Origin of the sequence: Allobranchiibius sp. GilTou38 (genome assembly GCF_017565325.1) — a bacterium.
In the GTDB taxonomy this organism is placed as follows: domain Bacteria; phylum Actinomycetota; class Actinomycetes; order Actinomycetales; family Dermatophilaceae; genus Allobranchiibius; species Allobranchiibius huperziae.
The window spans coordinates 345296-402250 of record NZ_JAGEKN010000006.1; the positions used below are offsets into that span (position 1 = coordinate 345296).

Here is a 56955-nt window from a genome sequence, read left to right on the forward strand (position 1 = left end):
AGCGGTCGGTGACCGAGACGCGTAGATCAGCGGCGACCCGCCCGAAGCGGTCGCCCAGCACCGCCGACTCGCGAGCGGGTGTGTGCGTCATACCGTCCAGAGTACGGCGGGTACCGTTGCGTCAGTGATTCGCTTGCTGCTCACCAGGCGCTGGTTGGCCTGGATCCTGGTGGCGGTGGTGTGGGGCATCGGGTGTTTCTTCCTCGGTCGCTGGCAATGGCACCGCTGGGAGTCCAAACACGGCGCCCAGCAGCAGGTTTCGCAGAACTACAACGCGCCGCCCCGCTCCCTGACCTCGATCGTACCGACGCGGACCTCGCAGCTCCCGGCGAACCGCCAGTGGGCGCAGGTGCGGCTCACCGGCCACTACCTGCCGGCTGCCCGGATCCTGGTGCGCAACCGCCCGGACAACGGCAACTTCGGCTACGAGGTGCTGGTGCCGTTCGTGCAGGACGGCGGGGCGGGCACCGTGCTGGTCGACCGCGGCTGGGTCGACAACGGCGCCAACGCCTCCACTCCGGCCTACGTACCCCCCGCGCCGTCCGGCACCAGCACGGTGCTCGGCTGGCTGCGGCCCACCGAGGACAGTCTGGGGCGGGCGCCGGTCAAGGGCTCGGTCGCCTCGATCAATCCCGGGGACGTCACCGCGCAGACTCGAGTGGCGACGTACACCCGCGTGTTCGTACGGATGCGCAGCGAACGGACCGCGACCGGCGCCGTCCCCGCCCGGCCCGCTCCCCTGGACAAACCCGACCCGGGTTCGTACGCCGGGATCAACCTCAGCTATGCGCTGCAGTGGTGGCTCGGGATGGTCGCCGGGCTGGCGTTCGTGCTGTTCCGCGCCCGCCAGGAGCACCGGGATGCCGAGCTGGAGTCGGGTGCGACGCCGGCGAAGCCGCCGCGCGTCAAGAAGGTGCGCATCTGGGACGAAGAGGACGCCTGAAAGCAGCGGTCCCCTTCGCTTGTCCGCAGGAAAGTGGCGTCGGCGCCACAGAACCGCTGACAACCACCCCTGTGCCCCGTCGGTTGTCCGCAGGAACGTGACGTCGGCGCCACCGATCCGCTGACGATCGGGTGGTCAGGCCGGGGTCGGTGCCTCGGCGAACTGCGTGCGGTAGAGCTCGGCGTACAGCCCCTCGGCGGCCAGCAGCTCCGCGTGCCGCCCGTGCTCCACGATCCGCCCGGCCTCGACCACGAGGATCTGGTCGGCGGCACGGACCGTCGACAGGCGGTGCGCGATGACCAGGGAGGTGCGCCCCTCCAGCGCGGTGTCGAGCGCGCGCTGCACGGCCGCCTCGGACTCGCTGTCCAGGTGCGCCGTGGCCTCGTCCAGCACCACCACGGACGGCGCCTTGAGCAGCAGGCGTGCGATGGCGAGCCGCTGCTTCTCGCCGCCGGACAGGCGGTGACCGCGGTCGCCGACCAGGGTGTCCAGACCGTGCGGCAGCCGGTCCACCAGGTCGGAGATGTTCGCGGCCTGCAGGGCGGCGTGCAGTTCAGCGTCGGTGGCGTCCGGGCGCGCGTAGCGCAGGTTGGCGCCGATGGTGTCGTGGAACATGTGCGCGTCCTGGGTGACCATGCCGACCCGGTCGCGCAGCGACACGTCGCTGACCTCGGTGAGCGGCACTCCGCCGATCCGTACGACGCCGGACGTCGGGTCGTACAACCGGCCCACCAGCGCGCTGATCGTGGTCTTGCCGGCACCGGACGGGCCGACGATGGCGACCATCTCCCCCGGGCGCGCGACGAACGAGAGCCCCTTCAGCACCTGCGAGCTCGCGCCGTCGTCACCGGACTGCACGGTCTGCAGCGACGCCAGCGACACCTGGTCGGCGTCCGGATAGCTGAACTCGACGTCCTCGAACCGTACGTCGAGCGGCCCGTCCGGCAGCGCTACCGCGTCCGCCGACTCGCGCACCATCGGCCGCAGGTCGAGGATCTCGAAGACCCGCTCGAACGACACGAGCGCCGACATCACGTCGACCCGGACGTTCGAGAGCTGGGTGAGTGGCAGATAGAGGCGCGCGAGCAACGCGGCCAGCGCGAGCAGCGTGCCGACGGTGAGGGTGCCGCGGGCGGCCATCACACCGCCGATGCCGTAGACCATGGCCGTGGCGAGCGACGCCAGCAGCGTCAGTCCGACGAGGAAGACGCTGCGCTGCAGCGCCAGGGCGATGCCGTAGTCGCGCACCTTGCCGGCGCGCTCGGCGTACTCGCGGTGCTCGGTCTCGGGGCGGCCGAACAGCTTGACCAGCAGGGCGCCGGCGACGTTGAAGCGCTCGGTCATCCGCGCGCCCAGGTCGGCGTTCTCGATCATCTGGTTGCGGGTGAGCCCGGCGACGCGGCGTCCGATGATGCGGGTCGGGATGAGGAAGAGCGGCACCAGCACCAGCGCCGCCAGGGTGAGCTGCCAGGACAGCACGGCCATCGCGGTCACGATCACCGCGAGGCTGACGGCATTGGAGACCACGTTGGACATCACGGAGGTGAACGCCGTCTGCGCGCCGATGACATCGGAGTTGAGGCGGGTGACGAGCGCACCGGTCTGAGCACGGGTGAAGAACGCGATGGGCTGGCGCAGCACGTGCGCGAAGACCTCCCGACGCAGGTCGTAGATCAGCCCCTCACCGATCAGCGCGGACAGCCAGCGTTCACCGACACCCAGCCCGGCATCCAGGATCGCGACGACGGCCGCGGCCACGGCGAGCCACACCACGAGTGAGGTGTCCTTGTGCAGGACGCCCTTGTCGACGATCTCGCGCAGAATCAAGGGGGTCGCGATCACCATCAGCGCGTCGATGATCACCATCACCAGGAACGCGATGAGGGGACGCCGGAACGGGCCGGCGTAGCCGAGCACCCGCTTGGTCGTCCCCGGCTTGAGCGGGGCGTTCTTGACCGAGGAGTCGCGCGTGAGCGAGCGCATCGTCATCCAACCGCCGGGCATCGACACGTCGGCTCTCCTCGCTGTGCAGGTCTGAAAGGTCTGGCAGGGTCAACACCCGGCGGGGTGCTGGTATGCCGAGCGCGTCTCGGGCAGGTCGCCGATGTGGGGGTTTTGCGTCTGTGGCCAGGGCTGCAGCACTGGCCACGGACGCAAACCAGCCACATCAGGGTGGCGGACCCGGGTGCCGAAGCAGCCGGCCCCGCGGCGTAGGGCCGGGTCAGGCCAGCGTGACCAGGTCCAGGTAGTCCGGGTTCCAGTGGTCCTCGACCCCGTCAGGGAGCATCAGCACCCGCTCGGGCTCCAGGGCCGACACGGCGCCCTCGTCGTGGGTCACCAGCACGACGGCACCCTCGTAGCCGCGCAGCGCGCCGAGGATCTCCTCGCGCGAGGCCGGGTCGAGGTTGTTGGTCGGCTCGTCGAGCAGCAGCACGTTGGCCGACGACACGACCAGCAGTGCGAGCGACAGCCGGGTCTTCTCGCCACCTGACAGCACCCGGGTGGGCTTCAGCACGTCCTCACCGCTGAAGAGGAACGAGCCGAGCACCTTGCGCGTCTCGGTCTCGCCGAGGTCCGGCGCCGCGGACTTCATGTTGTCCAGGACCGACCGGTCCATGTCGAGGTTCTCGTGCTCCTGGGCGTAGTAGCCGAGCTTCAGCCCGTGCCCCGGCTGCACCTCACCGGTGTCCGGGTCGTCGACGCCCGCGAGGATCCGCAGCAGGGTGGTCTTGCCCGCACCGTTCAGACCGAGGACGACGACCCGCGAGCCGCGGTCGATCGCCAGGTCGACGTCGGTGAAGATCTCCAGCGAGCCGTAGGACCGCGAAAGCCCTTCTGCCATCAGCGGAGTGCGCCCGCACGGCGAAGGCTTCGGGAAGCGCAGCTTGGCGACGCGGTCCTGCTGGCGTTCGGTCTCCAGGCCGGCGAGCAGCCGTTCGGCACGCTTGGCCATGTTCTGCGCGGCCGTCGCCTTGGTGGCCTTGGCGCGCATCTTGTCGGCCTGGCCGAAGAGCGCCGACGCCTTCTTCTCGGCGTTCTGCCGCTCACGCTTGCGGCGGCGCTCATCGGTCTCGCGCTGCTGCAGGTAGGTCTTCCACCCCATGTTGTACTGATCGAGCTCGGCGCGATTGGCGTCGAGATGGAAGACCCGGGTCACCACGGTGTCCAGCATCTCCACGTCGTGGCTGATGATGATCAGCCCGCCCTTGTACGCGCGCAGGTAGTCGCGCAGCCAGCCGATCGAGTCGGCGTCCAGGTGGTTGGTCGGCTCGTCGAGCAGCAGGGTCTGCGCGCCGGAGAAGAGGATCCGGGACAACTCCACGCGGCGTCGCTGACCACCGGACAGGGTCTGCAGCGGCTGGTCCAGCAGTCGTTCGGTGAGGGCCAGCGCGGAGGCGATAGACGCGGCCTCGGACTCCGCGGCGTAGCCGCCCTGCGCCTGGAACTCGTGGTCCAGCCGGGTGTAGCGACGCATCGCCTTCTCGCGACGTTCCTCGTCCTCATCGCCCATCTGCGCCTCGGACTTGCGCAGGTCGCGCACGATCGTGTCCAGTCCTCGCGCGGACAGGATGCGGTCGCGCGCCAGCACGGTGAGGTCGCCGGTGCGGGGGTCCTGGGGCAGGTAGCCGACCTCGCCGGAGCGGGTCACCTGACCGGCCTCGGGGTTCGCCTGGCCGGCCAGCACCTTCGTGAGGGTTGTCTTGCCGGCGCCGTTGCGGCCGACGAGACCGACGCGGTCGCCGGGCGCGACGCGGAAGCTGGTGTGTTCCAACAGGGTCCGGGCGCCGGCGCGTAGTTCGAGGTCATGCGCGGTGAGCACGGTCGGACTCCTTCGGTGGGATGAGGGGCGTTCGCCTGCTGATTACGCGGCAACGCGAACGCCCGACCCCGGGCCGGCGGGTCAGGCGTATACACCATTTTACGCCCACCGCAGCGGCCGGACGACCACATGGGCGCGCACGTGACCAACGTCGCTGACTACGCTGGAGTAGATCAGCCGGGCCCTGTCCGGCCCACCGGTTTTCGGAAGGTCGACCCGCCGTGACGTTCAACGACAACGCCAACATCGGCACCTCCGACGTCTCCAGCGGCGGTTCGGGCGGCGGTGGCGGGAGTTTCGCGCCGGGCGGGATGGTCGCCGGCGGGGGTGTCGGCGGGCTGGTCCTGACCGTCATCATCATCCTCATCACCCACTTCGCGGGCGGTGGCACCGGCGGCACGACGTCGAACGCCGACGGCGCGGGCAACGCCGGCAATGTCGCCGGGAATCAGTACGACGGGGGGCAGGTCGGCGGAAGCGACCAGGTGCAGCAGCAGCTCGCCGCCTGCAAGACCGGTGCCGACGCCAACCGCAACGACATCTGCCTCATCAAGGCCACCGTGGCGACGGTGGAGAACTTCTGGACCACCTATCTGCCCAAGGCCACCGGCAAGCAGTACACCGGGGCCGTCGCGGTGGTCTACAGCGGCAGCACCCAGTCCGCCTGCGGCACCGCCAGCAACCAGACCGGACCCTTCTACTGCCCGCTCGACAAGAAGGTCTACATCGACGCCGGCTTCTTCTCCGAGCTGAGCAGCAAGTACGGCGCGGACACCGGTCAGCTGGCCAAGGAGTACGTCGTGGCGCACGAGTACGGCCACCACATCCAGGACCTGCTCGGCGCACTCGGACGCGCGCAGCAGGATCCCCAGGGCGCCACGAGCGGCTCCGTCCGCACGGAACTGCAGGCCGACTGCTACGCGGGTCTCTGGGCGCATCACGCCACGACCACCAAGGACGCCAACGGGACGGCGTACCTGCAGGCCATCACCGCCTCGGACATCAGGTCGGCACTGTCGGCGGCCTCCGCGGTCGGCGACGACCGCATCCAGAAGCAGTCGTCGGGACGTGTCAACCAGGACACCTGGACGCACGGGTCGTCCGCCGAGCGGCAGCACTGGTTCCAGACGGGCTATCAGACCGGCCGGCTCAACGCCTGCGACACCTTCAACGCCACCTCGCTCGGCTGACCAGTTCTTCCGGATAGCGAGACACCCGTCTCATCGAGCGGACACCCGCCTACCGTCGGATGAGTGGACGCACCGGTGACCGCACGCCCCTTGGTGATGCTGACGCTCGGCACCCTGGCGCTCACCGTCGCCTGCAGCCTGCTCTACGGTATGCCGTTCCTCGTGCCGACCTTCCGGGCCCAGGGAGTGAGCCTCAGCGGCGCCGGTGCCCTCGCGGCCGCACCGTCGCTCGGCCTGGTCGCCACCCTCATCCTGTGGGGCGGGTTCGCCGACAGGTACGGCGAGCGGTTGGCGATGTGGCTGGGCCTCGGCCTCACGGGTCTCGCCGGCCTGGTGGCCGCCGCGAGCCACACGCTGCCCGCCCGTGCGGCGGCGCTGGCCCTGGTGGGAGCCGCGGGTGCGTCGGTCAACTCCGCGAGCGGGCGGCTGATCATGGGCTGGTTCCCGCAGGAACGACGCGGGGTGGCGATGGGCGTGCGGCAGATGGGACAGCCGCTCGGGGTCGCCGTGGCCGCGTTGGTGCTGCCACCGCTGGCCCACCGGTACGGCGTGTCGGTGGCGCTGATCGCGCCCTCGGTGCTGTGTCTCCTGGTCACGCTGGCCCTGCTGCTGTTCGCCGTCGACCCACCGCGCCACGCGCCCGTGCAGACCGGAGTGCGCCCTGCATCGCCCTACCGGGACTCGGCTGCGCTGTGGCGGGTGCACGCCGCCAGCGCCCTGCTGGTCGTCCCGCAGTTCGCGACCGCGACCTTCGCCGCCGAATACCTGGTGGCACAGCGTCACTGGGATCCTGCGGGTGCGGGTCGCATCCTCGCGGCGGTCGCCGTCCTGGGTGCCACCGGCCGTCTGGTGGCCGGTCGCTGGTCCGATCGGGTCGGCAACCGGCTGGGGCCGATGCGGCAGATCGCGGTGGTCTCGATGTGCTGCATGCTCGCAGTGGCCGCCACCGCGTGGGCGGGCTCGGTGCTGGTGATCCTGGCGCTCGCGGCGGCCTCGATCGTGTCGGTGACGGACAACGGGCTGGGCTTCACGGCGACAGCGGAGTTCGCCGGGCCGTTCTGGGCCGGTCGGGCGCTCGGCACCCAGAACACCGCGCAGAACCTCGCGGCGTTCGGCACCGGACCTCTGGTCGGGGCACTGGCCGCCGCGCACGGATACGGGCTCGCGTTCGCGATCTGCGCGGTCTTCCCGCTGGTCGGCGCAGCCATCACCCCCGTCACGGCCGAACGACGGCGGCTGGGGCTCCTCCGCGCCCGGACGGGCTGAGGAGGTCTAGGCGGCCAGGCGGGCGTAGACGACGGTGTTGTTGCGGAAGTGGCCGGTCGCCGAGTCGAAACTGCCGCCGCAGGTGATCAAGCGAAGTTCGGGGTCGGTGGTGTTGCCGTAGACCGCCTGGGTCGGGAAGTTGTCCTTGGGGACGCTGACGACGCGATAGACGTCGTAGGTCAGGACCTTCCCGCTCTTCAGGGTCACCGTCACGGTGGCGCCGTTCTTGATCTGAGCCAGGTGATAGAAGACCGCTCCCCCGCGCGAGCTGGTGACGTGGCCGACGATGGTGGCCGGACCGACGGCTCCGGGGGTGGGTGATCCGGTGAACCAGCCCGCCTGGTCGGCGTGCTTGTCGTCCGGTACGACGATCTCCCGGTTGGCGGTCGCGCCGAGCGTCAGGAGCGTCGACCCCTCGTTCAGACTCGGGATGCTGATCTTGCTGGGTGGTGAGAGGGGCGCCGCCGCGGGGCTGTTCGCCGAGGAGGACGTCGACGGGGACGTCACGGACGGGCTGGTGGGCGAGGTGCTCGAGCTGCTCGTCTGCGACGCCGGAAGCGGGATGGCGTCGGTATGGGCGGGGCGGTGCGTGCCCCACACGATGCCGACGATGCCACCGAGGACCAGACACGCGCACAGCACGGCGATAGCGATGGTCTGTGCGCGTGTCCGGTTCTTCATGTGATCCTCAATTACTCCGTGTCAGACCGGGTGGGTCAGACGTTGGTGCGCTGACGGCGACGCATCACCAGGACGCCCGCAGCACCGATCGCCACGGCAGCAGCGCCGCCCGCGATCGCGGTGCTGTTGTTGGAGTCCTTGGTCGAGGCGAAGCCGGTGTTCACGCCGCCACCGGGCATCATGCTCATCTGGCTGGCCTTGACGACGCCACAGTCGGCGGGGTCGGTGGCCTCTTCGGGCAGGCTCGGGTCGAGCTCGGACTTGGACGAGCCGCTGTACTTGCCGTCCTTGTTGTAGTCCACACCGTGCTGCACGATGACGGCCTTACCGTCCTTCAGAGCGGTCGCGGTGGCCGCGGGCACAGTGAAGGTGCGGTTGTAGGTGGCCGTCCCGACCGGGAAACGCGTCACCGCCAGACCACTGGCCGGCGAGGTGTCACCCGAGGTGGTCAGCGACTGCGCGATGGCACCGTAGCTGTCCAATGCGTTGGCGACGCGCAGGTGGCCGTCGACTCCGGTGCCCTTCTCGGTCGGCGACGGGCAGGAGTTCGTCCCGCCGATGTGGATGTGCTGGGCGTGCGGGGCGCCTGCGAGCAGACCGGAGTCCACGATCTTCAGGGACAACTGGTCGCCCTTGAGGGTGCCGGTCACGGTCGCGCTCGCGCCGCTCTCGTTGAGCGAGGTGAGGTGCGCAGACAGGTAGGTCGTGCCGCTCGAGGCAGCCATCGCGGACGAGGCGGTCGAGAGGGGAATCGCAACACAGGCTGCTCCGGCGGCAGCCAGAGCGAGGGACTTCTTGACAGTCGACATGCGTAAACCCTTCTGTGATGCTCGATCGAAGTCGGGATGACGTCGCCAGTTCGAGGCATTCACTGTTGAACCGTTCGGTCTATCTGAGAAGCGTCGAAATCTCGCGAGGAGCTTTCAACCACGGTGCGGCACGAGGACCGCTTGCTTCGATCCTCTTGGTCAGCCGCCATGGACGGTGGATGGCCATGAGGTCGAAATTCTGGAGGTCGGCCGCGCCCGATGGCGCAGTCCGACGATGGCGGCGACCACCACGACGGTCTCGGTGATCACCGAGACGACGCCGAGGGGTTCCAGCCAGTTGCCGACGTCGTCGGCAAGCATGGGGAACGCCGTCAGACGGGTGGCCGCATAGCCCACGACCGCGAGCCCACAGGTGAGTACGGCGAGCGCGTACACCGCAGAGCTGTCGCGGACCAGAGCTGCGCCGGCGATCGCCAGACACCCGACCGTCAACACGATGAACAGCCACCCCATGTACGGCGCCTCACGCAGGTGCTCACCGGTGACCGGAATGTGGGCCACGGCTGCGACAACCGCGAACAGGGCAACGACCCAGCGTGCCCGTGAGGCATGCGGTGTAGTGAGGAACTGCTCCATGATGCGTCCTTCCGGGTCGCTGTGTGGGGTATTCGGAGCCCCTCCCCGGATGGATGGGAAGCGAATCACATTCGCAGACTGACCAGGCTCTCGCCGTCCGCGCCGTACAGCGTGAGGACCGCCAGGTGCCGACGGGGAACGTCCGTGGAGGAGGTGTAGACGGCATGGCCGGAGTACCCGGAGGACCACCAGCCCGCCGAGTGGCGCGACCCGTCGTCCTTGGTGACCACGAGGTGGCACTGCACGTTCTGCGGTATGCCGTCGACACTGATGCGCAAGGTGGTGCCCGAGGCGACGCCGGTGGCTCTCACGTGCATCGTGACGGCACCGGAAGTGGCGACGGCGTTCACCGTGTCCGGCTGGTTCAGTCGCTGCGCCGTCAGCGCGGCTCCGCCCGCGACCAGGAGAGCCAGCACCGCGGCGACGGCGATGAGCCGACGTCTCCCGCCGCGCAGCGCGCGCTCCCGCCAGGTCGGACCCGACGCCGGCGGCTCCTGCGTCCCGTCCTGCTCGGTGGCGTCGACGGCCGCCGCGACACGATCGAAGAGCGCTGCGGGCGGCCGGGGCAGGGTCAGGTCACTGTCGGCGACGGCAGCCAGCCGAGGCACGATCGCCGAGAACTCGGCCAGCTCGGCGCGGCACTCCTCGCAGGTCGGCAGGTGGTCCCGCACCGCCATCTCGTCGGCCGGTTCCAGGGCGCCCAGCGCGTAGGCGGCCAGGTCGGCCCGCACCGGGTCGTAGGACCATCCGGTCATGGCGTCATCCCCCGCTCCATCAGAGCCAGTCGCAACGCCTTGAGGGCGTAGAACGCGCGGGACTTCACCGTGCCCACGGGGATCTGCAGGACGCGAGCCGCCTCCGCGACCGTATGGCCGGCGTAGTACGTCTGCATCAGCACCTCCCGGTGTTCGACCGACAGCGCCGCGAGCGCATCGAGGATCACGATCCGGTCGAGGCCGGCCTCCAGGTCGGTGTCGTCCGGCGTGCCCATCAGGACCCGGTCGGCCCCGGCACCCGACACCTCGGTCGGTCGGGCCTCGGCCCTGCGGTGCTGGTCGATCGCGATCCGGCGGGCGACGGTGAACAGCCACGGACGGATGTCCTGCCGTACGGCCAGTTGCCCGGGCAGGTGCTGCCATGCCCGGACGAGGGTCTCCTGCACGATGTCCTCGGCACGGCTGCGGTCACCGCCGCTGAGGTGCAGGGCGAAACCGAACAGCGCCGTCGCATGTCGGTCGTAGAGCGCACGCAGATCCGTGCGCTCCTTCGCCTGCACCTCAGGTCTTACCACCGTCGCGAGACCGTCCTCGCCCGCATCCGGGACACGCAGTATCCGACGAGCACCAGGAGCACCAGGGCCCCGATGCTCTCCACCCAGACCGACTCCCAGTAGTCGGGGGCCTTGGTCGACTCGGTGAAACCGAAGAGTCCGCGCTTCGTGGTGACGACGAGGGCCGCGATCGTGCCGACCTGCATCAGGAAGCCGGCCAGGGCACCCAGCGGCAGGATCCGACGGGGCGCCGCGAGGACGACGATGGCGAGGACGACGGCAGCGATGGCGTCGAGCAGGAAGAGCGGACCGATGGTCTTGATCGACCGGTAGCCCTGGTCCCACAGGTGATAGTGCACCCAGCCGTTGCCGAGCAGACCCGCCGCGCCGAGGACCCGCAGCACGACGACGGTCAGGAAGGAGCCGGACCTCTCGATCGTGTGGTCGCGCCCGGTCGTGTCACCGGCGCCTGCATGCAGACCCGGGGTGGCACCCATCTCAGGCGACCTTGATCTTGACGTCCATGCCGAGCATCTTGTGGTTGGCCACGGGACAGTTCACGTCGTACGTGCCGGCTTTGAGGGTCACCGTGAGCGTGGCGGATTTGCCGGCGGCGATGTCCGAGGTGCTCTTGTCGACGCCCGGTCCGACGATCTTCAGAGCATGGGTGGCCGAGCCGCCATTCTTCACGTCGAACGTGTAGGTGCCCGGTGTGAAGGTCATGGTGCTGAGGGTGATGTGGAACTCGACCTCGTTGGCGGTGACCGTCTTTGTCGGCCCCGCCGCGGCCGGGGCACTGGATGACGACGAACCGGACGACGAGGTGGCCGGCGAAGAGGAGCTGGACGACGAACTCGGCGCCGAACTCGACGACGAACTGGTCGAGGAAGCGCTGGCGGCAGAGCTGGACGAAGTGCCTGAGCTGCCGCCGCAGGCGGCGAGCGCGACGGCCAGGCCGACACCTGCGATCGCGACGGCGGGGAAACGGACGAGGGACTGGGACATGTGAACTCCTGCGATCGATGCGGTCGTGCCGGACATCGGGCGCATCGGTGCCCGCACCGCCAGGTGCCGCTGCATCGCACGTCCGGTTGGTAGTACGGAGCGGACGGCCAACCGGTTCACCTCACAGCCTCATTGTTTTCTGACAGACCTCTTCCGCGCGACCTGCACACACCCCGGCACGTCGTGCGCACTTGCGCCCGGCGACGTGGTCTCATCGAGGGGTGACAGTTCGCGGAGTATCCCGGAGGGGGCTGGTGGGGGGTGCTCTGGGAGCGCTCGGCGCCGCCACGGTGGCGGCGTGTGGAGCCCCGGCCGCGATCATCCCGGCCGCACGGACGAGCGGCCCTCCCCGGACGCCGATCAGCACGCCGACCAGCAGGCCGAGCACCGTTCCGGCTGCCGCCGAGCTGCCGGGAGGCGGCCGCACGATCTTCCCGTCGCGCTTCCTCTTCGGGTGGTGCGGCTCCCCCGGCGCGCCCGCCCTCGGCCAGCTCGGCGTCGGTGACCTGGACGTCGAACTAGACCGGATGATGCGGGCCGCGCCTGCGTGGTCCACCGGGCGGAGGATTCTGCCGGTCGTGGAGTTGATCGCGACCGTCGTCCAGGGCGCGCCCGGCGGCGACGGACTCTTCCGCGCGAGGGTGAGCGACGAGGTCATCTCGACCTGGCTGACCGCCGCACGGGCCCGCGGCGCCCTCCTGCTGCTGAACATTCAGCCCGGCCGCGCGAGTTTCCTGGACGAGGCCCGCGCGTACGAGCACTGGCTGACCGAGCCGGACGTCGGGCTGGCACTGGACCCGGAGTGGTCGATCCGGGCGGGCCAGCGACCCGGCGCGGTCTTCGGCTCGACGACCGGCGAGATCGTGAACGACGTCGCCGCCTACCTCTCGGGGTTGGTCAGCGCCCACAGGCTGCCGGAGAAGGCCCTGGTGGTGCACGTGCTGCGCCCCTCGATCCTGCGCGACCAGTCCGCGCTGCGGCCGCACACCGGCGTGGCGCTGGTGAAGTCCGTCGACGGGATCGGCGCCGCGCAGGACAAGACCGACACCTACCACCTGGTCATGAAGGACACCCCGGCGTTCGTCGCACCGGGCTTCAAGCTGTTCTTCCAGGAGGACGCGCAGGCCGGGCCGTTGATGACCCCCGCGCAGGTGCTGGCGCTGGTGCCGCGCCCTGACTACGTGCTCTACGAGTGAGACAGCGACGAGCGCGGGCCCCGAAGGACCCGCGCTCGTCATCTGCTCGTGTGGATCGGCTCAGACGTTGAAGCCGAGCGCCCGCAGCTGCTCGCGGCCGTCGTCGGTGATCTTGTCCGGGCCCCATGGCGGCATCCAGACCCAGTTGATCCGGAAGCTGTTGGTCAGTCCCTCCAGGGCGGCGCCGGTCTGATCCTCGATCACATCGGTGAGCGGGCAGGCGGCGCTGGTCAGCGTCATGTCGATGACCGCGTTGGCCTCGCCGTCGACGGTGATGCCGTAGACGAGACCGAGGTCGACGACGTTGATGCCGAGCTCGGGGTCGACCACGTCGCGCATGGCCTCCTCGAGGTCGGCGACGTTGGTGGGGCTGGTGGTCGCTGGCGTGGTGTCCGTCATGGGGTACCTCCGGAGGCGGGGACGGTCTGTGGGTCGATGGTGGTGCCGAGGACCTCGGCCTCGGTCAGGGCGGCGGTGTAGGCGCTCCACGGGAGCAGTGCGCACTTCACCCGGGCGGGGTACTTCGCGACCCCGGCCAGTGCCACGCCGTCGCCGATGACGTCCTCGTCGCCGACGTCGGTCCCCCGGCTGGTGAGCATGGCCTTCATGGCCTCGTAGGTGCGCAGCGACTCCGGGACGGTCTCGCCGGTCACCTCCTCGGCGAGGATCGAGGCGGCGGCGACCGAGATCGAGCAGCCGATCGCGTCATAGGACACGTCGGCGACCCGGCCGTCCTGCACGCTGACCCGCAGGGTGACCTCGTCGCCGCAGGTGGTGTTGACGTGGTGCACCTGCGCGTCGTACGGCTCGCGCAGGCCGGCGTTCACCGGTCGCTTGGAGTGCTCGAGGATCAGCTCCTGGTAGAGGTCCATCAGGCTGCTCCCGTCTCGAGACCGAAGATCTGCGGCACCCGGTCGAGTGCGGTCGCGAACGCGGCCACGTCCTCCAGCGTGGTGTAGACGGAGAAGCTGACCCGGGTGGACGCCGTGATCCGGTGAGCCCGGTGCAGCGGCCACGCGCAGTGATGGCCCGTGCGCACGGCGACGCCCGCGTCGTCCAGGATCTGGCCGACGTCGTGCGGGTGCACTTCGTCGACACTGAAAGCCACTGCGCCACAACGCTTCTGCGGATCCGTCGGACCCAGCACGGTGACCCAGGGTCGTTTCGCGAGCTCCTGCAGCACAGCGGCGGTGATGACCCGGTCGTGCGCGAGCACGTTGTCCATCCCGAGGGCGCTCAGGTAGTCGCACGCGGCACCCAGGCCGACGGCCTGGGCCGCGACGGGCACCCCGGCCTCGAAACGCTGCGGCGGCGCGGCGTAGGTCGAGCCCTCCATCGTCACCAGCTCGATCATCGATCCGCCGGTCAGGAAGGGCGGCATCGCCGCCAGGAGTTCGGAGCGGCCCCAGAGCACGCCGATGCCCAGCGGGCCCAGCATCTTGTGGCCGCTGAAGGCCAGGAAGTCGACACCGAGCGTCGCGACGTCGACGGGCAGGTGCGGTACCGACTGGCAGGCGTCCAGCACCACCAGCGCGCCGACCCGGTGGGCCACCGCGACGAGTGTCTCGACGGGGTTGATCACGCCGGTGACGTTGGAGACGTGCGCGAACGCGAGTACCTTCGTGCGCTCGGTCACGATCGATCCCAGGTCGCTCAGGTCGAGCTCGCCGGTGCCGGTGACGGGGATCCACCGCAGCGTGGCGCCGGTGCGGCGGCACAGCTCCTGCCACGGCACGAGGTTCGCGTGGTGCTCCATCTCGGTGACGACGATCTCGTCGCCCGGTCCGATCCGCAGCCGGCCCGCGACCTGCGGGTCCGCGCCGTCGAGGGCACCGGCCGCGCCGGCGTTGCTGAACGCGTACGCCACCAGATTGAGCGCCTCGGTGGCGTTCTTGGTGAAGACGACCTCGTCCGGCTGGGCGCCGATGAAGGACGCGATCGTGGCGCGGGCGCCTTCGTACGCGTCGGTGGCCTCCTCCGCGAGCTGGTGGGCTCCGCGGTGGACGGCGGCGTTGTGGTGCTCGTAGAAGTCCCGCTCGGCGTCGAGCACCGCCACGGGCTTTTGCGAGGTGGCACCGGAGTCGAGGTAGACCAGCGGCTTGCCGTCGCGCACCGTGCGGGACAGCAACGGGAAGTCCTCCCGCACCTCGGTCGCGTCGAACGGCATGTCGATCAGGCCTTCGCCGCCGCGACGTAGCGGTCGTAGCCCTCGTTCTCGAGGCGCTCGGCGAGCTCCGGGCCGCCCTCTTCGGCGACCCTGCCGTCGACGAAGACGTGCACGTGATCGGGCTTGATGTAGCGCAGGATCCGCGTGTAGTGGGTGATCAGCAGGACGCCGATGTCGGAGCCGGCCTTGGCACGGTTGACACCCTCGGAGACGATCCGCAGCGCGTCCACGTCGAGGCCGGAGTCGGTCTCGTCGAGGATCGCAATCTTCGGCTGGAGCAGCTCCATCTGCAGGATCTCGTGGCGCTTCTTCTCACCGCCGGAGAAGCCCTCGTTGACGTTGCGCTCGGCGAACGAGGAGTCCATCCGCAGGTTGTCCATCGCGCCCTTGACGTCCTTGACCCAGGTACGCAGCTTCGGCGCCTCACCGGACACCGCGGTCTTCGCCGTACGCAGGAAGTTCGACACGGTCACGCCGGGGACCTCGACGGGGTACTGCATCGCGAGGAACAGTCCGGCGCGGGCCCGCTCGTCGACGGTCATCGACAGCACGTCCTCGCCGTCCAGGGTCACGGTGCCCTGGGTGACGGTGTACTTCGGGTGACCGGCGATGCTGTAGGCCAGCGTGGACTTGCCGGAGCCGTTCGGGCCCATGATCGCGTGCGTCGCACCCGAACTGATCGACAGATCGACGCCCTTGAGGATCTCCTTGGCGCCCTGCTCGGTGTCGACCGTCACGTGCAGGTCGCGAATCTCAAGCGTTGACATATGTTTCGGTGTCCTTCGGTTGCTCAGCTGGTGGGGACGGCCACGAACACGTCGTCGCCGTCGATCTTCACGGGATAGGTGGCGATCGGTTCGATCGCCGGGAGGCTGTCGGGGTTTCCGGTGCGCAGGTCGAAGCGGGAGCCGTGCAGCCAGCACTCGATGGTGCAGCCCTCGACCTCGCCCTCCGACAGCGACACGTTGGCGTGCGAGCAGGTGTCGTCCACCGCGAAGACCTCACCGGTCTCGGTGCGCACCAACGCCACCTGGTAGCCGCCGATGTCGGCACGGGCAGGCTCGCCCTCGGTCAACTCCCCCAGGGAGCAGACCCGGACGAAGTCCGCGGTCACGGCGTCACCGGTCATTCGCCGGCCTGCCTCAGCTCGTCTTCGATCGCCGTCATCACGGTGTCGACGACCTCGGGCACGCCGATCTTGGCGACGACGTCGGCGAAGAAACCGCGGACGACCAGACGACGTGCCTGCTCCTCGGGGATGCCGCGGGCCTGCAGGTAGAACAGCTGCTCGTCGTCGAACCGGCCGGTCGAGGAGGCGTGACCCGCACCCTCGATGTCGCCGGTCTCGATCTCCAGGTTGGGCACCGAGTCGGCACGGGCGCCGTCGGTGAGCACCAGGTTGCGGTTCAGCTCGTACGTCTGGGTGCCCTGCGCCTCGGCGCGGATGAGCACATCGCCCACCCATACCGTGTGAGCCGAGTCGCCCTGCAGCGCACCCTTGTACGTCACCAGGGACGTGCACCGGGGAGCCGTGTGGTCGATGAAGGAGCGGTGCTCCAGGTGCTGGCCCTTGTCGGCGAAGTAGACGCCGAGCAGGGTCGCCTCGGCGCCCGGGCCGGCATAGCGGACACCGGCGTTCATCCGCACGATGTCACCGCCCAGGCTGACCGCGATGTGCCGGTACGACGCATCGCGTCCGACCAGTGCGTCGTGCTGCGACAGGTGGTTGGCGCCGTCGTCCCAGCGCTGCAGCGTCACCACGGTGAGGTTGGCGCCGTCACCGACGATCACCTCGACGTTGGCGTTGACGTCGGCGGCACCGGTGTGGTCGAGGATGACCATGCCCTTGCTCTGCGCGCCGGCCTCGATGACCACGTGACCGTTGGCGCGCGCGCCCGCGGCGGTGCCGTGGATCCCGAGCCGCAGCGGCTCGTCGTACTCCTGCTCGGCGGCCAGCTTCAGGTAGAGCGCCTTCGGGCTGTGCGCGTGCGCCACGACCGCGGAACGGTCGCCGGGCACGAGCGCGGTGCCGCGCGGTGCCTCACCCGGCGCCAGCGGCTCGGCGAGCACGGAGCGGACCCCGTCCAGGTCGAGCTGCAGGGCGCCGCGGTCACTGTCCTTGTCGGCGAACAGGGCAGAGAGGCGATCCACCGGGGTGAAACGCCACTCCTCCTCCCGGCCGTTGGGCACGGGGAAGTCCGCGACGTCGAAGGACGTCGTGCGCTCGGCGCGCGAGGTGTCCGGGATGACCGCACCACTCGCGACCGCTGCGGGGTCGGCGTGCGTCGTTGCGTCAGGTGTCAGCAGCGACATCAGCCGACTGCTCCTTCCATCTGGAGTTCGATGAGGCGGTTCAGTTCGAGCGCGTACTCCATGGGCAGTTCACGCGCGATCGGCTCGACGAAGCCGCGCACGATCATGGCCATGGCCTCCTGCTCGGTCATGCCGCGGGACTGCAGGTAGAAGAGCTGCTCCTCGCTGACCTTGGAGACGGTCGCCTCGTGGCCCATCTGCACGTCGTCCTCGCGGACGTCGACGTACGGGTAGGTGTCCGAGCGGCTGATCTGGTCGACCAGCAGCGCGTCGCAGACCACGTTGGACTTGGAGTGCTCGGCGCCCTCGAGGATCTGCACGAGACCGCGGTACGACGTGCGCCCGCCACCACGCGCGACCGACTTGCTGACGATCGAGCTGGAGGTGTGCGGTGCGGCGTGCACCATCTTGGAGCCGGCGTCCTGGTGCTGGCCCTCACCCGCGAACGCGATCGACAGCGTCTCGCCGCGGGCGTACTCCCCCATCAGGAAGACGGCCGGGTACTTCATGGTGACCTTCGAGCCGATGTTGCCGTCGATCCACTCCATCGTGGCGCCGGCCTCGCAGGTCGCGCGCTTGGTGACCAGGTTGTACACGTTGTTCGACCAGTTCTGGATGGTCGTGTAGCGCACCCGGGCGTTCTTCTTCACCACGATCTCGACCACGGCCGAGTGCAGCGAGTCCGACTTGTAGATCGGCGCGGTGCAGCCCTCGACGTAGTGCACGGAGGAACCCTCGTCGGCGATGATCAGCGTCCGCTCGAACTGGCCCATGTTCTCGGTGTTGATCCGGAAGTAGGCCTGCAGCGGGATGTCGACATGCACGCCCTTGGGGACGTAGATGAACGAGCCGCCCGACCACACAGCGGTGTTCAGCGAGGCGAACTTGTTGTCGCCGGCGGGGATCACGGTGGTGAAGTACTCCCGGAAGAGCTCCTCGTGCTCACGCAGTGCCGTGTCGGTGTCGACGAAGATGACGCCCTTCTCCTCCAGGTCCTCGCGGATCTGGTGGTAGACGACCTCCGACTCGTACTGCGCGGCGACGCCCGCGACCAGGCGCTGCTTCTCCGCCTCGGGGATGCCGAGCCGGTCGTAGGTGTTCTTGATGTCCTCGGGCAGGTCCTCCCAGCTGGTGGCCTGCTTCTCGGTGGACTTCACGAAGTACTTGATGTTCTGGAAGTCGATGCCGGTGAGGTCGCTACCCCAGGTCGGCATGGGCTTCTTGTCGAACAGCCGTAGCGACTTCAGCCGCAGTTTGAGCATCCACTCCGGCTCGGACTTGCGAGCGGAGATGTCGGCGACGACGTCGGTGGACAGTCCGCGTTTGGCGGTCGCCCCGGCGGTGTCGCTGTCGGACCAACCGAACTGGTAGCTCCCGATGTCCGCCAGACCCGGGTTCAGCTCCTCGATGGTGCTCATGATCGATTCCTCTCGCCGGTCGTGCGGGTGGTGGTGCCGTGTGTGTCGGTGGTGCCGCTCAGAGCGGGCGGCTGTGCGCTGGTCGTGCTGGTCGGTATGAAGGTGGTGCAGACGTGCTCGCCGTGCGCCAGGGACGCCAGCCGCTGCACGTGCACTCCGAGCAGGTCGGAGAACATCTGGGCCTCCGTCTCGCAGAACTGCGGGTACCGGGTGGCGACGTGCTGCACCGGGCAGTGCCCTTGGCACAACTGCATGCCGGCGCGCGATGTTCCATCGCCCACGGGCCGGGTGCTCGCGGCGTATCCCTGCGTGGTGAGCGCCGCGGCCAGCGCCTCGACCCGGGCATCCGGATCGGCGCCGGCGGCCTCGATCGCCGGACGGGCCACTGCGGCGAGCCGGTCGGCGCGTTCGGTAGCGAACATCCGGACCGCCTCCGGCCCCGCCGAGCGGGCGAGGAAGTCCAGCGCGGAGACGGCGAGCTCGTCGTACGCGCCGCGCAGGTGTGCGTGCCCGCCCTCGGACAGCACGTACGCGCGCGCCGGCCGTCCCCGACCGCGGGTGCCCCGCTGTGTCGTGACGGCCTCGTCGACCAGGCCCTGCTCGTCGAGCACGTCCAGGTGGCGGCGTACGGCGGCCGGTGTGAGCCCGAGGCGCGCACCGAGGTCGGCGGCGCTCAGCGGGCCGTGCTCGGAGATCTCCCCCAGCACCCGGTCACGGGTACGCGCGTGATCCTGCGGCGGTTCGGCGCAGTCCGTGGACCCGACAGCCGGGCCCACGGCATCGGCGCCGCCGGTTCCGCGCGCGTTGCCGAGCTCGGTGTCGAGCTCGCCGGAGATAATCACCACACAAGTGTGACCTAAATGCCCCCGCTCTTCCTAGCCAGGGGGACCTAACCGGCGTCAGGCGGAGCAGCTGTTGGTGAGCAGACCGCGCCGTTCCTTGCCGAGCAGCACCAGATAGGCCGCGTTGTTGACCCGCTGCAGCCAGTAGGACTGCGTCTGCGCGCGGCTCAGGACGGCGTCGTACATGGTGGGCAGCACCGAGGAGTTCACGGTGAGGATCATGTCGACGCCGGCGTAGAGCGAGTCCAGCGCTCGGTTGGCCGCCGGCCACCGACCGGGCTGCACCGCGTTGCCCAGGTCGTCGGTCATGATCGGCCCGGTGAAGCCGGCCGAGCGCACCAGCCCGACGACCTTGGGCGAGAACACGCCGAGGGTGCTCGGGTCGATCTTGTCGTAGATGGCCGAGGACATCATCACGGCTGTGGCGCCCTGCTGGATGTCGGCCTTGAACGGGTTGAGGTAGGCGCTGCTGGAGCTCGTCGAGCGGTCGTGCACGCCGTACGACGTGTCGGTGTTGGCGGTGACCACGCCAAGGCCCGGGAAGTGCTTCGTGGTCGAGCCCACACCCCCGGCCGTCATACCCCGCAGGAACGCCGTCGACCCGGCCGTCGTCGCGTACGACGTGTAGCCGTACTCGCGCTGGTAGACCCCGATCGGCGGGTTGTTGCGGGCCGCTGCGGCACTGGGCACGGTGTCGGCCACCGGGGCCAGGTTGAGGTTGACCCCGACACCGGCCAGCTGGCGCGCCCAGGTGGTCGCGGAACTCTGCAGCGTCGAGGACGCCCACGAGCCCTGCGTCAGCGCCGCCGGGATCGTGCTGAAACCGCTGCCCTGCAGCACCTGCACCGCACCGCCCTCCTGGTCCGTGGCGATGAAGAGCGGGACGTTGTCCGTGCTCGCCTTGCTGACCCGGGCGCGCAGCGCCGCCGTCGTGTGTGCGGGCGTCGCGGTGCCGGACGTGCTGCGACCGCTGAGGAAGGCATTGCCGACGTGGTAGCTGCTGATCTCGCTCAGCAGCTGGCTGCTCGCGCCAGTGGCCGGGGTGCCGACCATGAAGATTTGCCCGACGCGCTGCTCCAGCGTCTCGGTCCGCAGCACGGTGAGGGCCGTGCAGGCGGTGGCCGCAGGCGTCGCGGCGGGCCGCGCGGCCTGCGCTGCCGGGGCCACGAGGCCGCTCCCGGCGGCCAGCGAAGCCACCCCTGCCAGGATCATCGTGGTCGACCTACGCATCACTGCTCCTTCGTCACAGGAGACCCAGGTGCCCCCTCCGGCGGTCTACCACATGGCGCCGGGCGAAACCAGTGCGGACGACCCACCTAAACTCGTTTGCTGTGACCGTCGACGCCCCCGTGCAGATCAGGGACGTCTCGCACCGGTACGCCGGCCGAACGGCCCTGAACGCAATGACCTGGGACGCCGCGGCCGGGCAGGTCACCTGCGTCCTCGGTCCCAACGGCGCGGGCAAGACCACGGTGATCGAGATGGCCGAAGGACTGCGCCGCCCGCAGCAGGGTGCCATCACCGTCCTCGGCGTCGACCCCTGGCGAGCGCCCGCGGCACACCGTGCCCGCGTCGGCGTCATGCTCCAGGACGGCGGCCTGCCCGGAAGCGTGCGGCCGGTGCGGCTCCTCGCCCACCTCGCCTCCCTCTACTCCGAGGACGACCGCGCCGACCTGGTCGAGGCGCTCGGCATCGGCGAGTTCGCGCACATCGCCACCCGCCGGCTCTCCGGCGGACAGCGCCAACGGCTGGCGCTGGCCGCCGCACTGATCGGCCGCCCCGAGGTGGCGTTCCTCGACGAACCGAGCGCTGGACTGGACCCGCACAGTCGCCTCGACGTGTGGGACCTCATCCGCGCCGCGCGCGACCGGGGATGCGCCGTCGTCGTCACTACGCACTCCTTCGAGGAGGCCGAGCGGCTCGCCGACCGGGTCGTCGTCGTCGCCGCGGGCCGGGTCGTGGCCGACGGCACCGTCTCCGCGGTACGCGCCGGGAACAGCCCCGACGGCGACGGCACCCTCGAGTCGGCGTACTTCGCCCTCACCAGGACGGCGCGCACCGCATGACCGATGCCGCCGCCCCCGCCGCCCGGATCCGCGCACAGGCCAATTTCGAGAGTCGCACCCTGCTCACCAACGGCGAGCAGCTGCTCGTCTCCCTCGTCCTGCCGGCCCTGGCACTGATCGGCCTCGCCGTCTCCACCGCGCCGCACCTCGGGAGCGGCCGACGGATCGACCTGGCGGTGCCCGGAGTGCTCGCCCTGGCCGTGGTCTCGACGGCGTTCACCGGTCAGGCCATCGCCACCGGCTTCGACCGCAGGTACGGCGTGCTGCGCCTGCTCGGCACCACTCCCCTGGGCCGGGCCGGGCTGCTGTGGGCCAAGGCGATCGCGGTGCTCGGCATCGTCGCCGCGCAGACCGTCGTGCTCGCAGTCCTCGGCGCCTGCTTCGGATGGCACCCGCATGCGGGCGGTGTCGTGATCGGGATCGTGCTTCTCGTCGTCGGCAGCTGGGTATGGGTATCGCTCGCGCTCGCCCTGGCCGGGGTGCTGCGGGCGGAGGCGACCCTGGCGGTCGCCAACCTCATCTGGGTGCTGCTCGCCGCGTTCGGGGGACTGCTGGTGCCCACTGACCGGCTCCCGGGCGGCTTCGGTGACATCGCCCGGCTGCTGCCCTCCGGGGCGCTCGGCGACGGCATGCGGGCGGCACTCACCGGGCACGACACCCACGTGCTGATGCCGGTGCTCGTCCTGCTCGTCTGGGGTGCGATCGGCTCGGCGCTGGTCGCCCGATTCTTCCGCTGGAGCGACTGATGACCGCCACCGCACGCACGCACCACGCACGCACCGGGTGGGTGGCCCTCACCGATCGGCTGGCCCGGGTGCTGAAGCCGCTGGCCTGGATCAACCTCGCCGTCGAGATCCTGATCGTCGGCACCGGCGGACTGGTGCGCCTGTCGGGCAGCGGCCTCGGCTGTCCGCGATGGCCGGAGTGCGTCAGCGGCTCCATCACGCCGGTGAAGCACCAGGCGCAGGAGTGGCACAAGTACGTCGAGTTCGGCAACCGGATGCTCACCTCGCTGGTCAGCATCGTGGCGGTGCTGCTCATCCTGGCGATCATCGGGCACCGACGCTCCTCCGACCGGCGGGCCCTGCTACCACCGGCGCTCGGCGTGCTCGGCGGGATCGCGCTGCAGGCCGTCGTCGGCGGCATCTCGGTGCTCACCCACCTCAACCCGGCGATCGTGGCGCTGCACTTCCTGATCTCGATGGCGCTCGTCGCGACCTCCGCCTGGCTCGTGTGGCAGGTGCGCGAGCACCGGCTGGTGCCCGTCCGCCGTGAGGTGCGGCTGCTCGGTGCCGGCACGGCGTTCGTCGCAGGGCTCGTGCTGATGCTCGGCACCGCGGTGACCGGCGCCGGCCCGCACTCCGGCGACGCGACCCACCCGGCCCGGTTCGCGTTCAGCCCACGCTCGGCGGCCTGGCTGCACGCCGACATGGTAATGCTCTTCTGCGGGCTGGTCGTCGCGATGCTGGTGGCGACGGCGCTCGTGGAAGCCCGATCGGCGTTCCGCAGCTGGCGCCTGGTCGCCCTGGTGACGGTCCTGCAGGCGATCGTCGGCTACACCCAGTACTTCCTCGGCGTTCCCGGCGCGCTCGTCCTGGTGCACATGCTGATGGCCTGCCTGCTGGTCGTCGCCGTGACCTGGGGGGTGCTGGCCACGCGCGCGCCGGCCTCGACGGTGCGTCCGACCACCGCGCCTCGTACGACGCACGTGCCGACTCCGTAGCGCGCTCGGCACGGCGGCGCCTTTCCTACTTCCGCCGTACGCGCTCAAGTAGGGTGTCGGCACTGCGGTCACTTCCCCGCGCCCGCCGTCCACGCCCCGGTGGGAGATCGGCAGTGCGGTCACGTGCCGACGCGGAAGGTGGGTGGGAGCGGCGAGCGTACTGAGCGGGCCTCTTCCAGGCGCCCGGGAACAGGATCGACAGCGCAACCCCTCGGTGGGAGCAGCCGCCCGGGTGGGACCTCGGCGTAGCAGCCGCTCCCCCGCGTACGACGCACGTGCCGATTCCGTAGCGCGTCCGACCGGCCTCGCCCGACGAGGGGGAGCTACGGCGTGGTGACGACCGTGGTCACCAGGGCAGGTGCAGCAGGGGATCGATCGCGACCCCCAGGAAGACCAGCGTCAGGTAGCTGATCGAGTAGTGGAAGACCCGCATCGGGCGCAGCACGTCGTACGACGCCTCGGCGCGCGCGGCCCGGCGCAACCGGTGCGCCTCGAACAGGAAGAGCGCGCCGGATGCGGCTGCGACGAGCGTGTAGAGCACGCCCATCCCGGCGACCGGGACGAGCACCAGGGAGGTGACGACGGTCGCCCAGGCGTAGCGCACGACCTGCACGGCGACGGCGCTGTCGCGCGCGACCACAGGAAGCATGGGCACGCCGGCGCTGGCGTAGTCCTCCTTGTAGCGCATCGACAGCGGCCAGTAGTGCGGCGGCGTCCAGAAGAAGACGACGAGGAAGAGCACGAGCGCGGGCCAGGCCAGACCGTCGGTGACCGCGGACCACCCGATGAGCACCGGCATGCATCCGGCGACGCCGCCCCAGACGATGTTCTGGGAGGTGCGCCGCTTCAGGAGCAGTGTGTAGAAGCCCACGTAGAGCACGATCGCCCCGAGGGACAGGGCCGCGGACAGCCAGTTGACCAGCAGGCCGAGCCAGAGGACGGACGCGACCCCGAGCACGGAGGCGAAGAGGAAGCCCGCGCGCGGACTGATCGCTCCGGTGGCCATCGGGCGGCCTTCGGTGCGATGCATCAACCGGTCGATGTCGCGGTCGAGATAGCAGTTGTACGCGTTCGCGGAGCCGGCCGACAAGGTGCCACCGACCAGGGTGGAGAGGATCAGCCAGACGCCGGGCACTCCGCGATCGGCCAGGAACATCACCGGGAAGGTCGTCACCAGCAGCAGTTCGATGATCCGCGGCTTGGTGAGCGATACGTAGTCGGCGATCACCTTGCGCGTGGAGCGCTCTCCCCCGCCGACGGGCGGCGGTCCGGCCGGTGCGTCGGGTCCACCGGCGGGACGGGCGTCCCGTGTGCGCTGCGTCGCGGCGTGCGGCGAGGTGGCGGTCACGGTGTCCTTCACGAAGTGCGGTTGAGAGTCGGGTGGACAGCCCGCCGACTACCGAGATCGGCCGGTCAGGGCCTGTCGAAGATGGCGCGTGTGTCCGGTTCGATGGTAGACCCCGGCGCCGGACACTCGTCGGGCACCGTGACGCCGGAAGGGCAGACCGCGACGAGTTTGCACGATGTCGACATAAATCAACATGATTCATCGTTATCGCACACAACGGGACGGTTCGGCGAGGTGCGCAGGCAGCACCGCCCGGGTCTAGGCTCGCTGACAGGAACGCCTCCGCACCCGGGGTACGAACATCGAATCGAAGGAGCTGTTTTTTCGTGAGTCTGGACACCGACACCCGCCGCGACCCCAGCCTGCCCCTGCCGAAGGCGGACACCGCCGGCTGGAGCGACATCGACGTACGCGCGGTGGACACGGTCCGTGTCCTCGCGGCCGACGCCGTGCAGAAGACCGGCAACGGCCACCCCGGCACCGCCATGAGCCTCGCTCCCCTGGCCTACCTGCTCTACCAGCACGTGATGCGCGTGGACCCGAACGACCCGGAGTGGATCGGCCGCGACCGGTTCGTCCTCTCCTGCGGGCACTCCAGCCTGACCCAGTACATCCAGCTCTACTACTCCGGCTACGGCCTGGAGCTCGACGACCTGAAGAAGCTGCGCACCTGGGGATCGAAGGTGCCCGGTCACCCGGAGTACCACCACACGGACGGCGTCGACATCACCACCGGACCGTTGGGCTCGGGCATCGCCTCCGCCGTCGGCATGGCCATGGCGCAGCGCCGCCAGCGCGGCATGCTCGACCCGGACGCCGCCCCCGGCACCAGCCCGTTCGACCACCACATCTGGACCGTCGCTTCCGACGGCGACATGATGGAAGGCGTCTCCGGTGAGTCCGCGTCGCTCGCGGGCACCCAGGAGCTGGGCAACCTCATCGCCTTCTACGACCAGAACCAGATCTCCATCGAGGACGACACCGACGTGTCGTTCGCCGAGGACGTCGCCGCTCGCTACGAGGCGTACGGCTGGCACGTGCAGACCGTCGACTGGCGGCTCGGCGGATCCAGCAAGGGCGACGGCGACTACGTCGAGGACGTCGACGCGCTGCTCGCCGCGATCGAGGCGGCGAAGGCCGTCACCGACCGACCCTCGTTCATCGCACTCAAGACGATCCTGGCCTGGCCCGCCCCGAACAAGATGGGCACCGGCAAGGCCCACGGGTCCGCGCTCGGCGACGAAGAAGTCGCGGCGACCAAGAAGCTGCTCGGCTTCGACCCCGAGCAGACCTTCGAGGTCTCCGACGAGGTCATCTCCCACGTCCGCAAGGCCAAGGAGCGCGGCGCCCAGGCACACGCGGAGTGGCAGAAAGGCTTCGACTCCTGGCGCTCCGCCAACCCCGACGGCGCGAAGCTGCTCGACCGCCTGGTGGCGCACGAACTCCCCGCGGGCTTCGACGCGGCGTTCCCCACGTTCGACACGGACGCGAAGGGCATCGCCAGCCGCGCGGCCTCCGGCAAGGTGCTCACCGCCCTCGCCGACGTGATGCCGGAGCTGTGGGGCGGCTCCGCCGACCTCGCCGAGTCCAACAACACCACGATGGACGGCCAGCCCAGCTTCATCCCGGCGAATCGGCAGACCGAGGCGTGGAAGGGCAACCCCTACGGGCGCACCCTGCACTTCGGCATCCGCGAGAACGCGATGGGCATGGCGCTCAACGGCATCGCGCTGGAGGGACTGACCCGCCCGTACGGCGGCACCTTCCTCACCTTCTCCGACTACATGCGCCCGGCCGTCCGGTTGGCCGCGCTGCAGCGGATCCCGGTCACCTTCGTGTGGACGCACGACTCCATCGGCCTCGGCGAGGACGGACCCACCCACCAGCCGATCGAGCACCTGGCCGCGCTGCGCGCGATCCCCGACCTGGCCGTCGTACGCCCCGGGGACGCCAACGAGACCGCAGCCGCGTGGAAGGCGATCCTGACCCGGCGCGGCCCCGCAGCACTGGCGCTCTCCCGCCAGGCGCTGCCGACGCTCGACCGGTCCGAGTACGCCTCGGCCGATGGCGTCGACCGCGGCGGTTACACCCTCGCCGACTCCGAGAAGGACACGCCCGACGTCATCCTCATCGCCACGGGCTCCGAGGTGAGCGTCGCGGTCGCGGCACGGAAGACGCTGAAGGAGAAGGGCGTCGACGCCCGCGTCGTGTCCCTGCCCTGCCGCGAGTGGTTCTTCGACCAGGACCGGTCCTACCGCGACCAGGTGCTGCCGCCGAACGTCAAGGCCCGGGTGTCGATCGAGGCCGCGACCACCTTCGGGTGGCACGACATCGTCGGCGACAACGGCGTCGCGATCGGCATCGACCACTACGGCGAGAGCGCCGACGGCGCGCTGCTCATGGAGAAGTTCGGCTTCACCAGCGAGCACGTGGTCCAGGCTGCGCAGGACGTTCTCAACTCACTCTGATCCGATTTCCAGGAGGCATTTGCGATGGCTGACACGAACGCACGAACCCAGGCCCTGTCCGATGTGGGGGTGTCGATCTGGCTGGACGACCTGTCCCGCGGCCTCATCCAGTCCGGCGACCTGCACAAACTGATCGACGAGAAGAACGTCGTCGGCGTGACCACCAACCCGACGATCTTCGCCGGCGCGCTCTCGAACGGCGAGGACTACAACGAGCAGGTGCGCGAGCTGGCCGGAAACGCGGCCACGCTCGAAGACGCCACCTTCGACATCACCACCAGCGACGTGCGGCACGCGTGCGACATCATGAAGCCGGTCTACGACGCGACCGACGGCCAGGACGGCCGGGTCTCGATCGAGGTCGACCCGCGGATGGCGCACGACACCGACGCGACCACCGCGATGGCCGACAAGCTCTGGAAGAGCGTCGACCGCGAGAACGTGATGATCAAGATCCCGGCGACCGTCGAGGGACTGCCGGCGATCACCACCGCCATCGCGGCGGGCATCAGCGTCAACGTGACCCTGATCTTCTCCCTCGAGCGCTACCGCGGCGTGATGAACGCCTATTTGAGCGGTCTGGAGCAGGCCAAGGAGAACGGTCACGACCTGTCCAAGATCCGCTCGGTCGCCTCGTTCTTCGTCTCCCGCGTGGACACCGAGATCGACAAGCGGCTCGACGCGGCCGGTTCCGCCGAGGCCAAGGGCCTGAAGGGCAAGGCCGGTATCGCGAACGCGCGCCTGGCCTACCAGGCCTTCGAGGAGGTCTTCTCGACCTCGCGTTGGGAGACCCTCAAGAGTGCCGGCGCCCGCGTGCAGCGGCCGCTGTGGGCCTCCACGGGCGTCAAGGACCCGGCGTACAAGGACACGATGTACGTCGTCGACCTCGCTGTGAACGACGTCGTCAACACCATGCCGCCCAAGACCCTCGACGCGGTCGCGGACCACGCCGAGGTCGACGGCGACCAGGTCACCACCCACTACGCCGACGCCAAGGCCATGCTGGACGCGCTCGAGGGCGTCGGCGTCAGCTACAGCGACGTGGTGAAGGTGCTCGAGGACGAGGGCGTGGAAAAGTTCAAGAAGTCCTGGGCCGAGCTGCTGGACTCGGTGCAGGGTGAGCTGGACGCGGCGAACAAGGCCGGGGCCGCCTCGTGATGCAGAGCAGTTCCGCAGTCACCGTCGCCGCCGCCGGTGCCGCCGCCGACGCGGTGAGCGCCCACGTGCCGCAGCTGGTGACCGACAAGGTCGCGAGCAGGCTCTTCGCGCAGGACAAGACCCTCTGGGGCAGCGCCGCCGAGGACGAGGCGGGGAAGCGACTCTCCTGGGTCGGTCTGCCGCACTCGTCGCGCCCGCTGGTCGGTCAGATCGAGGGTCTGCGCAGCGAGTTCCAGGCCAAGGGCCTCACCCACGTGGTGCTCTGCGGCATGGGCGGCTCGTCGCTCGCGCCCGAGGTCATCTGCGAGACGGCCGGGGTGCCGCTGACGGTGCTGGACTCCTCCCAGCCCGACATGGTCCGCGCCGCGCTGCAGGACCGTCTCGAGCAGACCGTCGTCGTGGTGTCCTCCAAGTCGGGCTCGACCGTGGAGACCGACTCGCAGCGACGCGCGTACGAGAAGGCGTTCAACGACGCCGGCATCGATCCGACCGAGCGCATCGTCGTCGTCACCGACCCGGGCAGCCCGCTCGACAAGGACGCGCGCGGTGCCGGGTACACGGTGGTCAACGCCGATCCCGATGTGGGCGGCCGGTATTCGGCGCTCACTGCGTTCGGCCTGGTGCCCAGCGGGCTCGCCGGAGCCGACGTGGGAGCCCTGCTGGACGACGCGGAGGCGGTGGCCGACCTGTTCGCCACCGACGACGAGGACAACCCGGCGCTGCGGCTCGGCGCCGTCCTCGGTGGCACGTCGCCGTTGCGCGACAAGGTGATCCTCATCGACGCCGGGACCAAGAACGTCGGCTTCGGCGACTGGGCCGAGCAGCTGATCGCGGAGAGCACCGGCAAGGACGGCAAGGGCCTGCTGCCGGTCGTGGTCGGCACCTCGTCCGTGGGCGGTCTGCTGGACGACGAACTGGGCGTGCACCTGGTCGCGGGCGACGACGACTCCACGCCCCAGGGCACGGCGGACGTCGCCGTGGGCGGCTCGCTCGGCGCATCCATGCTGCTGTGGGAGGCCGCCGTCGCGGTGGCCGGGCGACTGCTCGGCATCAACCCGTTCGACCAGCCTGACGTCGAGAGCGCCAAGGCCGCGTCCCGGGAGCTCCTGAGCGCAGGCACCGGGGGCGGCGACGCCCCGGCGTTCACCGACGGCGCGATCGAGGTGCGCGCGCTCGGCGGCGACTGGCTCGGCGGCGCGACGGACGTGTCCGCCGCGATCGACGCCCTGCTGGCGCAGATGCCGCACCACGGCTACCTCGCGGTGATGGCCTATCTGGACCGGATCGCCGACCAGTCGCTGGCCGACGTACGGGTGGCCTTCGCCGCGAAGCTCGACCGGCCGGTCACCTTCGGGTGGGCGCCGCGCTTCCTGCACTCGACAGGTCAGTACCACAAGGGTGGCCCCGCGATCGGGATCTACCTGCAGATCACCACCACCCCGCGGCAGGACCTGGAGGTGCCGGGTCGTGACTTCACCTTCGGCGACTTCATCACCTCCCAGTCCGGTGGCGACGCCAAGGTGCTCGCCGACCACGGCCGGCCGGTGCTGCAGCTGCACCTCACCGAGCACGACCAGGGTCTGACCCAGCTGACGCAGGCGATCGCGCAGGCCACCCAGAGCTCGCAGGGAGGGTCTGCTTCGTGAGTCCCGCCCGCGTCGCACGCGGGATCAACCCACTGCGCGGCCCCGACGATCGGCGTCTCCCGCGGATCGCCGGGCCGTGCAGCATGGTGATGTTCGGCATCACCGGAGACCTCGCGCAGAAGAAGCTGCTGCCCGCCATCTACGACCTCACCAACCGGGGTCTGCTGCCGCCGAACTTCACGCTGATCGGGTTCGCCCGGCGCGACTGGAGCCTCGCGGAGTTCACCGACGTCGTACGCCGCGCGGTCCAGGCCGGCGCCCGCACGCCCTTCCGCGAGGAGTCGTGGCGGGCACTGGCGGACGGACTGCGTTTCGTGTCAGGCAGTTTCGACGACGAAGCCGGCTTCGACCGGCTCGCCGACGAGGTGGCCAGGGCCGATGTCGAGCGCGGCACCGACGGCAACCACGCGTTCTACCTGTCGATCCCGCCGGCCGCGTTCGGCGACGTCTGCAAGCAGCTGGAGCGCAGCGGTCTCACTCGCCAGGACCCGAGCAGCTGGCGGCGGGTCATCATCGAGAAGCCGTTCGGCCACGACCTGGCCAGCGCCCGCGCGCTGAACGAGATCGTCGAGAGCGTCTTCCCACCCGAGTCGGTCTTCCGCATCGACCACTACCTGGGCAAGGAGACGGTGCAGAACATCCTGGCGCTGCGTTTCGCCAACGGGATGTTCGAGCCGGTCTGGAACTCCAACTACGTCGACCACGTGCAGATCACGATGGCCGAGGACATCGGGATCTCCGGTCGGGCCGGCTACTACGACGGCATCGGCGCGGCGCGCGACGTCATCCAGAACCACCTGTTGCAGCTGCTCGCGCTCACCACGATGGAGGAGCCCAACTCCTTCGACGCGGACGCGCTGCGTGCGGAGAAGGAGAAGGTGCTCGCCGCCGTACACAGCCCGGGCGACCTGGCGCTCGCGACGGCCCGTGGACAGTACGCCGCAGGGTGGCAGGGCAGCCAGAAGGTGACCGGCTTCCTGCAGGAGGACGGCATCGACCCGGAGTCGACCACCGAGACGTACGCCGCGGTGAAGCTGCTGGTGGACTCTCGGCGCTGGGCGGGCGTCCCGTTCTACCTGCGCACCGGCAAGCGGCTCGGCAAGCGCGTCACCGAGGTGGCCGTCGTCTTCAAGCGGGCGCCGCACCTGCCGTTCGCCGATACCGCCACCTCCGAGCTGGGCGAGAACGCCATCGTGATCCGGGTGCAGCCCGACGAGGGCATCACGATCCGGTTCGGCTCCAAGGTGCCCGGCGCGGGCTCGATGGAGGTGCGCGACGTGACGATGGACTTCGGATACGGCAGCGCGTTCACCCAGGCGAGTCCCGAGGCCTACGAACGCCTCATCCTCGACGTGCTGCTCGGCGAGCCGCCGCTCTTCCCGCGGCATGCCGAGGTCGAGACGTCGTGGCGGATCCTGGACCCGATCGAGCGGTTCTGGGCCCGCAAGGGCAGGCCCCAGCCGTACGACGCGGGCACCTGGGGCCCGGCCGACGCGGACGCGCTGCTGCGCCGCGACGGCCGCGAATGGAGGATGCCGTGATCGTCACGCTCGAGGACACCGACACCCGCGCGGTGAGCAAGCGCCTGGTCGCCCTGCGCAACTCCGTCGGTGCGGTCGCGCTGGGTCGGGTGATGACGCTCCTGATCGTCACCGACGAGGCCGGCGCCGAGAAGGCCCTGGAGGCCGCGGCCGAGGCCAGCCGCCAGCACCCGAGCCGCATCATCACGCTGATCCGCGCCGGTGGTCGCGGCGCAGCGCGGATGGACGCCCAGATCCGCGTCGGCGGCGACGCCGGCGCGAGCGAGATCGTCGTCTGCCGCCTGTACGGCGAGCTGGCGTCGCACAGCGAGAGTGTGGCGGTGCCGTTGATGCTGGCCGACTCCCCCGTGGTCGCCTGGTGGCCCGGCGACTGCGACGCGAACGTCGCAGGTTCGCCGATCGGCCGGATGGCGATCCGCCGGATCACCGACGTATCGCAGTCGGGCAATCCCCCGAGGGCGCTGCTGGCGCGCCAGCAGCACTACGCCCCCGGGGACACCGACATGGCCTGGTCGCGCACCACCCGCTGGCGGGGTCTGCTCGCCACGGCGCTGGACCAGCCGCCGTACGAGTCGGTGGAGTCGGTGACCGTCTGCGGCGCCCACGACTCGGCCAGCACGGACCTGCTGGCCGGATGGCTCGCGGCGCGACTGCGCTGTCCCGTGCGGCGCACGAAGAGCGACGGCGGTTCGGGGATCCACAGCGTGCAGCTGGAGCGGGCGAGCGGTCCGTTGCTGCTCACCCGCGCGTCGTCCCGTACGGCACGTCTCACGCTGCGCGATCAACCGGATCAGGTCGTCAGCCTGCACCGCTACGACACCGCCGAATGCCTGGCCGAGGAACTGCGCCGGCTGGACGCCGACGCCGTCTACCGCGAAGCCCTGGTCGTCGGCATGCCCGAGGTCGCCGGCGCCGCGGGCGGCCGCCGACCCTCCCGATCGAAAGGGTGAGCGATGAGTGGACCGCAGTTCGTCGTGCACGAGAACAAGCAGGACCTGAGCGCTGCCGTCGCCCGGAGGCTCGGGGAGGAGATCGTCGCCGCGCAGCGGGCGCGCGGCGTCGCCCACCTCGTGCTCACCGGGGGCTCGATGGGCGGGGGCACCCTCGCCGGCCTGCGCGACCAGCACGGACCCGAGCTCGACTGGTCGAGCGTGCACTTCTGGTGGGGCGACGAGCGCTTCGTCCCGCTCGGCAACGAGGACCGCAACGACGCCGAGGCGCGGGAAGCGCTCCTGGACCACATCGACGTACCGGACGGCAACGTGCACGTGATGGCTCCGTCCGGAGGCGACTTCGGTGACGATCTGGACGCGGGCGCCGCGACGTACGCGCAGGAACTCGCCCGGTACGCCGCGCCCGGCGCCGACGTGCCTGCCTTCGACGTGCTGATGCTCGGGGTCGGACCGGATGCGCACATCGCCTCGCTCTTTCCGCAGCACCCGGCACAACGCGATGTCGACGCCTCCGCGATCCCCGTGCGTGAGTCGCCCAAGCCCCCGCCCCTGAGGATCAGTCTCAGCTACCCGGCGATCAACACCGCACGGCAGGTCTGGTTCCTAGTGTCCGGCGAGGAGAAGGCGCAGGCGGTCGCGCACGCCACCTCACCGGGTGCCGACCCGTGGGACTACCCGGCGAGCGGGGCGCACGGCACCGACGCCACCATCTGGTGGCTCGACAAGGCCGCCGCGTCCCAGCTCCCCTCCTGAGACGCGTCTGGGGTCGTAGCGCGCTCTGTAGAGCGCGCCACGACCCCACATTCTGAGCTGCCGGAGGTTCTCTTGCGACGCATCACCGCAGGATCGCGCCGCCGTGCTCTCGTGCGGCGCCACCACCTCGCCGGCGACGCCGACGGACCGGAGGACGTGACGCAGGCGCTCGTCGCGCTGCACGCGACGGACCCGGCGTCGGTGTACCTGTCCGTCCTCGCGCGCAGTGCCGCGACCACGCTCGGCGAGGTGTCCAAAGCGATGTACGACCGGCGCAGCCTGGTGCGCTGGATGGGGATGCGTCGCACGCTGTTCGTCGTCGCTCGCGATGACGTGCCGATGATCCAAGCCGCGGTGAGCACATCGGTGGCAGCGACGCTCCGCCGCCGGCTCATCTCCCGCATGATCCGCAATGGCACCGAACCACCTCTCTCCGACGAAGTGGACGAGTGGCTGCGAAGCCTCGAAGGCGACGTCGAGAGCGCGTTGGTCCGGCTCGGCGCGGCCACCGGGACTCAGTTGGCGTCCGAGGTGCCGGCTCTGCGGACGCTGATACCCGCGCGGACGGCGTCCGAGAGCGTGCAGCGTCTCACCACGTCCGTCCTCACCCTGATGAGCGCCGATGGGCGGCTCGTCCGCAGCACCCCTACCGGACCATGGACCAGCCGCAGGCATCTGTGGGAGCCGACCACTGCCTGGTGGCCGCACAGCCTCCCGCTCGTGGACGAAGCGGACGCGCAACGCGACCTCGCACGCCGGTGGCTGGAACGATTCGGACCCGCCACGGTCGAGGACCTGCAGTGGTGGACCGGCTGGACCAAGACCACCACCGCCCGCGTGCTCCAGGCGCTTCCGATCGAGGAGGTCGACCTGCACGGGCGACCTGGGATCGCCCTCTCCGACGGCTCCGATCAAGAAGCCGCGGATGCGGAGGACTGCGGACGCCGACCGCCGGTCGCTGCGCTGCTGCCCGCCCTCGACCCCACGCCCATGGGATGGAAGCACCGCGACTGGTTCCTCGGTATCGAGCAGGAAGCGATCTTCGACCGCGCCGGGAACATCGGTCCCACCCTCTGGTGGGACGGGGAAATCATCGGATCCTGGGCCGTCGCGCCGTCCGGCGAGATCCGCACCGTGATCGCGGCCGAGCGCGGCGAGGATGCGCGTACGGCCGTGGACGATGCGGCGGCCCGACTGCAGGCCAGGCTCGACGGCGCCGTCGTGATCCCCGCAGTCCGCACAGCCCTCGAACAGTCGCTCTGAGACGCGTCTGGGGTCGTAGCGCGCTCCATCGAGCGCGCTACGACCCCATCGACAGAGTCTGTTCGGTCAGCGGATCAGGCCACGGCCCCTCAGGGTGCCGAGCGCCTCATCGAGGATGACGGCGCCCTCGGCGTCGCTGCGGCGTTCCTTCACGTAGGCCAGGTGGGTCTTGTACGGCTCGGCGCGTGGCGCGGTCGGCGGGTTGTCCTTGTCCTGCCCGGCAGGCAGGCCGCAGCGGGGACAGTCCCAGGTCTGCGGGATCGCCATACCGGGCTCCTCCGCGAAGCTCGGCCGGGTCTCGTGCCCGTTGGCGCAGTAGAACGCCACCGTCACCCGCGGCGCGGAATCACCCCGCTCCGCCTCCCCCATGGGACCGGCACCGACTCGACTTCCACGAATTGCATTACCACCGGCCACGAACGGGCTCCCTAGCTGAATCGAGCGACGAGACCCAGGCCGACGACGGCCAGGATCCAGAGCGAACCGCCGATGACGGTGAGGCGGTTGAGGTTGCGCTCCGCGACCGAGGACCCGCCGAGGCTGGAGGAGACCCCGCCACCGAACATGTCCGACAGTCCACTGCCCTGCCCCTTGTGCAGCAGGATGAGGAGCACCAGCAGGACACTGGTCAGCAGGACGATCACCTGCAGGGCGATACGGATGACATCCACGTGCCTGGAACTCACCTTCGATGGAGCGGAGACCCACCCGGTACGGGCGGCCGTTGCGAATTTTACACAGTCGACGGCGGTCCACCCGCATACCGGCTGCTACTGGTGAGGATCAGGTCGCGCCGACGTGCGCCTGGTAGCGGCAGATCGTCGCGAACTCCTCCACGTCGATCGACGCCCCGCCGACCAGCGCGCCGTCGACATCGTCCTTGGCCATGATGGCCGCGACGTTCCCCGATTTGACCGATCCGCCGTAGAGGACCCGGACCGCTGCGGCGACCTGGTCGGAGTAGAGCTGACCCAGGCGGCCACGGATGGCTGCACACACCTCCTGCGCGTCGTCCGGGGTGGCGACTTCGCCCGTGCCGATGGCCCACACCGGCTCGTACGCGATGACGATGCTGTTCACCTGCTCGGCGGACAGACCGTGCAGCGCGACGTCCAACTGACCCAGGACGAAGGCCACCTGGTCGCCGGCGCGGCGCACCTCCAGGGACTCCCCCACGCACAGCAACGGCGTGACGCCGTTCTGGTACGCGGCGGCGACCTTCTGGGCGACCAGCGCGTCGTCCTCGTGGTGGTACTCGCGGCGTTCGCTGTGCCCGACGACGACGTAGCTGCAGCCGAGCTTGGCCAGGAACCGGCCGGAGATCTCACCGGTGTAGGCACCCGACTCGTGCGCGGACAGATCCTGCGCGCCGAACTTCAGCTTGAGCCGGTCACCGTCGATCAGGGTCTGCACCGAGCGGATGTCGGTGAACGGCGGGATCACCGCCACCTCGACCTGCGCGAAGTCGTGCCGCTTGTCGCGCAGCATCCAGTCCAGCTTCTGGACCAGCACGGTGGCCTGCTGGTGGTCCAGGTTCATCTTCCAGTTGCCCGCGATCAGCGGGACGCGGGCGGTGGTGTCGGCCATGGGTCAGTCCTCCAGGACGGCAAGACCGGGCAGGGTCTTGCCCTCCAGATACTCCAGGCTCGCTCCCCCACCGGTCGAGATGTGCGAGAAGTCGTCGTCGTCGAATCCGCCCTGCCGTACGGCGGCGGCGGAGTCGCCACCGCCCACGACGGTGAACGCCCCCGCCGACGTCGCGTCGACCAGCGCCTGCGCGACGGTCTGGGTGCCGGCGGCGTATGGCGCCATCTCGAACGCGCCCATCGGGCCGTTCCAGAAGACCGTCTTCGCGCCGGCGATCCTGCGCGCGAACAGCTTCGCCGACTCCGGTCCGATGTCCAGGCCCATTCGGTCGGCCGGGATCGCGTCCGCGGCGACCAGGTCGTGCGCGGCGTCCGCGGAGAAGGCATCGGCGGCGACGACGTCGACGGGCAGGACGATGTCCACTCCCCTGTTCTCGGCGTCCGCAAGATAGCCCTTCACCCGGTCGATCTGGTCCTTCTCCAACAGCGAGGTGCCCACCTCGTGGCCCTGCGCGGCCAGGAAGGTGAAGACCATGCCGCCGCCGATGAGCAGCATGTCTGCGTGCTGCAGCAGGTTCTCGATCACGCCGAGCTTGTCGGAGACCTTGGCGCCACCGAGCACCACGGCGTACGGGCGCGCGGGCCGGGTGAGGCGTTGCAGCACCGCGACCTCCTGCTCGACCAGTCCGCCGGCCGCCTGGGGCAGCCGCTCGGCGACGTCGTAGACGCTGGCCTGCTCGCGGTGCACGACGCCGAAGCCGTCGCTGACGAAGACGTCCGCGAGAGAGGCCAACTGGTCGGCGAACTCCGCGCGGGCGGCAGCGTCCTTCGCGGTCTCACCGGGGTTGAAACGCAGGTTCTCCAGCATGGCGACCTCGCCGTCGCCCAGGGCGTCGACGGTGGCATGCGCGGACGGTCCCACGGTGTCCTGCGCGAGCGGCACCGGGACGCCGAGCAGCTCGGACAGCCGCTGCGCCGCGGGTGCGAGGGAGTACCTCGCCTCCGGTGCGCCCTTCGGCCGGCCGAGGTGCGCGCAGACGATCACCCGTGCACCGGCCTGCGTGAGCCGCTGGATGGTCGGCACCGACGCGCGGACCCGGCCGTCGTCGGTGATGGCGCCGTCCTTGTCGAGCGGGACATTCAGGTCGCTGCGCAGCAGCACCTTCTTGCCGCGCAGGTCACCCAGATCCTTGATCGTGCGCATCGGGCTCAGAGGCCGTGGCCGACCAGCGCCGTCAGGTCCACGAGTCGGTTGGAGTAACCCCACTCGTTGTCGTACCAGCCGACGACCTTGACCTGGTTGCCGATGACCTTGGTCAGGCCGGAGTCGAAGATGCACGAGCTGGGGTCGGTGACGATGTCGCTGGAGACGATGGGGGCGTCGGTGTACTTCAGGTAGCGCCCGTCGGCCACCTTCTTGACGGCCTCGTTGACCTCCTGGACCGACGTCTCGCGGCCCGCCTCGAAGGTGAGGTCGGTGGCCGAGCCGGTCGGGGTCGGCACCCGCAGCGCGTAGCCGTCGAGCTTGCCCTTCAGCTCCGGCAGCACCAGGCCGATGGCCTTCGCGGCACCGGTGGAGGTCGGCACGATGTTGATGGCCGCGGCGCGGGCACGGCGCAGGTCCTTGTGCGGGCCGTCCTGCAGGTTCTGGTCGGCGGTGTAGGCGTGGATCGTCGTCATCAGGCCCTTGACGATGGTGAACTCGTCGTTGAGGGCCTTCGCCATCGGTGCCAGGCAGTTGGTGGTGCACGAGGCGTTGGAGATGACGTGGTGCTTCGCCGGGTCGTAGTCGCCGTCGTTGACGCCCATCACGATGGTGATGTCCTCGTTGGACGCGGGCGCGGACACGATGACCTTCTTGGCGCCACCGTCGATGTGCACCCGGGCCTTGGTCGCGTCGGTGAAGAGGCCGGTGGACTCGATGACGACATCGGCGCCGAGGTCACCCCACGGCAGCGCGGAGGGGTCACGTTCGGCGAAGGCCTTGAACGACTTGCCGTTCGCGGTGATCTCGTCCTCGGACGAGGTGACGTCGCCGTCGAAGATCCCGAGGATCGAGTCGTACTTCAGCAGGTGTGCGAGGGTCGCGTTGCTGGTCAGGTCGTTGACGCCGACGATCTCGATGTCGGCGCCGGAGGCGACGGCGGCGCGGAAGAAGTTGCGGCCGATGCGGCCAAAACCATTGATACCTACCCGGACGGTCACGATCGGCTCATTCCTTCTGGTTGGAGGACTTCGGCAGGCCTCGACCCTATGGGACAACTCGCCGGTACGCCGAACGGCCGTGTGCGGTCGCCGGACCCCGGCCCGCGTGGTCGCGGACGGGTCAGCCGTCCAGCATGTCCGGCGTGAGGTTGGCGTCGGTGCCGGGAATGTCCCGGTCGCCGGCCAGCTTGTCGGCCATCGCGAGCAGCCGACGAATCCGCCCCGCCACCGCATCCTTGGTCATCGGCGGCTGAGCCAACTGACCCAGCTCCTCGAGGCTCGCCTGCTTGTGCTCGACCCGCAGCCGCCCCGCCTGCGCCAGGTGGTCGGGCACGTCCGGGCCGAGGATCTCCAGGGCCCGCTCGACGCGGGAGCCGGCCGCGACGGCGGCCCGTGCGGAGCGGCGCAGGTTGGCGTCGTCGAAGTTCGCCAGCCGGTTCGCGGTCGCCCGCACCTCGCGGCGCATCCGCCGTTCCTCCCAGGCCAGCACCGCGTCGTGGGCGCCGAGCCGGGTCAGCATCGCCCCGATCGCGTCGCCGTCACGGATAACCACGCGGTCGATCCCGCGGACCTCGCGGGCCTTCGCAGAGATCCCCATGCGGCGGGCTGCACCGACGAGTGCCAGAGCGGCCTCCGGCCCGGGGCAGGTGACCTCCATGGAGGAGGAACGGCCGGGCTCGGTCAGCGAACCGTGCGCGAGGAAGGCACCACGCCACGCGGCTTCGGCGTCGCAGACGGCGCCGTTGACGACCCGCGGGGGCAGGCCGCGCACCGGACGCCCCTTGGTGTCGATGAGGCCGGTCTGGCGCGCAAGGGCCTCGCCGTCGCCGACGACGCGTACGACGTAGCGGCTGCCGCGCTTGAGACCGCTGCCGCTCATCACGACCAGCTCGGACTTCTGCCCGTAGACCGCGGCGATGTCCTGTCGCAGGCGGCGAGCGGTCGCCGCGGTGTCGAGCTCGGCCTCGATCACCACCTTGCCGCCGATGATGTGCAGCCCGCCGGCGAAGCGCAGCACGGCGGAGATCTCCGCTTTCCGGCAACACGTCTTGGTGACGGCGAACCTGCTCAACTCGTCTTTGACGGTGGCAGTCATCGCAGGCATGGGCGTCATTCTCGCACCGGCGACGCGCTGCTCGGGTCGTCACGGGCCCGACTTTTCCGTCAGGGCCACCGACCGCCGTACGGCGTGTCGCGTTTGCGCAGGTGAGGGGGCTTCAGTCGTCCAGGACGTCGCGGTACGCCGCTGCGAGACGCAGCGGATCGTGCGTGCCGGGGGTGTCGGTGTCGGCGACCGGGGCCCGGACGACGCGGGCGCCGAGGCGGCCGGCGGCCTCGGTGAGCAGGTCCGCCTCCTCCCCGTCGACCGACACGTCGGCCAGCACGACGTCCAGGTGCAGGTCGGGTGCGTGCGCGGTCAACACCTCGAGATAGTCCGCGGCGGCGAAGCCCTCGGTCTCGCCGTCGTGCCGCATCATGTTGAGCGTCAACATCTTTCGCGCCTTCGTCTGGACGAGCGCCAGGCACAGGTCCGGCACCAGCAGATGCGGCATCACCGAGCTGTACCAGGAGCCGGGACCGAGGATCACCCAGTCCGCGTGCTCGACCGCCTCGACGGCCGGCAGGCAGGGCGCGGGCGGGTCGGGGTGCAGCCGCACACTCTGCACGCGGCCACGGGTGGTCGCCACCTCGACCTGCCCGACGACGTCGACGACCTCTTCGGGGCGGTCGGGATCGGCGCCGAGCACGCTGGCCTCGATGCGCAGCGGCTCGGCCGCCATCGGAAGCACCCGACCCCGAGCGCCGAGCAGCCGCCCGACCAGATCCAGGCCCGCGACCGGGTCGCCGAGGAGATCCCACAGCGACGCGATGATCAGGTTGCCGAGCGCGTGACCGCCGAGCGGGCCGTCGCCGGCGAACCGGTGCTGCAGGGCGTCGCGCCACTGCAGTCCCCACTCGGAGGTGTCACAGAGCGCGGCGAGCGCCATGCGCAGGTCGCCGGGCGGAAGGATGTCGAACTCGTCGCGCAACCGCCCGCTCGACCCCCCGTCGTCGGCGACGGTGACGATCGCGGTGATCTTGTCGGTCACCAGTTGCAGAGCCTGCAGCGACGCGGCCAGTCCGTGACCGCCGCCGAGAGCGGCGACGGCCGGCCGGGCGAACGCTGCGGGCGTGGTCACCCGCGGAGCACTCACTCTCGTCCCAGGTCGCGGTGGACGGTCACGGCGTGGGTGCGACCGGTGCCCAGACGTTCGGCGAGCGCTTCGGTAATCGCGACGGACCGGTGCTTGCCGCCGGTGCACCCGACGGCCAGGGTTGCGTAACTGCGGCCCTCCCGGCGGTAGCCGGCGAAGACCGGCTCCAGCATGGCCAGTGCGCGTTCGAGGAACTCCTCGGCCCCGGACTGCGCGAGCACGAAGTCCGACACCACCTTGTCCTGGCCGGTGAACGGGCGCAGGTCGGGATTCCAGAAGGGGTTGGGCAGGAAGCGCATGTCGAAGACGATGTCGGCATCCAGCGGGATGCCGTACTTAAAGCCGAACGACATCACTGCCACCCGCAGGTCGGGAGAATTGTCGTCGCCGAGCATCTCGCGCACCTTGGTGCTGAGCTGGTGCACGTTCAGACCGCTGGTGTCGATCAGGACGTCGGCCGCGGCGCGCAGGTCGCGCAGTGCGACCCGCTCCGCCACGATGCCGTCGAGCAGCCGGCCCTCCCCCTGCAACGGGTGCGGGCGGCGTACGGACTCGAACCGGCGCACCAGGGCCTCGTCGGTCGCATCCATGAAGACCACGATCGGCCGGTAGTTGCCGGCCCGCAGCCGCTCGAGCCCCTCGGTGAACTCGGCGAAGAAGGTGCGGGACCGGATGTCGACCACGGCGCAGAGCCGTCGCCCGTCCGAGTCCTCGTCGCCGTTGTCGTCGCCGCCGTGGTCCAGCAGGCTCGCCATCGAGACGAGCAATTGCGGCGGCAGGTTGTCGATGACGTACCAGCCACGGTCCTCCAACACGTTGGCCGCGGTGCTGCGACCAGCACCGGACATGCCGGTGATGATCACCAGTTGGGACGCTGCGGAACTGAGCGGGTCGGCCTGGTCACTCATCGGGGCTCCTTGCTGGTCGCGGGCCCCATCAGTCGAGGACCTCACCGGTGGAGAGGTTGACGGCCGGGGTGGCGTCGACATCCTCGCGCAGTCGGTCATGGATCGTCGCCGCCAGGGCCGGGCCGATGCCGGGGACGGTGGCGAGCTCCTCCGGCGGGGCGGCACGCATCTTCTTGACCGAACCGAACTGCTTCAGCAGCGCCTTGCGCCGGGCATCGCCGAGACCCGCGATGCCGTCCAACGCGGAGGTGGTCATCGCCTTGGACCGACGCTGACGGTGGAAGGTGATCGCGAAGCGGTGCGCCTCGTCGCGCACGCGCTGCAGCAGGTAGAGACCCTCGCTCGTACGCGGCAGGATCACCGGGAAGTCGTCGTCGGCAACCCACACCTCCTCCAGTCGCTTGGCCAGGCCGACGACCTCCACGTCGTCGATCCCGAGAGCCTCCAACGCGTGCGCCGCGGCGTTGACCTGGGGCTTGCCTCCATCGACGACGACCAGCTGCGGCGGGTAGGCGAACCGCTTGGGCTTGCCGGTGGTCTCGTCGATCGGCCCGGACACCGGCGGTGTCCGGGCACCCGGCCCGGTCCCCGCAATCTCCTCGACGTCGGGACTGTCACCGAGATCCAGCTCCACGTCGTTCGCGCCGTCGCGGTCGGCCAGGTAGCGCCGGAAGCGGCGGGTCAGCACCTCGTCCATCGCGGCCGTGTCGTCCAGTCGCACGGTGCCGTCCGGTGCCGGCGTGCCGCGCACGATGAAGCGGCGGTACTCCGCCTTGCGCGGCAGACCGTCCTCGAAGACGACCATCGACGCCACCACGTTGGTGCCCTGGATGTGGCTGACGTCGAAGCACTCGATCCGCAGTGGCGCCTGACCCAGGTCGAGGGCCTCCTGCAGGTCCTGCAACGCCTGGCTGCGCGCGGTCAGGTCGCCGGCACGGGCGACCTTGTGCCGGGCCAGCGACTGGGTCGCGTTGCGCTGCACCGTCTCCATCAGGGTGCGCTTGTCGCCGCGCTGCGGCACCCGCAGGTCGACGTTCGAGCCGCGCAGACCCTGCAACCACTGCGCCATCGGCTCGGGATCGGGCGGCAGCACGGGCACCAGCACCTCGCGGGGCACCCCATCCCCGGACTCCCCGCCGTACACCTGCCCGAGCAGCCGCTCGATGACCTCGGCCAGCCCCAGGTCGCCCTCAGACTGCTTGTCGACCACCCAGCCGCGCTGGCCGCGGATCCGGCCGCCGCGGACGTGGAAGACCTGCACGGCCGCCTCGAGCTCGTCGTCGCTGACACCGAAGACGTCGGCATCGGTGGCGTCGCCCAGCACCACGGCCGAGCGTTCGAGCGCCTTCTCCAGTGCGCCGAGGTCGTCGCGACGGCGGGCCGCGGTCTCGAAGTCGAGGTCGGCGCTGGCGTCGCGCATCTCCTGGGCCAGGCGCTTCTGGAAGCGCGCGGTGTTGCCGGCCATGAAGTCGCAGAAGTCCGCGGCGATCTCGCGGTGCTCGTCCTCGGTGACCCGGCCGACGCACGGTGCCGAGCACTTGTCGATGTAGCCGAGCAGGCAGGGACGGCCGACCTGGCCGGCCCGCTTGAAGACACCGCTGCTGCAGGTGCGCACCGGGAAGACGCGCAGCAGCTGGTCGAGGGTCTCGCGGATCGCCCAGGCGTGCGCGTACGGACCGAAGTAGCGGGTGCCCTTGCGCTTGGCGCCGCGCATCACCTGCGCACGCGGGTAGGTCTCCCCCATCGTCACCGCGAGGTAGGGATAGGACTTGTCGTCGCGGTACTTGACGTTGAAGCGGGGGTCGTACGCCTTGATCCAGGAGTACTCCAGTTGCAGCGCCTCGACCTCGTTGCGGACGACGGTCCACTCGACGCTCGCGCCGGTGGTGACCATGGTGCGGGTCCGCGGGTGCAGCGCCGCGATGTCCTGGAAGTACGACGACAGTCGGCTGCGCAACGACTTGGCCTTGCCGACGTAGATGACCCGCCCGTCCTTGTCGCGGAAGCGGTAGACGCCCGGATCGACCGGGATCTCCCCGGGCTTCGGACGGTAGGACGACGGGTCTGCCACCGGGTCAGCCTACGAACCACCGCCGACAGGCAGGAATGCGCTCCCCGGTCCGGGCCGTTACCGCCCGTGGCCGGGCCGTTCGGGTCCGCGTCCATCGTCGATCGCGAGGAGTCGCCTGATGCGTGCTATCGGTTTCGAGAAGCCCGGAGACCCCGACGTCCTGCGGGAGTTCGACCTGCCCGCACCGCAGGCCGGACCTGGCGAGGTGCGGGTGCACATCGAGGCCGTCGCCGTGAACCCCTCCGACACGGCCACCCGCTCAGGGGCCTTCGCCGACCGGTACCGAGAGGTGGCCACCCCGCACCTGCCGGGCTGGGACTTCGCCGGCACCGTCGATCAGGTGGGCGCCGGGGTTGCGCACGAGGTCGGTCAGCTCGTGATGGGCGCGACCCTGCCGGTCTTCAACGGTGCGTACGCCGAGTACGTCGTGGTCCCGTCGGCGAACGTCGTTGCCGTGCCCCACGGGGTCGACGCAGTGGCAGCCTGCACCGTGCCGATGAACGGGCTGACCGCTCTGCTCACCCTCGAGCGGTTCGACCTCGAACCCGGCGCGTGGATCGCGGTCACCGGTGCCGCCGGCGCGTACGGCGGAAGCCTGATCGAGATCGCCTGCGCCCGCGGCCTGCACGTGGTGGCGGACGCCTCCGAGGCCGACGAGCAGCTGGTGCGCGACCTCGGCGCAGAAGAGGTCGTCCGCCGCGGCGACGACGTGGCGCGGCGCATCCGCGAGGTCCGCACGGGCGGGGTGGACGCGCTCGCCGACGGTGCGGTGCAGGGCGCCGTTGTGCTGCCTGCCGTCCAGGACGCCGGCGCATACGTCGCCGTACGCGCCGGCGACATCACCTCCGAGCGCGGCATCACCGTCGACGCGATCATGGTGGGCGACGTCGTGAGCGACCCCGACCGCATCGCCGCCGGTCTGGCGACTCTCGCGGACCTGGTCCGCTCCGGGCGACTCACCCCTCGGGTCGCCCGGACCCTCCCGGCCGCAGAGGCTCCCCGGGCGCACCGAGCGCTCGAGGCGGGCGGGGTCCGAGGGCGTCAGGTGCTCACCTTCTGAGCCCCGGCGCGCGCCCGGTCCCCTCAGCTGATCTTGAGCGAGGACCCCTCTGCGGTCACGGTCTTGGCGGGCAGGGGCTTGGGAGCCGGGCCACTTGTGACCGATCCGTCCTTGATGCTGAAGTGGCTGCCGTGACAGGGGCAGACGATCTCGCCGTCCGCAACGGACCCGACGGTGCACCCCGCGTGGGTGCAGATCGCCGAGAACGCCTTGAACGACCCAGACGTGGGCTGAGTGACGACCACCTTCGCGTCCCCCAGGATCTTCCCCCCGCCCACGGGGACGTCCGCCTTCGCGACCGTGGTGCCGCCGCCTCCTGAGGCCGAGCCGGACCCACCGGAGCCCGAGGAGCCGCCGCACGCGGCGAGCCCGAGCCCGGCGATCCCCACGCCGGTGACAGCCGTCGCCCGGACGACGGTGCGCCGGGTCGGGCTGACGGGTACGTCGTCGGTGTCGTTCGTCGATACTCGGTCGTTGTTGTTCATCATTGAACGATCATCCATTGCGGATCCGGTGAGGTCGACACCCGGGTGCTGTGGTTCGCCTGTGTATCTCCTGCGGTTGTCAGCGGGTAAGTGACGTCGGCACCACGGATCCGCTGACAACCGCGGCATTCGATCCCTTCGCGCTGCAAACGCAGATCTACGGGCAGCCTGGCGAGGGACGCTGCCGTCGGCTGGCGTCAGTTGCTCCGTACGTGGCTTGTCGGGCGTGCGGCCAGTTGCCTGCACCGCGCCCGGCCGGCGAGGTGGGTTGTTGGCACTGCGGTCACTTTCCTGCGCCGCGTCCGGCCGGCGAGGTGGGTTGTTGGCACTGCGGTCACTTTCCTGCGCCGCGTCCGGCCGGCGAGGTGGGTTGTTGGCACTGCGGTCACTTTCCTGCGCCGCGTCCGGCCGGCGACCGGGCAGCGCCGACGGGGCGAGCGGGCCTCGTCCAATGCGACTGAGAACACAACCCTCGACGTGACTCGCCGCAGGCGCTGCCGGTTGTCAGCAGGTAGGTGACGCCGACACCGCAGATCCGCTGACAACCGCGGGACCCAGCTACCGGTTGTCAGCAGGTAAGTGACGCCGACACCGCAGATCCGCTGACAACCACGGCGTACGGCGTCAGCTGGCGGCCTTCGTGCTGGCCTTGCGCGGCGAGCGGGTGCCTGCGCGACGGGTGGAGGGGCGCGCTGCCGCACTCTGCTTCGCCAGCAACGGCTTGAGGAACCGGCCGGTATGACTGGCCCGCACCTCCGCGATCTCCTCCGGTGTGCCCACGGCGACCACACCTCCCCCGCGGTTGCCGCCCTCGGGGCCCATGTCGACGATCCAGTCCGCCGACTTGATCACATCGAGGTTGTGCTCGATGACGATGACCGTGTTGCCCTTCTCGACCAGGCCCTGCAGCACGTCGAGCAGCTTGCGGATGTCCTCGAAGTGCAGGCCCGTGGTCGGCTCGTCGAGCACGTAGATGGTGCGGCCCGTCGAGCGCTTCTGCAGCTCTGAGGCCAGCTTCACCCGCTGCGCCTCGCCACCGGACAGGGTCGGCGCGGGCTGGCCCAGCCGGACGTAGCCGAGACCGACGTCGACCAGCGTGGTCATGTGCCGGCCGATGGCGGGCACGGAGGCGAAGAAGTCCTTGGCCTCCTCGATCGACATGTCGAGCACCTCGGCGATCGACTTGCCCTTGAAGTGCACCTCGAGCGTCTCGCGGTTGTAGCGCGCCCCGTGGCACACCTCGCACGGCACGTAGACGTCGGGCAGGAAGTTCATCTCGATCTTCAGGGTCCCGTCGCCGGTGCACGCCTCGCAGCGACCACCCTTGACGTTGAAGGAGAACCGGCCGGGCAGGTAGCCGCGGACCTTCGCCTGCTGGGTCTGCGCGAAGAGGCGCCGCACGTGGTCGAAGACCCCGGTGTAGGTCGCCGCGTTGCTGCGCGGCGTACGCCCGATCGGGCTCTGGTCGACGTGCACGACCTTGTCGAGCTGGTCCAGCCCCTCCACCGTGCGGTGCCGCCCGGGCACGTGGCGCGCGCCGTTCAGCTGGTTGGCCAGCACGTTGTAGAGGATGCCGTTGACCAGCGAGGACTTGCCCGACCCGGACACCCCGGTCACCGCGACCAGGTTGCCCAGCGGGATCGCGACGTCGACGTTCTTCAGGTTGTGCTCGCGCGCACCGCGTACGACGATCTCGCGACCGTCGTGCGGTCGACGTTCGGTGGGCAGCGGGATCTCCCGCCGACCCGACAGGTAGTCGCCGGTGATCGAGTCCGTGTTGGCCAGCAGACCGGCCACCGACCCGGCGTGCACGACGTGCCCGCCGTGCTCCCCCGCGCCGGGCCCGATGTCCACGACGTAGTCGGCCGTGGAGATGGTGTCCTCGTCGTGCTCGACGACGATCAGGGTGTTGCCGAGGTCGCGCAGCCGCGTGAGCGTCTCGATCAAGCGGTGGTTGTCGCGCTGGTGCAGACCGATCGACGGCTCGTCGAGCACGTAGAGCACGCCGACCAGGCCCGACCCGATCTGGGTGGCCAACCGGATGCGTTGCGCCTCGCCGCCGGACAGCGTGGCGGCGGGCCGGTCCAGGGACAGGTAGTCGAGGCCGACGTCGAGCAGGAAGCCCAGCCGCGCGTCGACCTCCTTGATGATGCCCTCGGCGATCTGCCGCTCCCGCGGGGAGAAGTCGACACCGGGCAGGAAGTTGGCGGCGTCGGAGATGGGCAACGCGCACACGTCGGCGATCGACTGGCCGCCGACGGTGACCGCGAGGGACTCGGGCTTGAGCCGGGCGCCCTTGCAGACCGGGCAGGGCACCTCGCGCATGTAGCCCTCGTAGCGCTCGCGGCTCCAGTCCGAATCGGTCTCGGAGTGGCGACGCTTCACGAACGGGATGACGCCCTCGAAACCGGTGGAGTAGCTGCGTTCGCGGCCGTACCGGTTGCGGTACTTCACGTGCACCTGGTGGTTCTGCCCCTCCAGCAGCGCCGTCCGCGCCCGCTCGGGCAGCGCGTGCCACGGCGTGTCGAGGGAGAACTTCAAGTCCTCCGAGAGCGCGCCGATGACCCGCAGGAAGTAGTCGGCCGAGGTCGAGCCCTGCGCCCAGGGCAGGATCGCCCCCTCGCGGATCGACTTGTCCTCGTCCGGCACGAGGAGCTCGGGGTCGACCTCCAGCTCGGTGCCGATGCCGGTGCACGCGGGGCAGGCGCCGAACGGGCTGTTGAAGGAGAACGAGCGCGGCTCGATCTCGTCCATCGACAGCGGGTGCTCGTTGGGGCAGGCCATCCGCTCGGAGAAGCGGCGCTCGCGCTGCGGGTCGCCCTCGTCGAGGTCGACCATCTCCACGATGAGGACACCGTCGGCCAGGATCAGCGCGGTCTCGACGGAGTCGGTGAGCCGCTGCTTCGCGGAGGGGTCACCGCCGCGGGACACCAGCCGGTCGACGACCACGTCGATGCTGTGCTTCTTCTGCTTGGCCAGCTTGGGCGGCTCGGACAACGAGACCACGACCCCGTCGACCCGGGCGCGCGAGTAGCCCTTGCCCTGCAGGTCGCTGAACAGGTCGACGTACTCGCCCTTGCGGGACCGTACGACGGGCGCCAGCACCTGGAACCGCGTGCGGTCGGGCAGCTCCAGGAGCTGGTCGACGATGGCCTGCGGCGTCTGGCGGCCGACCGGCTCGCCGCAGACCGGGCAGTGCGGGCGACCGGCTCGCGCGAAGAGGAGGCGCAGGTAGTCGTAGACCTCGGTGATCGTGCCGACCGTGGACCGGGGGTTGCGGTTGGTCGACTTCTGGTCGATCGAGACCGCCGGCGACAGGCCCTCGATGAAGTCGACGTCGGGCTTGTCCATCTGGCCGAGGAACTGGCGCGCGTACGCCGAGAGCGACTCGACGTAGCGGCGCTGACCCTCGGCGAAGATGGTGTCGAACGCGAGCGAGGACTTGCCCGATCCGGACAGACCGGTGAAGACCACCAACGAGTCCCGCGGGATGTCGACCGAGATGTTGCGCAGGTTGTGCTCCCGGGCGCCCTTGACCCGCAGGTGGTCGTGACCGCGCACCGGTGGGGCGGGCGCGGCGCTCGGAGAGCTGGGAGAACTGGGTGACGTGACGGAACGGCTCGGTCGGGGGGTCGCACTGGGCACGACCCAATGCTAGGGGCCGGGTCCGACAGGCCCGACCTGGATACGCTGTGCGCCGGTCCCGTCCCGAAGGAGAACACGCCCATGGCTTACGACGGCAGGACGACACCCGGCAGGCCCGCCCTGGTGCGTGAGCTCGAGGGCGTCACAATCCGCAAGCTCGCGGTCTCCTCGATGGACAACAACGTCTACCTGGTGACCGCCACCGGATCCGGCGCGTCCGTGCTCGTGGACGCGGCGAACGACTGGCCGGCGATCGAGGCAATGATCCGGGAGAGCGGCGCCCGGGTGGAGGCGATCGTCACCACCCACCGGCACGGCGACCACACCGGCGCGCTCGCCGATGCGGCGCGCGCCCTCGGTGCCCGCACGTACGCCGGGGCACCGGACGCCGACCACCTGCCGATCGCGGCCGACGTACGCCTCGAGGACGGCGACACGGTGCAGGTCGACGGGCTCTCCCTCGACGTCGCCCTCGTGCGCGGGCACACCCCCGGCTCGGTCGTGCTGACCTACGCCGACCCGCACGGTCATGACCACGTCTTCACCGGCGACACCCTCTTTCCCGGCGGTGTCGGTGCGACGAAGAACCACGACGACCAGTCCTTCCCGCAGCTCATCGACGACGTCGAGCAGCGCATCTTCGCCCGGCACGACGACGACACGTGGGTCTACCCCGGTCACGGCGACGACACCACCCTCGGCACCGAGCGCCCCCACCTGCCCGCGTGGCGGGAGCGCGGATGGTGAGTGGGCTGGGCGACTCGCTCCGGCCCGTCACCGCGCCAGGTCGTCCTGCCCTCGTGCGCGTGTCCATCAGCGGGCTCTGGCTCACGGCGACCTCGCCACGGCCCATCGACGCCCCGCTGCTCGCCGCCGCTCCCGACCACGACCGCTGGCTCGCCGCCATGGACGCCGAGCCGGAGCCGATGGCCGGTCGGCTCGGGCTCGAGGGCCGGCTGGAGACCGAGGTGCTGGAGGGTGAGTCGGTCGAGGTGCACGACCTGCACGACGACTGGGCGTTCGTGACATGCCCCGAGCAGCCGTCGCACAAGAACCCGCGCGGCTACCCCGGGTATCTGCGAGCGGCCCACCTGGACCTCGGGGTCTGCGAGTCCGACGGTGCCGGCGATCCCGCGCCCACCGCCGGCGCGACCTCGGTCGACCCGGCCGCGTTCCTCGATGCGGTGCGGGCCCACGCGGGCGTGTCCTATCTGTGGGCCGGCCTCTCGCCGCACGGGCTGGACTCCTCGGGACTGGTGCACCTCCCGCTGTGCACCCTCGGGGTGCGTTTTCCGCGCGACTGCTCCGACCAGGCCCGGCAGTGCGCCCCTGTCGCACCCGCCGACGCGACCCCCGGCGACCTCCTCTTCTTCGCGCGTCCCGGATCCGAACCGGACCACGTCGGCATCCTCACCGCCACCGGCCGGATGCTGCACGTGCCGCAGACCGGACGCGTCGTCGAGGAGGACGTGCCGACGGACCGGGCCGAGACCCTGGTGTGCGCCGGCCGGATCAGCGCGCTGGGGTGAGGTCCCCCGTCGGCTACCGGCCGCCCCCGCCCGCCCTCGTCCTCACCGCCGTGGTGTCGGTCCAGTTCGGCGGCGCCCTGGCCTCCACCCTCGTCCCCACGATCGGTGCCTTCGGGTCGGTCGGCCTGCGTCTGGGATTCGCTGCCGTGCTGCTGTGCGCACTCGGACGTCCGGCGCTGCGCGGCCGCAGCCGCGCCGACTGGCGGGTGGTGACGGCGTACGCCGCGACGCTGGCCACGATGAACGTCTGCTTCTACGCGGCCATCGCCCATCTGCCGCTCGGCGTAGCTGTGACCTGCGAGTTCGTCGGTCCGCTCAGCCTGTCCGCCGTCCTGTCGCGGCGCTGGCAGGACGCGGCGGCGGTGGTCTGCGCCGTCGGCGGTGTGCTCCTCGTGTCCGGCGCGCTGACGACGCCGTGGTCGAAGCTGCCGGTGACCGGCGTGCTGTTGGCGCTCGCCGCGGGCGCCTGCTGGGCGGCGTACATCATGGCCTCCGGAGCGACCGGCGCGCGGTTCGCCTCCCTCGACGGGCTGGCGATCGCCCTGGCCATGGGCACCGTGGTCGTGCTCCCGATCGGCGTATGGCGGGCCGGTGACGCGCTGTTCTCGGGCGAGTCGCTCGCCAAGGGCTTCGGGATCGCGCTGCTGTCCTCGGTGCTGCCCTACTCCCTGGAGCTGCTCGCACTGCGTCGGCTCGCGGCCCACGTCTTCGGCATCCTGATGAGCCTCGAACCCGCTGCAGGTGCACTCGCCGGACTACTCGTCCTGGGCCAGCGATTGAGCACGCCCGAACTGGTCGGGATGGCGCTCGTGGTGCTCGCCAGCGTGATCGTGCTCGGCGCCGCCCGTCGCCCGCGGCCTGGTGGGTCCGACGGTGGCTCAGGGGTGCCCGAGGGGCTCACACCGGCCTGAGGCTCGGCCGGCCCGGCTGGGCCCCGGTCCGCTTCAGCCGCGCGGGCGCAGGTCGCGGCGCCGCAGCGCGTACCGCTCGAACCACAGGGTCATGAAGGGCGGCACGCTGCTCACCAGTCCCAGCAGCGCGGTCCGCGCTCCCCAGCGGCGCGACCTGGCCACCCACGCCAGCGCCACCAGGTAGCAGATGAAGACGATGCCGTGCACCATCCCGAAGATCTGCACACCGCGGTCGGTGCTCCTCGCGATCCACTTGAAGTACATCCCGATCAGCAGCGCGAGCCACGACACCGCTTCCAAGGTGGCGATGGCGATGAAGACCTGGGAGGAGAGCTGCGAAGAGGTACGGCGGGCGGGGACGTCGGCTTCGAGTGACACACCGGGACGATAGGTGGTCACCCCCACCACCGGCACGGCGGGCCGGTCGCCGTGCGCGGGCTCGACGGTGGCACAGGTACCCCGGCCAAAACCACCCGTCGGCTGTCTGCGCGGCGGCCGGACGTCCTATCGTCGCCGGTATGACGACGCGCATCTCGCACTGGATCGACGGCGCCGTGGCGCAGGGCTCCTCCGGCAGGGTCGGCCCGGTCTACAACCCCGCGAGCGGTGAGCAGACCGGCGAGGCGGAGCTGGCGAGCGCGGACGACGTACGCACCGCCGTCGCGTCGGCTGCGAAGGCCGCCGCCGAGTGGCGTCACGCGTCGCTCTCGACGCGCGCCGCCGTGCTCTTCGCGTTCCGGGAGCTGTTGCACGACAGCCTGGACGAGCTGGCCGACATCGTGACCTCGGAGCACGGCAAGGTGCACAGCGACGCGGTGGGCGAGATCTCCCGCGGTCTGGAGAACGTCGAGTACGCCACCGGGGTGCCCAACCTGCTGAAGGGGGGCTTCTCCGAGCAGGCCTCATCCGGCGTCGACGTCTACTCGATCCGCCAGCCGCTCGGCGTCGTCGCGGGCATCACGCCGTTCAACTTCCCGGTGATGGTGCCGCTGTGGATGTGCGCGGGAGCGATCGCGGCGGGTAACGCGTTCGTCCTCAAGCCCAGCGAGAAGGACCCGTCGGCGTCGCTCTTCCTGGCCCGGCTGTGGCAACGTGCGGGACTGCCCGACGGTGTCTTCACCGTCGTACAGGGCGACAAGGAGGCCGTCGACACGCTGCTCACCCACCCGGATGTGAGCGCGCTCAGCTTCGTCGGGTCCACGCCCATCGCGCGCTACATCTACGAGACCGGCACCGCCGCCGGCAAGCGGGTGCAGGCCCTCGGCGGCGCGAAGAACCACATGGTGGTGCTGCCGGACGCCGACCTGGAGATGGCCGCGGACGCGGCGGTCTCGGCGGCGTACGGCGCGGCCGGCGAGCGCTGCATGTCGATCTCCGTCGTGGTCGCCGTGGGCGATTCCGCCGACCCGCTGGTCGAGGCCATCGCCCGGCGGCTGCCCGACGTGACCGTGGGCGACGGCGCGAAACCCGACACCCAGATGGGTCCGCTCATCACTGCGGCCCACCGAGACAAGGTCGCGTCGTACATCGCGGCCGGCGCCGACGAGGGCGCCACCCTGGTCGTCGACGGCCGCGAGGCGGACCTGCCCGCCGACGGGTTCTTCCTCGGTACGACACTGCTGGACCACGTGCGACCGACGATGTCGGTCTACACCGACGAGATCTTCGGCCCGGTGCTGTCGGTGGTGCGCGTCGACACCTACGACGATGCGCTCGAGCTCGTCAACAGTCACGAATTCGGCAACGACACAGCGATCTTCACCCGGGACGGCGGTGCGGCGCGCAGCTTCCAGTACGACGTGCAGGTCGGCATGGTCGGCATCAACGTGCCGATCCCGGTGCCCGTGGCGTCGTACTCCTTCGGCGGGTGGAAGGCGTCGCTCTTCGGCGACAACCACATGTACGGACCCGAGGGGCTGGCTTTCTACACCCGCGGCAAGGTGGTCACCTCGCGGTGGCCCGACCCGGCCACCTCCACCGTCGATCTGGGATTCCCGAGGACACGATGACCGACAGCATCCTGCGCGAGACCGCCACAGACGCCGAGCCCACCGACCCCGCGAGCCTGCTCGGCCGAGGCGACGAGGCGCAGGTCCGCGCCGACGACCGCCACGTCTTCCACTCCTGGTCGGCCCAGGCCACGATCGACCCGCTGCCCATCGAGCACGCGCAGGGGTCCTACTTCTGGGACTACGCCGGCAAGCGCTACCTCGACTTCTCCAGCCAACTGGTCAACATGAACATCGGCTACCAGCACCCCCGGCTGGTCGCGGCCATCGTGGAGCAGGCGCAGCGGCTGTGCTCGATCCAGCCGGCGTTCGCCAACGACGTACGCGGCGAGGCGGCCCGGTTGATCGCCGAGCGGGCACCCGAGGGCCTGAACACCGTCTTCTTCACGAACGGCGGCGCCGACGCCAACGAGAACGCCGTGCGGATGGCGCGGCTGCACACCGGGCGGCAGAAGGTGCTCGCGGCCTACCGCAGCTACCACGGCTCGACGGCCGGTGCGATCTCGCTGACCGGTGACCCGCGGCGCTGGCCCTCCGAGCCGGCCGTTCCCGGCACGGTCCGCTACTTCGGCCCTTACCTGTACCGATCGGCGTTCCACGCCACCACCGAGCAGGAGGAGTGCGACCGGGCGCTGGCCCATCTGCGCGAACTGGTCATGCTCGAGGGACCGCACACCATCGCGGCGCTCGTGCTGGAGACGGTCGTCGGCACGAACGGCATCCTCGTGCCACCCCCGGGCTACCTCGACGGCGTGCGGGCCCTCTGCGACGAGCACGGCATCCTGCTGATCGCCGATGAGGTGATGTCCGGATTCGGGCGGTGCGGCGAGTGGTTCGCCGTCGACCACTGGGGCATGACCCCCGACCTCATCACCTTCGCCAAGGGCGTCAACTCCGGCTACGTCCCGATCGGCGGGGTACTCATCAGCGACACGGTGGCCGCCACGTTCGCCGACCGTCCCTTCCCCGGCGGCCTCACCTACTCCGGGCACCCCCTGGCGTGCGCCTCCGCCGTCGCGTCGATCCGGATCTTCGAGGACGAGGGCATCCTGGCCAACGCGCGGATGCTCGGCGAGGAAGTCATCGCACCCGGGCTGGCCGAGCTGGCGGCGAAGCACCCGAGCATCGGCGAGGTCCGCGGTCTCGGGGTCTTCTGGGCGGTCGAGCTGGTCCGCGACCGGGCGACCCGCGAACCGCTGGTGCCGTTCAACGCGGCCGGGGCGGACGCGGCCCCGATGACGCAGTTCGCGGCGGCCTGCAAGAGCGAAGGGCTCTGGCCGTTCACGCACTTCAACCGCACCCACGTCGTACCCCCGTGCACGAGCACGCCGGACGAGGTGCGCGAGGGCCTGGAGATGCTGGACGTCGCGCTCGAGGCGGCCGACCGGCATACGACGGACGCCTGACCGGTGGACGTCTCGGCGACCTGGCGCGACGCGTCGACGACGCCGTACTGGCTGGACACCCCCGACCGCCCGTCCGCGCGACCCGCTCTGACCACCGACGCTCGCGCGGACCTCGTCGTCGTCGGCGGCGGGTTCAGCGGGCTGTGGACCGCACTGCTGGCCAAGGAACGCGACCCCGACCGCGACGTCCTGCTGGTCGAGGGCGACCGGATCGGATGGGCGGCGTCCGGCCGCAACGGCGGGTTCTGCTCGGCGAGCCTCACTCACGGGCGGGACAACGGAGAGCAGCGCTTCCCCGACGAGATCGAGACGCTGGAGCGGCTCGGTCGGGAGAATCTGGCGGCAATCGGCGACACGGTGCAGCGCTACCGCATCGACTGCGACTACCACCTGCGCGACTCCCTCACCGTGGCCACCCAGCCCTATCAGTTGCGCGAGATGCGTTCTTCCGTAACGGGGTTCCTCGACCAGGAGGCCCTACGCGCCCGCCTGCACTCCCCCACGTTCCTCGGCGGGTACGTCGAGGAGGGTGAGCTCGCACTCGTCGACCCGGCTCGTCTCGCATGGGGTCTCGCCGCTGCCGCCGAGAGCCTCGGGGTGCGGATCGCGGAGCACACCAAGGTCACCGGTCTGGCCGAGGACGGCGACCGGATGACGCTGCGGACCGACGGCGGCCGCACGATCACCGCGGAGCACGTCGCCCTCGGCACGAACGCCTTCCCGTCACTGGTGAAACGCGTGCGGCTGCACACCGTGCCGGTCTACGACTACGTGCTCATGACCGAGCCGCTCTCCGACGGGCAGCTGGCCTCGATCGGCTGGGACGGACGCGAGGGCGTCGACGACGCCGGCAACCAGTTCCACTACTACCGGATGACCGCCGACCGGCGGATCCTCTGGGGCGGCTACGACGCGATCTACCACTTCGGTCGGGCGGTGCGCCCGACGTACGACCAGCGGCCCGCGACCTTCGAGATGCTTGCCCAGCAGTTCTTCGCGACCTTCCCGCAGCTGGAGGGGTTGCGCTTCAGCCACCGTTGGGGCGGCGCGATCGACACCTGCACGCGATTCTTCGCGTTCTTCGGCACGGCGTACGGCGCCCGGGTGTCCTACGCGCTCGGCTACACCGGCCTCGGGGTCGGGGCCACGCGCTTCGGCGCACGAGTGATGCTCGACCTGCTGAACGGCGCCCACACCGAGCTGACCGAGCTGGCCATGGTGCGCACCAAGCCGCTGCCCTTCCCGCCGGAACCGTTGGCATACGCCGGTATCCAGGCCACCCGCGCGGCACTCGCGTCGGCGGACCGCCACGACGGCCGCCGCAACCTGTGGCTGCGCGGCCTGGACAGGGCAGGTCTCGGCTTCGACTCCTGACCCCATCGTCGAGGGGCGGAGATAAGCCCACCTCTCGGTGAGATCCCCACACCCGACGGAAGGATCAGCGGGTCGCGGCCGTCATCTGCCGCAGCTCCTTCTTCAGGTCACCGAGCTCGTCGCGCAACCGAGCTGCCAGCTCGAAGTGCAGGTCGGTCGCCGCCTGGTGCATCTGGTCGGTGAGGTCCTGGATGAGAGTGGCCAGCTCGCCGGCGGGGACACCGGTCACCGTGGCCACCCCACCGCTCTCGGGCTTCGCGCCGATCCGCTTGCTGGACTTGCCCTGCTTGGCCGTCTTGCCGCGCGACTGCACCCGGCCGCTGCCCATCAGGGCCTCGGTGTCGGCGTCCTCACGCTGCAGCAGGTCGGTGATGTCGGCGATCTTCTTGCGCAGCGGCTGCGGGTCCACCCCGGCCGCGAGGTTATAGGCCACCTGCTTCTCCCGGCGTCGGCTGGTCTCGTCGATGGCGTCACGCATCGAGGGGGTCACCTTGTCGGCGTACATGTGCACCTGACCGGACACGTTGCGGGCCGCGCGTCCGATGGTCTGGATGAGCGAACGGGCGGACCGCAAAAAGCCCTCCTTGTCGGCGTCCAGGATGCTCACCAACGAGACCTCGGGCAGGTCGAGACCCTCACGCAGCAGGTTGATGCCGACCAGCACGTCGTACTCGCCCATCCGCAGCTCGCGCAGCAGCTCCACCCGGCGCAGGGTGTCCACCTCGGAGTGCAGGTAGCGCACCCGCACGTCCTTCTCCAGCAGGTAGTCGGTCAGGTCCTCGGCCATCTTCTTGGTCAGGGTGGTGACCAGGATCCGCTCGTTGCGGGCGGAGCGCTCACGGATCTCGTGCAGCAGGTCGTCGATCTGACCCTTGGTCGGCTTCAGCACGATCTCCGGGTCGATGAGCCCGGTGGGGCGGATCACCTGCTCGACCACGCCGTTGGCCTTCGCGACCTCGTAGTCCCCCGGCGTCGCGGACAGGTAGACCGTCTGGCCGACGCGCTCGAGGAACTCCTCCCACTTCAGCGGCCGGTTGTCCATCGCGCTCGGCAGTCGGAACCCGTGGTCGACCAGCTGCCGTTTGCGGGACATGTCACCCTCGTACATCGCGCCGATCTGCGGCACGGTCTGATG

55 protein-coding genes (2 of these 55 only partly in view) are annotated in these 56955 nt (G+C 70.3%); 22 read left to right on the forward strand and 33 right to left on the reverse strand.

What is annotated here, in order from left to right; genetic code table 11:
• Positions 1–91, reverse strand: the start of a protein-coding gene (moaA, locus tag JOB34_RS06755) for a GTP 3',8-cyclase MoaA (RefSeq protein ID WP_179480846.1). The gene continues 923 nt to the left of window position 1, outside the view; 91 of the gene's 1014 nt are visible here — the first part of the coding sequence; its start codon is at positions 89–91; its stop codon lies off the left edge, out of view.
• Positions 92–124: 33 nt separating this feature from the next.
• On the opposite strand from moaA, the gene JOB34_RS06760 reads away from it, so the two are divergent.
• Positions 125–943 (forward strand): SURF1 family protein, encoded by an 819-nt coding sequence (locus tag JOB34_RS06760; RefSeq protein ID WP_208051974.1) that lies wholly within the window; start codon positions 125–127, stop codon positions 941–943.
• A 135-nt stretch (positions 944–1078) separates the two neighbouring features.
• Here the strand turns inward: JOB34_RS06760 and JOB34_RS06765 are convergent, their stop codons facing one another.
• Both JOB34_RS06765 and JOB34_RS06770 read right to left on the reverse strand, forming a co-directional pair.
• Positions 1079–2947, reverse strand: a complete 1869-nt coding sequence (locus JOB34_RS06765) for an ABC transporter ATP-binding protein (RefSeq protein WP_243757808.1) — start codon at positions 2945–2947, stop codon at positions 1079–1081.
• A 217-nt stretch (positions 2948–3164) separates the two neighbouring features.
• Positions 3165–4763: an ABC-F family ATP-binding cassette domain-containing protein gene (locus tag JOB34_RS06770; protein ID WP_208051975.1), complete on the reverse strand. Its 1599-nt coding sequence runs from the start codon at positions 4761–4763 to the stop codon at positions 3165–3167.
• 221 nt (positions 4764–4984) lie between these two features.
• On the opposite strand from JOB34_RS06770, the gene JOB34_RS06775 reads away from it, so the two are divergent.
• Both JOB34_RS06775 and JOB34_RS06780 read left to right on the forward strand, forming a co-directional pair.
• The gene (locus JOB34_RS06775; RefSeq protein ID WP_208051976.1) at positions 4985–5953 is read left to right on the forward strand and encodes a neutral zinc metallopeptidase; all 969 of its coding nucleotides are present in this window, start codon (positions 4985–4987) and stop codon (positions 5951–5953) included.
• Positions 5954–6016: 63 nt separating this feature from the next.
• Complete coding sequence (locus JOB34_RS06780) at positions 6017–7219, forward strand: MFS transporter (RefSeq protein WP_208051977.1); 1203 nt, start codon at positions 6017–6019, stop codon at positions 7217–7219.
• 6 nt (positions 7220–7225) lie between these two features.
• Here JOB34_RS06780 and JOB34_RS06785 read toward each other — a convergent pair whose 3' ends face one another.
• From JOB34_RS06785 to JOB34_RS06815, 7 genes are all read right to left on the reverse strand, one after another.
• Positions 7226–7900, reverse strand: a complete 675-nt coding sequence (locus JOB34_RS06785; RefSeq protein ID WP_208051978.1) for a class F sortase — start codon at positions 7898–7900, stop codon at positions 7226–7228.
• A 35-nt stretch (positions 7901–7935) separates the two neighbouring features.
• On the reverse strand, positions 7936–8709 hold the full coding sequence (locus tag JOB34_RS06790; protein ID WP_208051979.1) for a hypothetical protein: 774 nt from the start codon (positions 8707–8709) through the stop codon (positions 7936–7938).
• A gap of 159 nt (positions 8710–8868) precedes the next feature.
• Positions 8869–9306: a hypothetical protein gene (locus tag JOB34_RS06795; protein WP_208051980.1), complete on the reverse strand. Its 438-nt coding sequence runs from the start codon at positions 9304–9306 to the stop codon at positions 8869–8871.
• A gap of 65 nt (positions 9307–9371) precedes the next feature.
• Positions 9372–10061 carry an anti-sigma factor gene (locus tag JOB34_RS06800; protein ID WP_208052399.1) on the reverse strand — a complete coding sequence of 230 codons (690 nt, stop codon included), beginning with the start codon at positions 10059–10061 and terminating at the stop codon, positions 9372–9374.
• Positions 10058–10597 (reverse strand): sigma-70 family RNA polymerase sigma factor, encoded by a 540-nt coding sequence (locus JOB34_RS06805; protein WP_347813759.1) that lies wholly within the window; start codon positions 10595–10597, stop codon positions 10058–10060. The genes JOB34_RS06800 and JOB34_RS06805 overlap by 4 nt, the downstream gene beginning before the upstream one ends.
• Positions 10591–11073, reverse strand: a complete 483-nt coding sequence (locus tag JOB34_RS06810) for a hypothetical protein (RefSeq protein ID WP_208051981.1) — start codon at positions 11071–11073, stop codon at positions 10591–10593. The genes JOB34_RS06805 and JOB34_RS06810 overlap by 7 nt, the downstream gene beginning before the upstream one ends.
• A 1-nt stretch (position 11074) precedes the next feature.
• The gene (locus JOB34_RS06815) at positions 11075–11299 is read right to left on the reverse strand and encodes a plastocyanin/azurin family copper-binding protein (protein ID WP_208051982.1); all 225 of its coding nucleotides are present in this window, start codon (positions 11297–11299) and stop codon (positions 11075–11077) included.
• Between JOB34_RS06815 and JOB34_RS06820 the strand changes: the two genes are divergently transcribed.
• Together JOB34_RS06820 and JOB34_RS06825 are read left to right on the forward strand one after the other, a co-directional pair.
• A complete protein-coding gene (locus JOB34_RS06820) occupies positions 11289–11585 on the forward strand; it encodes a hypothetical protein (protein ID WP_208051983.1) in 297 nt (98 codons plus the stop codon). The genes JOB34_RS06815 and JOB34_RS06820 overlap by 11 nt on opposite strands.
• A 250-nt stretch (positions 11586–11835) precedes the next feature.
• On the forward strand, positions 11836–12777 hold the full coding sequence (locus tag JOB34_RS06825; RefSeq protein ID WP_208051984.1) for a hypothetical protein: 942 nt from the start codon (positions 11836–11838) through the stop codon (positions 12775–12777).
• Positions 12778–12837: 60 nt separating this feature from the next.
• Here JOB34_RS06825 and JOB34_RS06830 read toward each other — a convergent pair whose 3' ends face one another.
• The 9 genes from JOB34_RS06830 to JOB34_RS06870 are packed head-to-tail and all read right to left on the reverse strand — an operon-like array spanning position 12838 to position 20747.
• Complete coding sequence (locus tag JOB34_RS06830) at positions 12838–13176, reverse strand: metal-sulfur cluster assembly factor (protein WP_179480865.1); 339 nt, start codon at positions 13174–13176, stop codon at positions 12838–12840.
• On the reverse strand, positions 13173–13649 hold the full coding sequence (sufU, locus tag JOB34_RS06835; RefSeq protein ID WP_208051985.1) for a Fe-S cluster assembly sulfur transfer protein SufU: 477 nt from the start codon (positions 13647–13649) through the stop codon (positions 13173–13175). The genes JOB34_RS06830 and sufU overlap by 4 nt, the downstream gene beginning before the upstream one ends.
• On the reverse strand, positions 13649–14944 hold the full coding sequence (locus tag JOB34_RS06840; protein WP_208051986.1) for a cysteine desulfurase: 1296 nt from the start codon (positions 14942–14944) through the stop codon (positions 13649–13651). The genes sufU and JOB34_RS06840 overlap by 1 nt, the downstream gene beginning before the upstream one ends.
• A 5-nt stretch (positions 14945–14949) precedes the next feature.
• Positions 14950–15711: a Fe-S cluster assembly ATPase SufC gene (sufC, locus tag JOB34_RS06845; RefSeq protein WP_179480871.1), complete on the reverse strand. Its 762-nt coding sequence runs from the start codon at positions 15709–15711 to the stop codon at positions 14950–14952.
• A 23-nt stretch (positions 15712–15734) separates the two neighbouring features.
• Complete coding sequence (locus JOB34_RS06850; RefSeq protein WP_208051987.1) at positions 15735–16073, reverse strand: non-heme iron oxygenase ferredoxin subunit; 339 nt, start codon at positions 16071–16073, stop codon at positions 15735–15737.
• Positions 16070–17257: a Fe-S cluster assembly protein SufD gene (sufD, locus tag JOB34_RS06855; RefSeq protein ID WP_208051988.1), complete on the reverse strand. Its 1188-nt coding sequence runs from the start codon at positions 17255–17257 to the stop codon at positions 16070–16072. Before sufD ends, JOB34_RS06850 begins: the two co-directional genes overlap by 4 nt.
• Entirely contained in the window at positions 17257–18675 is a 1419-nt protein-coding gene (gene sufB, locus JOB34_RS06860; RefSeq protein WP_208051989.1) for a Fe-S cluster assembly protein SufB, read from the reverse strand. The genes sufD and sufB overlap by 1 nt, the downstream gene beginning before the upstream one ends.
• Entirely contained in the window at positions 18672–19517 is an 846-nt protein-coding gene (locus tag JOB34_RS06865) for a metalloregulator ArsR/SmtB family transcription factor (RefSeq protein ID WP_347813760.1), read from the reverse strand. Before JOB34_RS06865 ends, sufB begins: the two co-directional genes overlap by 4 nt.
• A gap of 57 nt (positions 19518–19574) precedes the next feature.
• Positions 19575–20747 carry a glycoside hydrolase family 3 protein gene (locus JOB34_RS06870; RefSeq protein WP_208051990.1) on the reverse strand — a complete coding sequence of 391 codons (1173 nt, stop codon included), beginning with the start codon at positions 20745–20747 and terminating at the stop codon, positions 19575–19577.
• A gap of 173 nt (positions 20748–20920) precedes the next feature.
• On the opposite strand from JOB34_RS06870, the gene JOB34_RS06875 reads away from it, so the two are divergent.
• Genes JOB34_RS06875 through JOB34_RS06885 form a run of 3 tightly spaced genes read left to right on the forward strand, consistent with a single transcriptional unit; the run spans position 20921 to position 23306 of the window.
• Entirely contained in the window at positions 20921–21583 is a 663-nt protein-coding gene (locus tag JOB34_RS06875; protein ID WP_208052402.1) for an ABC transporter ATP-binding protein, read from the forward strand.
• Complete coding sequence (locus JOB34_RS06880) at positions 21580–22329, forward strand: ABC transporter permease (RefSeq protein ID WP_208051991.1); 750 nt, start codon at positions 21580–21582, stop codon at positions 22327–22329. The genes JOB34_RS06875 and JOB34_RS06880 overlap by 4 nt, the downstream gene beginning before the upstream one ends.
• Positions 22329–23306: a COX15/CtaA family protein gene (locus JOB34_RS06885; protein ID WP_208051992.1), complete on the forward strand. Its 978-nt coding sequence runs from the start codon at positions 22329–22331 to the stop codon at positions 23304–23306. The genes JOB34_RS06880 and JOB34_RS06885 overlap by 1 nt, the downstream gene beginning before the upstream one ends.
• A 346-nt stretch (positions 23307–23652) precedes the next feature.
• On the opposite strand, the gene JOB34_RS06890 is transcribed toward JOB34_RS06885, so the two are convergent.
• Positions 23653–24666: a heme o synthase gene (locus JOB34_RS06890; RefSeq protein WP_347813761.1), complete on the reverse strand. Its 1014-nt coding sequence runs from the start codon at positions 24664–24666 to the stop codon at positions 23653–23655.
• A gap of 320 nt (positions 24667–24986) precedes the next feature.
• On the opposite strand from JOB34_RS06890, the gene tkt reads away from it, so the two are divergent.
• The 7 genes from tkt (at position 24987) to JOB34_RS06925 (ending at position 34436) form a co-directional block, all read left to right on the forward strand.
• A complete protein-coding gene (gene tkt, locus JOB34_RS06895) occupies positions 24987–27122 on the forward strand; it encodes a transketolase (RefSeq protein ID WP_233767797.1) in 2136 nt (711 codons plus the stop codon).
• Between the two features lie 24 nt (positions 27123–27146).
• Positions 27147–28280, forward strand: coding sequence for a transaldolase (gene tal / locus JOB34_RS06900; RefSeq protein ID WP_208051994.1), 1134 nt, complete (start codon positions 27147–27149; stop codon positions 28278–28280).
• Complete coding sequence (locus tag JOB34_RS06905) at positions 28280–29926, forward strand: glucose-6-phosphate isomerase (RefSeq protein WP_208051995.1); 1647 nt, start codon at positions 28280–28282, stop codon at positions 29924–29926. The genes tal and JOB34_RS06905 overlap by 1 nt, the downstream gene beginning before the upstream one ends.
• Complete coding sequence (gene zwf, locus JOB34_RS06910) at positions 29923–31467, forward strand: glucose-6-phosphate dehydrogenase (RefSeq protein WP_208051996.1); 1545 nt, start codon at positions 29923–29925, stop codon at positions 31465–31467. The genes JOB34_RS06905 and zwf overlap by 4 nt, the downstream gene beginning before the upstream one ends.
• Entirely contained in the window at positions 31464–32417 is a 954-nt protein-coding gene (locus JOB34_RS06915; protein WP_208051997.1) for a glucose-6-phosphate dehydrogenase assembly protein OpcA, read from the forward strand. The genes zwf and JOB34_RS06915 overlap by 4 nt, the downstream gene beginning before the upstream one ends.
• A 3-nt stretch (positions 32418–32420) precedes the next feature.
• Positions 32421–33173, forward strand: coding sequence for a 6-phosphogluconolactonase (gene pgl / locus JOB34_RS06920; RefSeq protein ID WP_208051998.1), 753 nt, complete (start codon positions 32421–32423; stop codon positions 33171–33173).
• 72 nt (positions 33174–33245) lie between these two features.
• Positions 33246–34436: a winged helix DNA-binding domain-containing protein gene (locus JOB34_RS06925; protein WP_208051999.1), complete on the forward strand. Its 1191-nt coding sequence runs from the start codon at positions 33246–33248 to the stop codon at positions 34434–34436.
• 66 nt (positions 34437–34502) lie between these two features.
• On the opposite strand, the gene JOB34_RS06930 is transcribed toward JOB34_RS06925, so the two are convergent.
• The 9 genes from JOB34_RS06930 to uvrC all read right to left on the reverse strand — a co-directional run bounded on the left by JOB34_RS06930 (position 34503) and on the right by uvrC (position 43401).
• Positions 34503–34853, reverse strand: coding sequence for an RNA polymerase-binding protein RbpA (locus JOB34_RS06930; protein ID WP_179480918.1), 351 nt, complete (start codon positions 34851–34853; stop codon positions 34503–34505).
• A gap of 11 nt (positions 34854–34864) precedes the next feature.
• Positions 34865–35107 carry a preprotein translocase subunit SecG gene (gene secG, locus JOB34_RS06935; RefSeq protein ID WP_208052000.1) on the reverse strand — a complete coding sequence of 81 codons (243 nt, stop codon included), beginning with the start codon at positions 35105–35107 and terminating at the stop codon, positions 34865–34867.
• A gap of 112 nt (positions 35108–35219) precedes the next feature.
• The gene (gene tpiA / locus JOB34_RS06940) at positions 35220–36023 is read right to left on the reverse strand and encodes a triose-phosphate isomerase (RefSeq protein ID WP_208052001.1); all 804 of its coding nucleotides are present in this window, start codon (positions 36021–36023) and stop codon (positions 35220–35222) included.
• Positions 36024–36026: 3 nt separating this feature from the next.
• Positions 36027–37226 (reverse strand): phosphoglycerate kinase, encoded by a 1200-nt coding sequence (locus tag JOB34_RS06945; protein WP_208052002.1) that lies wholly within the window; start codon positions 37224–37226, stop codon positions 36027–36029.
• A 5-nt stretch (positions 37227–37231) separates the two neighbouring features.
• Positions 37232–38227 (reverse strand): type I glyceraldehyde-3-phosphate dehydrogenase, encoded by a 996-nt coding sequence (gene gap, locus JOB34_RS06950; RefSeq protein WP_208052003.1) that lies wholly within the window; start codon positions 38225–38227, stop codon positions 37232–37234.
• Positions 38228–38348: 121 nt separating this feature from the next.
• Positions 38349–39332, reverse strand: coding sequence for a DNA-binding protein WhiA (whiA, locus tag JOB34_RS06955; RefSeq protein ID WP_179480928.1), 984 nt, complete (start codon positions 39330–39332; stop codon positions 38349–38351).
• Between the two features lie 112 nt (positions 39333–39444).
• Positions 39445–40407, reverse strand: a complete 963-nt coding sequence (gene yvcK / locus JOB34_RS06960; RefSeq protein ID WP_208052004.1) for a uridine diphosphate-N-acetylglucosamine-binding protein YvcK — start codon at positions 40405–40407, stop codon at positions 39445–39447.
• Positions 40408–40418: 11 nt separating this feature from the next.
• The gene (gene rapZ, locus JOB34_RS06965; protein ID WP_208052005.1) at positions 40419–41330 is read right to left on the reverse strand and encodes an RNase adapter RapZ; all 912 of its coding nucleotides are present in this window, start codon (positions 41328–41330) and stop codon (positions 40419–40421) included.
• 28 nt (positions 41331–41358) lie between these two features.
• Positions 41359–43401: an excinuclease ABC subunit UvrC gene (gene uvrC / locus JOB34_RS06970; RefSeq protein WP_208052006.1), complete on the reverse strand. Its 2043-nt coding sequence runs from the start codon at positions 43399–43401 to the stop codon at positions 41359–41361.
• 118 nt (positions 43402–43519) lie between these two features.
• Between uvrC and JOB34_RS06975 the strand changes: the two genes are divergently transcribed.
• Positions 43520–44461, forward strand: coding sequence for an NADP-dependent oxidoreductase (locus JOB34_RS06975; RefSeq protein WP_208052007.1), 942 nt, complete (start codon positions 43520–43522; stop codon positions 44459–44461).
• Positions 44462–44484: 23 nt separating this feature from the next.
• Here JOB34_RS06975 and JOB34_RS06980 read toward each other — a convergent pair whose 3' ends face one another.
• Positions 44485–44964: a Rieske (2Fe-2S) protein gene (locus JOB34_RS06980; protein WP_243757701.1), complete on the reverse strand. Its 480-nt coding sequence runs from the start codon at positions 44962–44964 to the stop codon at positions 44485–44487.
• Between the two features lie 606 nt (positions 44965–45570).
• Positions 45571–48507, reverse strand: a complete 2937-nt coding sequence (gene uvrA / locus JOB34_RS06985) for an excinuclease ABC subunit UvrA (RefSeq protein WP_208052405.1) — start codon at positions 48505–48507, stop codon at positions 45571–45573.
• A gap of 165 nt (positions 48508–48672) precedes the next feature.
• Here uvrA and JOB34_RS06990 point away from each other — a divergent pair, with 165 nt between their 5' ends.
• The 3 genes from JOB34_RS06990 to JOB34_RS07000 are packed head-to-tail and all read left to right on the forward strand — an operon-like array spanning position 48673 to position 51031.
• Positions 48673–49338, forward strand: a complete 666-nt coding sequence (locus tag JOB34_RS06990) for an MBL fold metallo-hydrolase (protein WP_208052008.1) — start codon at positions 48673–48675, stop codon at positions 49336–49338.
• A gap of 59 nt (positions 49339–49397) precedes the next feature.
• Complete coding sequence (locus JOB34_RS06995) at positions 49398–50120, forward strand: NlpC/P60 family protein (protein ID WP_208052009.1); 723 nt, start codon at positions 49398–49400, stop codon at positions 50118–50120.
• On the forward strand, positions 50117–51031 hold the full coding sequence (locus JOB34_RS07000) for an EamA family transporter (RefSeq protein ID WP_208052010.1): 915 nt from the start codon (positions 50117–50119) through the stop codon (positions 51029–51031). The genes JOB34_RS06995 and JOB34_RS07000 overlap by 4 nt, the downstream gene beginning before the upstream one ends.
• 33 nt (positions 51032–51064) lie before the next feature.
• On the opposite strand, the gene JOB34_RS07005 is transcribed toward JOB34_RS07000, so the two are convergent.
• Positions 51065–51409, reverse strand: coding sequence for a DUF3817 domain-containing protein (locus JOB34_RS07005; RefSeq protein ID WP_208052011.1), 345 nt, complete (start codon positions 51407–51409; stop codon positions 51065–51067).
• A 140-nt stretch (positions 51410–51549) separates the two neighbouring features.
• On the opposite strand from JOB34_RS07005, the gene JOB34_RS07010 reads away from it, so the two are divergent.
• The 3 genes from JOB34_RS07010 to JOB34_RS07020 are packed head-to-tail and all read left to right on the forward strand — an operon-like array spanning position 51550 to position 55820.
• Entirely contained in the window at positions 51550–53040 is a 1491-nt protein-coding gene (locus JOB34_RS07010; RefSeq protein ID WP_208052012.1) for a CoA-acylating methylmalonate-semialdehyde dehydrogenase, read from the forward strand.
• On the forward strand, positions 53037–54446 hold the full coding sequence (locus JOB34_RS07015; RefSeq protein WP_208052013.1) for an aspartate aminotransferase family protein: 1410 nt from the start codon (positions 53037–53039) through the stop codon (positions 54444–54446). Before JOB34_RS07010 ends, JOB34_RS07015 begins: the two co-directional genes overlap by 4 nt.
• Before the next feature lie 3 nt (positions 54447–54449).
• Positions 54450–55820, forward strand: a complete 1371-nt coding sequence (locus JOB34_RS07020; RefSeq protein WP_208052014.1) for an FAD-dependent oxidoreductase — start codon at positions 54450–54452, stop codon at positions 55818–55820.
• A 64-nt stretch (positions 55821–55884) separates the two neighbouring features.
• On the opposite strand, the gene uvrB is transcribed toward JOB34_RS07020, so the two are convergent.
• On the reverse strand, positions 55885–56955 hold the 3' portion of the coding sequence (gene uvrB / locus JOB34_RS07025; RefSeq protein ID WP_179480954.1) for an excinuclease ABC subunit UvrB. 1044 nt of this gene lie beyond the right edge of the window; 1071 of the gene's 2115 nt are visible here — the last part of the coding sequence; its start codon lies beyond the right edge, outside the window; the stop codon is at positions 55885–55887.

What these genes read in the sequence shown, in the direction of transcription:
- JOB34_RS06765 (WP_243757808.1), bottom strand. Translation starts at nt 2,947, where the DNA reads ATGCCCGGCGGTTGGATGACGATGCGCTCGCTCACGCGCGACTCCTCG.
- JOB34_RS06785 (WP_208051978.1), bottom strand. Translation starts at nt 7,900, where the DNA reads ATGAAGAACCGGACACGCGCACAGACCATCGCTATCGCCGTGCTGTGC.
- JOB34_RS06790 (WP_208051979.1), bottom strand. Translation starts at nt 8,709, where the DNA reads ATGTCGACTGTCAAGAAGTCCCTCGCTCTGGCTGCCGCCGGAGCAGCC.
- JOB34_RS06795 (WP_208051980.1), bottom strand. Translation starts at nt 9,306, where the DNA reads ATGGAGCAGTTCCTCACTACACCGCATGCCTCACGGGCACGCTGGGTC.
- JOB34_RS06800 (WP_208052399.1), bottom strand. Translation starts at nt 10,061, where the DNA reads ATGACCGGATGGTCCTACGACCCGGTGCGGGCCGACCTGGCCGCCTAC.
- JOB34_RS06810 (WP_208051981.1), bottom strand. Translation starts at nt 11,073, where the DNA reads ATGGGTGCCACCCCGGGTCTGCATGCAGGCGCCGGTGACACGACCGGG.
- JOB34_RS06815 (WP_208051982.1), bottom strand. Translation starts at nt 11,299, where the DNA reads ATGACCTTCACACCGGGCACCTACACGTTCGACGTGAAGAATGGCGGC.
- JOB34_RS06830 (WP_179480865.1), bottom strand. Translation starts at nt 13,176, where the DNA reads ATGACGGACACCACGCCAGCGACCACCAGCCCCACCAACGTCGCCGAC.
- sufU (WP_208051985.1), bottom strand. Translation starts at nt 13,649, where the DNA reads ATGGACCTCTACCAGGAGCTGATCCTCGAGCACTCCAAGCGACCGGTG.
- JOB34_RS06840 (WP_208051986.1), bottom strand. Translation starts at nt 14,944, where the DNA reads ATGCCGTTCGACGCGACCGAGGTGCGGGAGGACTTCCCGTTGCTGTCC.
- sufC (WP_179480871.1), bottom strand. Translation starts at nt 15,711, where the DNA reads ATGTCAACGCTTGAGATTCGCGACCTGCACGTGACGGTCGACACCGAG.
- JOB34_RS06850 (WP_208051987.1), bottom strand. Translation starts at nt 16,073, where the DNA reads ATGACCGGTGACGCCGTGACCGCGGACTTCGTCCGGGTCTGCTCCCTG.
- sufD (WP_208051988.1), bottom strand. Translation starts at nt 17,257, where the DNA reads ATGTCGCTGCTGACACCTGACGCAACGACGCACGCCGACCCCGCAGCG.
- sufB (WP_208051989.1), bottom strand. Translation starts at nt 18,675, where the DNA reads ATGAGCACCATCGAGGAGCTGAACCCGGGTCTGGCGGACATCGGGAGC.
- JOB34_RS06870 (WP_208051990.1), bottom strand. Translation starts at nt 20,747, where the DNA reads ATGCGTAGGTCGACCACGATGATCCTGGCAGGGGTGGCTTCGCTGGCC.
- JOB34_RS06875 (WP_208052402.1), top strand. Translation starts at nt 20,921, where the DNA reads ATGACCTGGGACGCCGCGGCCGGGCAGGTCACCTGCGTCCTCGGTCCC.
- JOB34_RS06880 (WP_208051991.1), top strand. Translation starts at nt 21,580, where the DNA reads ATGACCGATGCCGCCGCCCCCGCCGCCCGGATCCGCGCACAGGCCAAT.
- JOB34_RS06885 (WP_208051992.1), top strand. Translation starts at nt 22,329, where the DNA reads ATGACCGCCACCGCACGCACGCACCACGCACGCACCGGGTGGGTGGCC.
- tal (WP_208051994.1), top strand. Translation starts at nt 27,147, where the DNA reads ATGGCTGACACGAACGCACGAACCCAGGCCCTGTCCGATGTGGGGGTG.
- JOB34_RS06905 (WP_208051995.1), top strand. Translation starts at nt 28,280, where the DNA reads ATGCAGAGCAGTTCCGCAGTCACCGTCGCCGCCGCCGGTGCCGCCGCC.
- pgl (WP_208051998.1), top strand. Translation starts at nt 32,421, where the DNA reads ATGAGTGGACCGCAGTTCGTCGTGCACGAGAACAAGCAGGACCTGAGC.
- tpiA (WP_208052001.1), bottom strand. Translation starts at nt 36,023, where the DNA reads ATGGCCGACACCACCGCCCGCGTCCCGCTGATCGCGGGCAACTGGAAG.
- JOB34_RS06945 (WP_208052002.1), bottom strand. Translation starts at nt 37,226, where the DNA reads ATGCGCACGATCAAGGATCTGGGTGACCTGCGCGGCAAGAAGGTGCTG.
- whiA (WP_179480928.1), bottom strand. Translation starts at nt 39,332, where the DNA reads ATGCCTGCGATGACTGCCACCGTCAAAGACGAGTTGAGCAGGTTCGCC.
- rapZ (WP_208052005.1), bottom strand. Translation starts at nt 41,330, where the DNA reads ATGAGTGACCAGGCCGACCCGCTCAGTTCCGCAGCGTCCCAACTGGTG.
- JOB34_RS06975 (WP_208052007.1), top strand. Translation starts at nt 43,520, where the DNA reads ATGCGTGCTATCGGTTTCGAGAAGCCCGGAGACCCCGACGTCCTGCGG.
- JOB34_RS06980 (WP_243757701.1), bottom strand. Translation starts at nt 44,964, where the DNA reads ATGGATGATCGTTCAATGATGAACAACAACGACCGAGTATCGACGAAC.
- JOB34_RS06990 (WP_208052008.1), top strand. Translation starts at nt 48,673, where the DNA reads ATGGCTTACGACGGCAGGACGACACCCGGCAGGCCCGCCCTGGTGCGT.
- JOB34_RS07010 (WP_208052012.1), top strand. Translation starts at nt 51,550, where the DNA reads ATGACGACGCGCATCTCGCACTGGATCGACGGCGCCGTGGCGCAGGGC.
- JOB34_RS07015 (WP_208052013.1), top strand. Translation starts at nt 53,037, where the DNA reads ATGACCGACAGCATCCTGCGCGAGACCGCCACAGACGCCGAGCCCACC.